This is a genomic window from Streptomyces xanthophaeus, from assembly GCF_000725805.1.
GTDB lineage: Bacteria > Actinomycetota > Actinomycetes > Streptomycetales > Streptomycetaceae > Streptomyces > Streptomyces xanthophaeus.
Map to the genome: position 1 here is coordinate 57,672 of NZ_JOFT01000018.1, position 57,087 is coordinate 114,758.

Annotated in this window: 48 protein-coding genes and 1 riboswitch (2 of these 49 running past the window's edge); of the genes, 28 read left to right on the forward strand and 20 right to left on the reverse strand. The window is 73.3% G+C overall.

Going from position 1 to position 57,087, the window contains the following annotated elements:
• Window positions 1–453, forward strand: the end of a protein-coding gene (locus IO30_RS0112730; RefSeq protein WP_237403404.1) for a glycoside hydrolase family 13 protein. 1,155 nt of this gene lie to the left of the window's left edge; 453 of the gene's 1,608 nt are visible here — the last part of the coding sequence; its start codon lies beyond the left edge, outside the window; its stop codon occupies window positions 451–453.
• A gap of 39 nt (window positions 454–492) precedes the next feature.
• Here the strand turns inward: IO30_RS0112730 and IO30_RS0112735 are convergent, their stop codons facing one another.
• A complete protein-coding gene (locus IO30_RS0112735) occupies window positions 493–1,743 on the reverse strand; it encodes a citrate synthase (protein WP_031142389.1) in 1,251 nt (416 codons plus the stop codon).
• 70 nt (window positions 1,744–1,813) lie between these two features.
• Here IO30_RS0112735 and IO30_RS0112740 point away from each other — a divergent pair, with 70 nt between their 5' ends.
• Together IO30_RS0112740 and IO30_RS0112745 are read left to right on the forward strand one after the other, a co-directional pair.
• Complete coding sequence (locus IO30_RS0112740; RefSeq protein ID WP_037893886.1) at window positions 1,814–2,995, forward strand: citrate synthase/methylcitrate synthase; 1,182 nt, start codon at window positions 1,814–1,816, stop codon at window positions 2,993–2,995.
• A gap of 24 nt (window positions 2,996–3,019) precedes the next feature.
• Window positions 3,020–4,132: a CobW family GTP-binding protein gene (locus IO30_RS0112745; protein ID WP_031142393.1), complete on the forward strand. Its 1,113-nt coding sequence runs from the start codon at window positions 3,020–3,022 to the stop codon at window positions 4,130–4,132.
• 12 nt (window positions 4,133–4,144) lie between these two features.
• Here the strand turns inward: IO30_RS0112745 and IO30_RS0112750 are convergent, their stop codons facing one another.
• The 3 genes from IO30_RS0112750 to IO30_RS0112760 form a co-directional block, all read right to left on the reverse strand.
• On the reverse strand, window positions 4,145–4,549 hold the full coding sequence (locus tag IO30_RS0112750) for a hypothetical protein (RefSeq protein WP_031142395.1): 405 nt from the start codon (window positions 4,547–4,549) through the stop codon (window positions 4,145–4,147).
• Window positions 4,550–4,617: 68 nt separating this feature from the next.
• Window positions 4,618–6,696 carry a restriction endonuclease gene (locus tag IO30_RS0112755; RefSeq protein ID WP_031142397.1) on the reverse strand — a complete coding sequence of 693 codons (2,079 nt, stop codon included), beginning with the start codon at window positions 6,694–6,696 and terminating at the stop codon, window positions 4,618–4,620.
• Window positions 6,697–6,799: 103 nt separating this feature from the next.
• On the reverse strand, window positions 6,800–9,256 hold the full coding sequence (locus IO30_RS0112760) for a DNA gyrase/topoisomerase IV subunit A (RefSeq protein WP_031142399.1): 2,457 nt from the start codon (window positions 9,254–9,256) through the stop codon (window positions 6,800–6,802).
• 249 nt (window positions 9,257–9,505) lie between these two features.
• Between IO30_RS0112760 and IO30_RS0112765 the strand changes: the two genes are divergently transcribed.
• The 4 genes from IO30_RS0112765 to IO30_RS0112780 all read left to right on the forward strand — a co-directional run bounded on the left by IO30_RS0112765 (window position 9,506) and on the right by IO30_RS0112780 (window position 14,260).
• Window positions 9,506–10,864, forward strand: coding sequence for a M16 family metallopeptidase (locus IO30_RS0112765; RefSeq protein ID WP_031142401.1), 1,359 nt, complete (start codon window positions 9,506–9,508; stop codon window positions 10,862–10,864).
• A gap of 20 nt (window positions 10,865–10,884) precedes the next feature.
• Window positions 10,885–12,252 carry a M16 family metallopeptidase gene (locus IO30_RS0112770; RefSeq protein WP_031142403.1) on the forward strand — a complete coding sequence of 456 codons (1,368 nt, stop codon included), beginning with the start codon at window positions 10,885–10,887 and terminating at the stop codon, window positions 12,250–12,252.
• A 183-nt stretch (window positions 12,253–12,435) separates the two neighbouring features.
• A riboswitch (cyclic di-AMP (ydaO/yuaA leader) is annotated at window positions 12,436–12,594 on the forward strand.
• A 13-nt stretch (window positions 12,595–12,607) separates the two neighbouring features.
• Window positions 12,608–13,405: a M23 family metallopeptidase gene (locus IO30_RS0112775; RefSeq protein ID WP_031142405.1), complete on the forward strand. Its 798-nt coding sequence runs from the start codon at window positions 12,608–12,610 to the stop codon at window positions 13,403–13,405.
• Between the two features lie 177 nt (window positions 13,406–13,582).
• On the forward strand, window positions 13,583–14,260 hold the full coding sequence (locus IO30_RS0112780) for a GntR family transcriptional regulator (RefSeq protein ID WP_031142407.1): 678 nt from the start codon (window positions 13,583–13,585) through the stop codon (window positions 14,258–14,260).
• A gap of 209 nt (window positions 14,261–14,469) precedes the next feature.
• Here the strand turns inward: IO30_RS0112780 and IO30_RS0112785 are convergent, their stop codons facing one another.
• Window positions 14,470–14,751 carry an HPr family phosphocarrier protein gene (locus IO30_RS0112785; protein WP_031142409.1) on the reverse strand — a complete coding sequence of 94 codons (282 nt, stop codon included), beginning with the start codon at window positions 14,749–14,751 and terminating at the stop codon, window positions 14,470–14,472.
• A 184-nt stretch (window positions 14,752–14,935) separates the two neighbouring features.
• On the opposite strand from IO30_RS0112785, the gene IO30_RS0112790 reads away from it, so the two are divergent.
• From IO30_RS0112790 to IO30_RS0112805, 4 genes are all read left to right on the forward strand, one after another.
• The gene (locus IO30_RS0112790) at window positions 14,936–17,779 is read left to right on the forward strand and encodes a bifunctional acetate--CoA ligase family protein/GNAT family N-acetyltransferase (protein ID WP_031142411.1); all 2,844 of its coding nucleotides are present in this window, start codon (window positions 14,936–14,938) and stop codon (window positions 17,777–17,779) included.
• A gap of 71 nt (window positions 17,780–17,850) precedes the next feature.
• Complete coding sequence (locus IO30_RS0112795; protein WP_031142412.1) at window positions 17,851–18,450, forward strand: DUF5998 family protein; 600 nt, start codon at window positions 17,851–17,853, stop codon at window positions 18,448–18,450.
• Window positions 18,450–19,655, forward strand: a complete 1,206-nt coding sequence (locus IO30_RS0112800; RefSeq protein ID WP_031142414.1) for an alkaline phosphatase family protein — start codon at window positions 18,450–18,452, stop codon at window positions 19,653–19,655. The genes IO30_RS0112795 and IO30_RS0112800 overlap by 1 nt, the downstream gene beginning before the upstream one ends.
• Window positions 19,656–19,704: 49 nt before the next feature.
• Window positions 19,705–20,355 carry a thymidine kinase gene (locus IO30_RS0112805; protein WP_031142417.1) on the forward strand — a complete coding sequence of 217 codons (651 nt, stop codon included), beginning with the start codon at window positions 19,705–19,707 and terminating at the stop codon, window positions 20,353–20,355.
• Window positions 20,356–20,403: 48 nt separating this feature from the next.
• On the opposite strand, the gene IO30_RS0112810 is transcribed toward IO30_RS0112805, so the two are convergent.
• The 9 genes from IO30_RS0112810 to IO30_RS43360 all read right to left on the reverse strand — a co-directional run bounded on the left by IO30_RS0112810 (window position 20,404) and on the right by IO30_RS43360 (window position 31,018).
• Complete coding sequence (locus IO30_RS0112810; RefSeq protein ID WP_031142419.1) at window positions 20,404–21,054, reverse strand: response regulator transcription factor; 651 nt, start codon at window positions 21,052–21,054, stop codon at window positions 20,404–20,406.
• A gap of 101 nt (window positions 21,055–21,155) precedes the next feature.
• Complete coding sequence (locus tag IO30_RS45350; protein WP_157853215.1) at window positions 21,156–21,332, reverse strand: hypothetical protein; 177 nt, start codon at window positions 21,330–21,332, stop codon at window positions 21,156–21,158.
• 13 nt (window positions 21,333–21,345) lie between these two features.
• Window positions 21,346–21,669 carry a hypothetical protein gene (locus IO30_RS0112820; protein WP_157853217.1) on the reverse strand — a complete coding sequence of 108 codons (324 nt, stop codon included), beginning with the start codon at window positions 21,667–21,669 and terminating at the stop codon, window positions 21,346–21,348.
• Window positions 21,670–21,809: 140 nt separating this feature from the next.
• Window positions 21,810–23,615 carry an ABC transporter ATP-binding protein gene (locus tag IO30_RS0112825; RefSeq protein ID WP_078903997.1) on the reverse strand — a complete coding sequence of 602 codons (1,806 nt, stop codon included), beginning with the start codon at window positions 23,613–23,615 and terminating at the stop codon, window positions 21,810–21,812.
• Complete coding sequence (locus tag IO30_RS0112830; protein WP_031142425.1) at window positions 23,612–25,294, reverse strand: ABC transporter transmembrane domain-containing protein; 1,683 nt, start codon at window positions 25,292–25,294, stop codon at window positions 23,612–23,614. The genes IO30_RS0112825 and IO30_RS0112830 overlap by 4 nt, the downstream gene beginning before the upstream one ends.
• Before the next feature lie 60 nt (window positions 25,295–25,354).
• Window positions 25,355–26,851, reverse strand: coding sequence for an AMP-binding protein (locus IO30_RS0112835; RefSeq protein ID WP_031142426.1), 1,497 nt, complete (start codon window positions 26,849–26,851; stop codon window positions 25,355–25,357).
• Between the two features lie 31 nt (window positions 26,852–26,882).
• The gene (locus IO30_RS0112840) at window positions 26,883–28,613 is read right to left on the reverse strand and encodes a condensation domain-containing protein (protein WP_051902181.1); all 1,731 of its coding nucleotides are present in this window, start codon (window positions 28,611–28,613) and stop codon (window positions 26,883–26,885) included.
• On the reverse strand, window positions 28,610–30,346 hold the full coding sequence (locus IO30_RS0112845) for a carbamoyltransferase family protein (RefSeq protein WP_037893889.1): 1,737 nt from the start codon (window positions 30,344–30,346) through the stop codon (window positions 28,610–28,612). The genes IO30_RS0112840 and IO30_RS0112845 overlap by 4 nt, the downstream gene beginning before the upstream one ends.
• Before the next feature lie 75 nt (window positions 30,347–30,421).
• Entirely contained in the window at window positions 30,422–31,018 is a 597-nt protein-coding gene (locus IO30_RS43360) for a helix-turn-helix domain-containing protein (protein WP_078903998.1), read from the reverse strand.
• A 431-nt stretch (window positions 31,019–31,449) separates the two neighbouring features.
• Here IO30_RS43360 and IO30_RS0112855 point away from each other — a divergent pair, with 431 nt between their 5' ends.
• The 9 genes from IO30_RS0112855 (at window position 31,450) to IO30_RS0112895 (ending at window position 43,031) form a co-directional block, all read left to right on the forward strand.
• Complete coding sequence (locus IO30_RS0112855) at window positions 31,450–32,841, forward strand: KamA family radical SAM protein (RefSeq protein ID WP_031142434.1); 1,392 nt, start codon at window positions 31,450–31,452, stop codon at window positions 32,839–32,841.
• A 20-nt stretch (window positions 32,842–32,861) separates the two neighbouring features.
• A complete protein-coding gene (gene vioD, locus IO30_RS0112860; protein WP_031142436.1) occupies window positions 32,862–34,043 on the forward strand; it encodes a capreomycidine synthase in 1,182 nt (393 codons plus the stop codon).
• Window positions 34,040–35,923, forward strand: a complete 1,884-nt coding sequence (locus IO30_RS0112865; RefSeq protein ID WP_031142438.1) for an amino acid adenylation domain-containing protein — start codon at window positions 34,040–34,042, stop codon at window positions 35,921–35,923. The genes vioD and IO30_RS0112865 overlap by 4 nt, the downstream gene beginning before the upstream one ends.
• Before the next feature lie 72 nt (window positions 35,924–35,995).
• Window positions 35,996–37,045, forward strand: coding sequence for an arginine beta-hydroxylase, Fe(II)/alpha-ketoglutarate-dependent (vioC, locus tag IO30_RS0112870; RefSeq protein WP_031142439.1), 1,050 nt, complete (start codon window positions 35,996–35,998; stop codon window positions 37,043–37,045).
• Between the two features lie 7 nt (window positions 37,046–37,052).
• A complete protein-coding gene (locus tag IO30_RS0112875; RefSeq protein ID WP_031142440.1) occupies window positions 37,053–37,787 on the forward strand; it encodes a hypothetical protein in 735 nt (244 codons plus the stop codon).
• 79 nt (window positions 37,788–37,866) lie between these two features.
• On the forward strand, window positions 37,867–39,918 hold the full coding sequence (locus tag IO30_RS0112880) for an NAD-dependent epimerase/dehydratase family protein (protein WP_031142441.1): 2,052 nt from the start codon (window positions 37,867–37,869) through the stop codon (window positions 39,916–39,918).
• Window positions 39,915–40,628, forward strand: coding sequence for a PIG-L deacetylase family protein (locus tag IO30_RS0112885; protein WP_037893893.1), 714 nt, complete (start codon window positions 39,915–39,917; stop codon window positions 40,626–40,628). The genes IO30_RS0112880 and IO30_RS0112885 overlap by 4 nt, the downstream gene beginning before the upstream one ends.
• Window positions 40,621–41,862 (forward strand): ATP-grasp domain-containing protein, encoded by a 1,242-nt coding sequence (locus IO30_RS0112890; protein WP_031142444.1) that lies wholly within the window; start codon window positions 40,621–40,623, stop codon window positions 41,860–41,862. Before IO30_RS0112885 ends, IO30_RS0112890 begins: the two co-directional genes overlap by 8 nt.
• Window positions 41,859–43,031 (forward strand): glycosyltransferase family 2 protein, encoded by a 1,173-nt coding sequence (locus IO30_RS0112895; RefSeq protein WP_234321700.1) that lies wholly within the window; start codon window positions 41,859–41,861, stop codon window positions 43,029–43,031. The genes IO30_RS0112890 and IO30_RS0112895 overlap by 4 nt, the downstream gene beginning before the upstream one ends.
• Here the strand turns inward: IO30_RS0112895 and IO30_RS0112900 are convergent.
• Window positions 42,996–44,597, reverse strand: coding sequence for a CocE/NonD family hydrolase (locus IO30_RS0112900; RefSeq protein ID WP_031142447.1), 1,602 nt, complete (start codon window positions 44,595–44,597; stop codon window positions 42,996–42,998). The genes IO30_RS0112895 and IO30_RS0112900 overlap by 36 nt on opposite strands.
• A 34-nt stretch (window positions 44,598–44,631) precedes the next feature.
• Here IO30_RS0112900 and IO30_RS0112905 point away from each other — a divergent pair, with 34 nt between their 5' ends.
• The 4 genes from IO30_RS0112905 to IO30_RS40390 are packed head-to-tail and all read left to right on the forward strand — an operon-like array spanning window position 44,632 to window position 48,617.
• Entirely contained in the window at window positions 44,632–46,173 is a 1,542-nt protein-coding gene (locus IO30_RS0112905; protein ID WP_037893895.1) for an amino acid adenylation domain-containing protein, read from the forward strand.
• Window positions 46,170–47,069: a macrolide 2'-phosphotransferase gene (locus tag IO30_RS0112910; RefSeq protein WP_078903999.1), complete on the forward strand. Its 900-nt coding sequence runs from the start codon at window positions 46,170–46,172 to the stop codon at window positions 47,067–47,069. The genes IO30_RS0112905 and IO30_RS0112910 overlap by 4 nt, the downstream gene beginning before the upstream one ends.
• A complete protein-coding gene (locus IO30_RS0112915; RefSeq protein ID WP_051902183.1) occupies window positions 47,066–47,899 on the forward strand; it encodes an alpha/beta fold hydrolase in 834 nt (277 codons plus the stop codon). Before IO30_RS0112910 ends, IO30_RS0112915 begins: the two co-directional genes overlap by 4 nt.
• Window positions 47,889–48,617, forward strand: coding sequence for a nucleoside 2-deoxyribosyltransferase domain-containing protein (locus IO30_RS40390; RefSeq protein WP_037893897.1), 729 nt, complete (start codon window positions 47,889–47,891; stop codon window positions 48,615–48,617). The genes IO30_RS0112915 and IO30_RS40390 overlap by 11 nt, the downstream gene beginning before the upstream one ends.
• Here IO30_RS40390 and IO30_RS0112925 read toward each other — a convergent pair.
• Window positions 48,593–49,153 (reverse strand): GNAT family N-acetyltransferase, encoded by a 561-nt coding sequence (locus tag IO30_RS0112925; protein WP_031142453.1) that lies wholly within the window; start codon window positions 49,151–49,153, stop codon window positions 48,593–48,595. The genes IO30_RS40390 and IO30_RS0112925 overlap by 25 nt on opposite strands.
• Before the next feature lie 189 nt (window positions 49,154–49,342).
• Between IO30_RS0112925 and IO30_RS0112930 the strand changes: the two genes are divergently transcribed.
• On the forward strand, window positions 49,343–50,128 hold the full coding sequence (locus tag IO30_RS0112930) for a hypothetical protein (protein WP_157853219.1): 786 nt from the start codon (window positions 49,343–49,345) through the stop codon (window positions 50,126–50,128).
• Here the strand turns inward: IO30_RS0112930 and IO30_RS0112935 are convergent.
• Entirely contained in the window at window positions 50,082–50,888 is an 807-nt protein-coding gene (locus IO30_RS0112935) for a VOC family protein (RefSeq protein ID WP_031142461.1), read from the reverse strand. The genes IO30_RS0112930 and IO30_RS0112935 overlap by 47 nt on opposite strands.
• Window positions 50,889–51,063: 175 nt before the next feature.
• Here IO30_RS0112935 and IO30_RS0112940 point away from each other — a divergent pair, with 175 nt between their 5' ends.
• Window positions 51,064–51,918, forward strand: coding sequence for a sulfurtransferase (locus tag IO30_RS0112940; protein WP_031142462.1), 855 nt, complete (start codon window positions 51,064–51,066; stop codon window positions 51,916–51,918).
• Window positions 51,919–51,961: 43 nt separating this feature from the next.
• Here IO30_RS0112940 and sepH read toward each other — a convergent pair whose 3' ends face one another.
• Window positions 51,962–53,020, reverse strand: coding sequence for a septation protein SepH (gene sepH, locus IO30_RS0112945; RefSeq protein WP_199921035.1), 1,059 nt, complete (start codon window positions 53,018–53,020; stop codon window positions 51,962–51,964).
• Between the two features lie 495 nt (window positions 53,021–53,515).
• On the opposite strand from sepH, the gene IO30_RS0112950 reads away from it, so the two are divergent.
• Window positions 53,516–54,322: a hypothetical protein gene (locus IO30_RS0112950; RefSeq protein ID WP_078904005.1), complete on the forward strand. Its 807-nt coding sequence runs from the start codon at window positions 53,516–53,518 to the stop codon at window positions 54,320–54,322.
• Between the two features lie 28 nt (window positions 54,323–54,350).
• Here the strand turns inward: IO30_RS0112950 and IO30_RS0112955 are convergent, their stop codons facing one another.
• Window positions 54,351–55,688: a D-arabinono-1,4-lactone oxidase gene (locus IO30_RS0112955; RefSeq protein ID WP_051859284.1), complete on the reverse strand. Its 1,338-nt coding sequence runs from the start codon at window positions 55,686–55,688 to the stop codon at window positions 54,351–54,353.
• Window positions 55,630–56,895, reverse strand: a complete 1,266-nt coding sequence (locus tag IO30_RS0112960) for an MFS transporter (protein WP_051902188.1) — start codon at window positions 56,893–56,895, stop codon at window positions 55,630–55,632. The genes IO30_RS0112955 and IO30_RS0112960 overlap by 59 nt, the downstream gene beginning before the upstream one ends.
• A gap of 171 nt (window positions 56,896–57,066) precedes the next feature.
• Between IO30_RS0112960 and IO30_RS0112965 the strand changes: the two genes are divergently transcribed.
• Window positions 57,067–57,087 carry the start of a ferrochelatase gene (locus tag IO30_RS0112965; RefSeq protein WP_031142470.1) on the forward strand. It continues 1,137 nt past the right edge of the window, so the window shows 21 of its 1,158 coding nt (coding positions 1–21); it begins with the start codon at window positions 57,067–57,069; its stop codon lies off the right edge, out of view.

A 57,087-nucleotide genomic window follows, 5' to 3' on the forward strand; every position in this document is an offset into this window, starting at 1 on the left:
CTGGGGCTGCCGGAAGCCGAGGTCCCGCTCAGCCGGATCCAGGACCCGATGCACTTCCGGTCGGGCGGCACCGACCCGGGCCGGGACGGCTGCCGGATCCCCCTGCCGTGGACCGAGGAGCCCTGGAACGACCCCTGGCTGCCGCAGCCCGAGGGCTGGGCGCGGTACGCCGCGGACCGCCAGGACGGGGACCCGGACTCGATGCTCACCCTCTACCGCACCGCCCTCGGACTGCGCCGCGCGGCGGCCGGGTTCGGCGGCGGCACCCTGGAGTGGCTGCCCGCGCCGCCCGGGGTGCTGTCGTTCGCCCGCCCCGACGGGCTGGTCTGCACGGTCAACCTGTCCGAGGTCCCGGTCGCACTGCCGGGCCGCGCCGAACTCCTGCTGAGCAGCTCCGCCCTCGACGGTACGGGGCTGCTTGCGCAGGACACGGCGGTCTGGCTGCGGACCTGACGCCGCAGCCGGACCGTTCCGTCTCCCCGGGCACGGCCGTCACGGCAGTGGCTGGGGCGGGCGGGGGCCCTCGTAGTGACCGCTCGGCCGCATCCGCAGCGGGCGCTCCTGGTACTCCTCCAGCGCGTGCGCGATCCAGCCCGCCGTACGGGCCACCGCGAAGACCGTCTCCCCGGCCTCCGCCGCCATCCCGCAGGACAGGGTCAGCACCGCCAGCGCCAGGTCCACATTGGCGTGCAGCCCGCCCTGCCGGGCCGTCACCGCCGCCACCTCGCGCGCCGCGGCCAGTGCCGGAGCGGCCTGCGGGAGCCCCTCCAGCCGGGCGAACAGGGCGGTCGCCCGGGGGTCCTCGCCCCGGTACAGCCGGTGCCCGAGACCCGGCACCCGGCGCCCCGCGCGCAGGTGTTCGGCCACCACGGGCGCGGCGCCGCCCTGCTCCAGGACCTCCGCCAGCATGCGGTGGGCGAGCCGGCCCGCCGCGCCGTGCAGCGGACCCTCCAGTGCGCCTAGCCCGGCCGAGACCGCCGCGTACGGATGGGCCCGCGCCGACGCGGCCACGCGTACCGCCAGGGTGGAGGCGGCCAGATCGTGGTCGACCAGCAGCGCCAGCGCCAGGTCCAGCACCCGCAGGGCCTGCTCGTCCGGCGGCCGCGGGGTCAGCCGGGCCCACAGCTGGCGGGCCAGCGGTCCCTCGTCCAGCGGCTGCGCCGTCTGCGCCGGATCCGCTGCGGGCAGCGCGCCCGCCAGCGTCGGGATCAGGCAGCGCGCGGAGCCGAGCACCGCTTCCTCGGACAGGTCGAACCGGAGCGGATCGACGACCGCGGCGGCGGCGACGGCCACCCGCAGCCGGTCCACCGGACCGCTGTGTTCCGGCAGGGCGGCCACCGATCGCCGGGCCGCCGCCAGTGCTCCCGGGGGTGCGGTGAACCGGGCGCCGGGCACCAGGGCGCCGGTCCACAGCCACTCGGCGACCTCCTCGTAGGAGTGCCGGGAGGCCAGTTCCACGGCGTCCACGCCCCGAAGGAAGTACCGGTCGGCCTCGATGAGCGTGAGCGAGGTGCGTACGGAGAGGTCCCCGGCGGCGGGGGCCGCCGCCTCGCGCCTGCTGCGCCGGGCGAGGGCTTCCACCTCGGCCGCGTCGAAGCTGCTGCCGCGCCCGACGGCGTCGCGGCGGCTGGTGAGCTGGCCGCGGCTGACGTACGCGTACACGGTCGCCGGCTTCACCCCGAGCAGTCGCGCCGCCTCCTGGGTGCCGATCCGGCGGCCGCCGCCGTCCGCTTGGTCATTCATGACGGACACCCTACACATATTGAGTCAATCAATATTGACATCGATAGAATCCATCATGGATGGTCGATCCATGGACACCACCGACATCACGCGCGGCACCACCGCCGGCACCATCGAAGGGCCCCGCGGTCTCGCGGGAGTCGTGGTCACCGAGACCGAACTGGGTGACGTCAGGGGCCGCGAGGGCTTCTACCACTACCGCCAGTACTCGGCCGTCGAGCTCGCCGCGAGCCGGACCTTCGAGGACGTCTGGCACCTGATGTTCCGCGGCGCGCTGCCCGCCGGTCCCGCCGAACGGGCCGCCTTCGCCGCCGAGACCGCCGCCCTGCGCCCGCTGCCCGGCGCGGTACGCGAAGCCCTGCCCGCCCTCGCCCGGGCCACCGCGCCCTCCGGCCCGCTCGCAGGCCTGCGGACCGCACTCTCGCTGCTCGGCGCCTCCGCGGGCTTCCGCCCCGTCTACGACCTCGACCCCGAGCACCGGGCCCAGGACGCGCTGGCCGCCTGCGCCGCCGTACCGACCCTGCTGACCGCGCTGCACCGGCTGGGGCAGGGGCTGGAGCCCGTCGAACCGCGGGCGGACCTGCCGTACGCCGCCAACTACCTCTACATGCTCACCGGCGAGGAGCCCGACCCGGTCACCGCGCGGGCGGTCGAGCAGTACCTGGTCTCCACCGTCGACCACGGATTCAACGCCTCCACCTTCACGGCCCGGGTGATCGCCTCCACCGGCGCCGACGTCGCCGCCTGCCTCACCGGGGCGGTCGGTGCGCTCTCCGGCCCGCTGCACGGCGGCGCGCCCAGCCGGGCCCTGGACACCCTCGACGCCATCGGCACCGCCGACCGGATCGGGCCGTGGATCCGCGAGCGGGTCCTGGCGGGGGAGCGGATCATGGGCTTCGGCCACCCCGTGTACCGCACCGAGGACCCGCGCTCGCGGATGCTGCGCGGCATCGCCCAGCAGTTCGGCGGGCCGCTCGTGGACTTCGCCGTCGAGGTCGAGCGCCAGGTCGAGGAGATCCTCGCCGAGCTCAAGCCCGGCCGCGAGCTCCACACCAACGTGGAGTTCTACGCGGGCGTGGTCATGGAACTGTGCGGGATCCCGCGCGAGATGTTCACCCCCACGTTCTGCGCCGCCCGCGTCGTCGGCTGGGGTGCGAACATCCTCGAACAGGCCGCCGACCCGAAGATCATCCGACCGGCCGCGCGGTACGCCGGACCCACCCCGCCGCAGCCGGTGCCGCTGCCCGGCTGACGGAGGCTGGCTACGATCGACCGGGTGAACAGCAGGCAGCCCATCCCCGTCGTCGTCCTCTCCGGATTCCTCGGATCCGGCAAGACCACCGTCCTCAACCACCTCCTCGGCAACAGGGGAGGCACCCGCATCGGGGTCGTCGTCAACGACTTCGGCACCATCGAGATCGACGCCATGTCGGTTGCCGGGCAGCTCGGCGACTCGATGCTCTCCCTCGGCGGCGGCTGCCTGTGCTGCGCCGTCGACGGCAGCGAGCTGGACGCGTACCTGGAGAAGCTGGCCGCTCCCGCCCACCGGATCGACGTGATCGTCATCGAGGCGAGCGGGCTGGCCGAACCCCAGGAAATGATCCGGATGCTGATGGCCAGCGAGAACCCGGACGTCCGCTACGGCGGCACGGTGCAGGTCGTGGACGCCGCGGAGTTCGACGCGACCCGGGCCAGGCACCCGGAGACCGACCGCCACCTCGCCGTCGCGGACCTGGTGGTGCTCAACAAGACCGACCGGGTGGACGAAGCCGAACGGGCCCGGATCGAGGCGCGGCTCGCCGAACTCTGCGCCCCCGGCATCCCGGTCGTGGGGGCCGAGCACGGGCGGATCGACCCGGAGCTGCTCTTCGACCGCCGCCCCTGGACCGAGACCCGCGGCCAGCTCTCCTTCGAGGACCTGCTCGCGCAGGACCAGGCCCAGGGCCAGGACCAGGACGAGGGTGCATGCGCCCACGTGCACGCTGCGTACGAGAGCACGGAGTTCGTGTCCGAGCAGGCGCTGAGCCCACGACGGTTCATCGACTTCCTCGACCGCCGCCCCGCCGGGCTCTACCGGATCAAGGGCTTCGTCTGGTTCGGCGTCCCCGGGCACGACGAGCGCTACGAGGTCCACGCGGTCGGCCGGTTCCTCCGCTTCGCCCCGCAGCCCTGGGGGCGGGGCGAAGCACGCCTGACCCAGCTGGTCCTGATCGGCGCCGGCACCGACGGGCCCGGGCTGCTCGCGGAGCTGGCGGCCTGCCGCGAACCGGCCCCGCAGGAGGCGCGCCCCGAGAGCATGTGGGGCGTCCTGCGCTACGTGGCCCGCCCCGCGGCGGAGTCGGAGGCGGAGGCGGACGGGCCCGGGTCCGCCGAGGCGGACGGCTTCTGAGGGACGTCGCCGTCAGTCCCGGCCGAGCACGGCCAGGAACGCCTCCCCCGTGGGGGCGACGACGACCGCGTCCTGCCGCAGCGGCGGGGGGAGGTGGGGCCGCGCGTCCTCGTCGAGGATCAGCGTCACGTCGTCCTGGGGCACGAACGAGGCCGAGAGTTCGGCGGTGAGCCGGGCGAGCAGACCGAACACGGCGCCGACGCCGACGTGCGTGAACGTCACGTTCGTCAGGCCGTCCTGCGGGTGCGCACGGAAGTAGACGTCCGCCCGCCCGCCGTCCTCGGCACGGAGCTGAACGAATCCGAGCTCGGGATCGCGCGCCGTCACGTACGGCCCGATCACCCGCAGGAACCGTTCGGCGTCCAGCGCGGCGACCTCGCCGTCCACGAACCGCATCAGGTAGAAGCTGTAACTCACGGTCCCACCCCCGTCCCCGCCCCCGTCCCACCCCGGTACGGCGCACCGGGCCGCCGGCCGCGCCGACCCTAGGCGACCTCGACCCCGTACTCCCGCAGCAGGTCCTCCAGTCCGCCGCGGTAGCCCTTGCCGCCGATCACGAAGTCCCAGTCGCCGTTGGCCCGGCGCCGGAACGAACCGAGGACCAGCGCGGTCTCACCGGCCCGCCCGTCGGAGACCTCCAGGGTGCCGAGTTCCTCGCCGCCGGCGGACAGCAGGCGGATGCGGGCGTCGGTGAACCCGCCGAGGTCGGCGTGGGGATCGGCCTCCGGATCGATCGCGGCGACGAGGACCAGCCGGTCGGCCGACGGCGGCAGGGCGTCGAAGGAGACCTCCAGCGCCGCCTTGTCGGGTGCCGCGTGGGCGCGGGCCCGCACCGATCCGTCCGGGGTCCGCGGATTGTTGAAGAAGACGAAGTGCTCCTCGCTCAGCACCCGGTTCCCCGCGCAGACCAGCGCGCACACGTCGAGCGCGACCGCGCCCGACCAGGACATGCCGAGGACGTTGTGCTCCGCCGGGGCAGCGGGCTCCGGCTCGGCGGCGCGGCCGGGGGAGGGCGCTGCGGCTCCGCCGCCGAGCCGGCCGCGGAGCCCGTACTGGCGGAGCAGCCCGACCAGGTCCGTGCCGGGAACCAACTCCAGCGGCTTGCCGTTGGCAAAGGTGTACGACCCCGGCCCGAAGGACGCGGTGGTGACCAGCACCCCCTTGTTCGCCCCCTTGTCCTGGACCGTGCCGTACAGATCACGCACGGCCGTCGGCGGCACCGTGTTCCGGTAGCGCTTGACCTGTACGACGATCCGCCCGCCCCGGATCGGCGCCGGGTCCACCGCCTCCACGTCCACCCCGCCGTCACCTGACCGCTGCGTGGTGACCGCCTCCATGCCCATCGCCCGGAACAGCTCGGCGACCAGGTTCTCGAAGGCGATCGGGTCCATGACGAAGAGATCCGGCTCGTCCTCGTCCTCGCCGCCCGCGTGCCCGCCATGGCTGACGACGTCCCCACCGACCTCCTCGGGCCTGCGCCCGGGGCGTACCGCCGTCAGCTGGTCCGGCCGTGCCGACAACTGCCCGCCCAGTCCCGAGACCAGACAGTCCACCGCACTGACCTGCTCCAGCCGCAGCCCGGCGAAAGCACTGCGCGCAGCCGGCACGGTGGCGAGCACGAAACGGGCTTCCTGCCCGGTCACCGGATCGTGGCAGTCCACGAAGCCGTTGACCACCACCGAGTCCAGTACGCCGAACTCGTCCGCCGCGTACAGCTCGCGCACCACCAGCAGCACGCACTGCGCCAGCAGGTCCCGGTACAGGGCCCGCCGTTCCGTGACCGGGCGGGGCTTCACCTTGTCCTGGTCCGTGCTCGGCAGGTACTGCACCGCCCGGGCCTCGGGTACCACCGCGTACCCGGGCAGCTCCCAGTCCAGCACCAGCTGGCGCGCGGCCGGGTCGTAGGCGGCCGACACCTGCCGCGGCAGGGTCTCGGGCCAGGCCGTCGAGGCGTACAGGGCGGCCGAGAAGTACTCCACCGCCGCTTCCGCGTCGCCCGTGCGCAGGGCGTCGGCCAGCTCGGTGAGCCCGCTGTCGCGCTCGCGCACCCCGGCGAGCTGCTCCGCCGCCCAGCGGTCGTACTGCTGCCGGTACGCGGCCAGTTGCTGCCGGCGCTGCGCCTCCGCGGCGTTCGCGGCCTGCCAGGCCTGCGTGTACCGGGCGTGTGCTTCCCGTTCCGCCTGCGCCCGGTTGTTCGAGCCGAGCGTCCAGCCGCTGCTCTGCGCCTGGAACTCCTCGATGCGCGGCATCGGCACCGGGTGCGCCAGCGCCCCCGGGTCGAAGGGCTGGAGCTGGTCGGGCCGGGCCAGGGCGGACATCCGGAACGCCGGTGCCCGGCAGCCGGTGACCAGCAGGCCCTTGAGGGCCTCGACCTCGGCGTCGAGCTGCGCGGTACGGCGCAGGGCCTCGGCCTCGCGGTACTGGCGGTGGCTCCGGTTCGCGTCCCGTTCGTAGGCCCGTTGCCGGCGCTCGGCCTCCCGCTGCTGGACCAGCTGCGTCTGTTGCTGGCGGCGCTGTGCCTCCGCCCAGTGCCCGATCAGTCCGCTGCCCGCTCGACGGCTCATCAGCTGCGTTCTCCCCCCACCACGTCCACGGGGAAAACACTAGTCGGCATTCGGGTGGTACGTCCCCTGGGCCGCACCACCCGAATGCCCTGGTACGACTGCCCTACAGGACGGCCCCCGACAGGGCCGCGACCGACGCCGGCAGCGCCGCACCCGAGCCGTCCCGGCGCGGGTCCACCGGCGGGAGCTCGGCCGGAGTGCCGTTCGCGGACGCCGCGCGGACCGGGTTGTTGCCCGTCCAGGCCAGCACCAGCAGGTCCTCGCCCTTGAGGAAGCGCTGGCAGCGCACCCCGCCGGTGGCCCGGCCCTTGCGCGGGTACTGGTCGAAGGGGGTCAGCTTCCCGGACAGCATCGAGTCGTCCAGCGTGCCGTGCGAGCCCGCCACCGTGAACACCACGGCGTCGCGCGCCGGGTCCACGGCCGCGAAGTGGATCACCTTGGACTCACCGGTCAGCTTGATGCCCGCCATACCGCCCGCCGGGCGGCCCTGCGGGCGCACCTGGGACGCCGGGTAGCGCAGCAGCTGGGCGTCGTCGGTGACGAAGACCAGGTCCTCCTCGCCGGTGCGCAGCTCCACGGCGCCGATGATCCGGTCGCCCTCCTTGAGGGTGATGACCTCCAGCTCGTCCTTGTTCGCCGGGTAGTCCGGCACGACGCGCTTGACCACGCCCTGCTCGGTGCCCAGGGCCAGGCCCTGCGAGGACTCGTCCAGCGAGGTCAGGCAGACCACCTTCTCGTCCGGCTCCAGTCCGGACAGGAACTCCGTGACCGGGGCCCCGCCCGCCAGGTTCGGGGCGGCGTGCGTGTCCGGAAGCTGCGGCAGGTCGATCACCGAGAGCCGCAGCAGCCTGCCGAGGGAGGTGACCACGCCCACGTCGGCGCGGGCGGTGGCGGCGACCTGCGAGACGATCAGGTCGTGCTTGGCGCGGGCGCCGCCCTCCTCCTCCGGCAGCGGATCGCCGTTGGCGGTGCGCGCCAGCAGGCCGGTCGAGGACAGCAGGACGCGGCACGGGTCGTCCGCGACCTCCAGCGGAACCGCCGCCACCGCGGTGCCCGCCGACTCCAGCAGCACCGTGCGGCGCTCGGTGCCGAACTTCTTCGCCACCGCCGCCAGTTCCGAGGAGACCAGCTTGCGCAGCTCGCTGTCGGAATCCAGGATCCCGGTCAGCTCGTCGATCTCACCGGTCAGGCGGTCGCGCTCCGACTCCAGCTCGATCCGGTCGAACTTGGTGAGGCGGCGCAGCGGGGTGTCCAGGATGTACTGGGTCTGGATCTCGCTCAGCGAGAACCGCTCCATCAGCCGGGCCTTGGCCTGCGCGGAGTTCTCGCTGTCCCGGATGAGCCGGATGACCTCGTCGATGTCGATGAGCGCCACCAGCAGGCCCTCGACCAGGTGCAGGCGGTCGCGGCGCTTGGTGCGGCGGAACTCGCTGCGCCGCCGGACGACCTCGAAGCGGTGGTCCAGGTAGACCTCGAGGAGCTCCTTGAGGCCCAGGGTGAGCGGCTGCCCGTCCACCAGCGCCACGTTGTTGATGCCGAAGGACTCCTCCATCGGCGTCAGCTTGTAGAGCTGCTCCAGCACGGCCTCGGGGTGGAAGCCGTTCTTGATCTCGATGACCAGGCGCAGGCCGTGCGAGCGGTCCGTGAGGTCCTTGACGTCGGCGATGCCCTGGAGCTTCTTCGAGCCGACCAGGTCCTTGATCTTCGCGATGACCTTCTCGGGGCCGACCGTGAAGGGCAGTTCGGTGACGACCAGGCCCTTGCGGCGCGGCGTCACGTTCTCCACGGCCACGGTCGCACGGATCTTGAAGGTGCCGCGGCCGTTCTCGTAGGCGTCCTTGATGCCGGAGAGGCCCACGATCCGGCCGCCGGTGGGCAGGTCGGGCCCGGGCACGAAGCGCATCAGCGCCTCCAGGTCCGCCTGCGGGTGGCGGATCAGGTGGCGGGCGGCCGCGATGACCTCGCCGAGGTTGTGCGGCGGCATGTTGGTCGCCATGCCGACGGCGATCCCGGAAGCGCCGTTGACCAGCAGGTTCGGGTACGCCGCGGGCAGGGCGACGGGCTCGCGCTCCTGGCCGTCGTAGTTGGCGGTGAAGTCGACGGTGTCCTCGTCGATCGACTCCGTCATCAGTGACGTGGCGTCGGCCATGCGGCACTCGGTGTAACGCATCGCGGCCGGCGGGTCGTCGTTGCCGAGCGAACCGAAGTTGCCGTGGCCGTCGACGAGCGGCAGCCGCATGGAGAAGGGCTGGGCCATGCGCACGAGCGCGTCGTAGATCGACGCGTCGCCGTGCGGGTGGAGCTTGCCCATGACCTCGCCCACGACGCGGGCGCACTTCACGTAGCCGCGGTCGGGGCGCAGGCCCATCTCGTTCATCTGGTAGACGATGCGCCGGTGGACCGGCTTCATGCCGTCCCGGGCGTCGGGAAGGGCGCGGGAGTAGATCACCGAGTACGCGTACTCGAGGAAGGAGCCCTGCATTTCGTCGACGACGTCGATGTCGAGGATCTTCTCCTCGAAATCCTCCGGCGGCGGGGTCTTCGTGCTGCGGCGGGCCATCGCTGCGCGGCTCCTTAACCAAGAAAGGGGTGTGCTGGGGGTCTGGCGGGTCGTGCCGGGTCCGGCGGGATCCGGCTGGGTCTGGCGGGTGTCCGACAGGGGTGGTGCGGACCATTGTGGCCCCAGGCACCGACAACGCGGACTCCGACCCAGGTCTGAGCCGGGAACTTATCCGGCGGCCGACGCGCTTGCATACAGTGGCAGGTCTGACAGAAATCTCTGCATCGCGATCGAAGGGACCACATGCCCATGGGTCACACGGCCACAGCTCAGGCCGGCTCCGGCGGCCTGACAGCGACCGAGCACCGGCTGGCCAACGGCCTGCGCGTGGTGCTTTCCGAGGACCACCTGACCCCGGTCGCCGCGGTCTGCCTCTGGTACGACGTCGGCTCGCGCCACGAAGTCAAGGGACGTACCGGCCTGGCTCACCTCTTCGAGCACCTGATGTTCCAGGGCTCGGCGAGCGTACCCGGCAACGGGCACTTCGAGCTGGTCCAGGGGGCCGGCGGTTCCCTCAACGGCACCACCAGCTTCGAGCGCACCAACTACTTCGAGACCATGCCCACCCACCAGCTCGAGCTTGCGCTCTGGCTGGAAGCGGACCGCATGGGCTCGCTGCTGGCCGCCCTGGACGAGGAGTCCATGGAGAACCAGCGCGACGTCGTCAAGAACGAGCGCCGCCAGCGGTACGACAACGTCCCGTACGGCACGGCCTTCGAGAAGCTGACCGCCCTCGCGTACCCCGAGGGCCACCCGTACCACCACACCCCGATCGGCTCCATGGCCGACCTGGACGCCGCCTCCCTGGAGGACGCGCGGACCTTCTTCCGCACGTACTACGCGCCCAACAACGCGGTGCTGTCGGTCGTCGGCGACATCGACCCCGAGCAGACGCTCGCCTGGGTCGAGAAGTACTTCGGCACCATCCCCGCGCACGACGGCAAGCAGCCGCCCCGCGACGGCTCCCTGCCCGAGACCATCGGGGAGCAGCTGCGCGAGGAGATCGTCGAGGAGGTCCCGGCGCGCGCGCTGATGGCCGCCTACCGGCTCCCGCACGACGGCACCCGCGAGTGCGACGCCGCGGACGTGGCGCTGACCATCCTGGGCGGCGGCGAGTCCTCGCTGCTCCACAACCGCCTGGTACGCCGCGACCAGACGGCCGTCGCGGCAGGCTTCGGCATGCTGCGCCTCGCCGGCGCGCCTTCGCTGGGCTGGCTCGACGTCAAGACCTCCAGCGGCGTCGAGATCCCCGCCATCGAGGCGGCCGTGGACGAGGAGCTCGCGCGCTTCGCCGCCGAGGGCCCGACGGCCGAGGAGATGGAGCGCGCCCAGGCGCAGCTGGAGCGGGAGTGGCTGGACCGGCTCAGCACGGTCTCCGGCCGCGCCGACGAACTGTGCCGCTTCGCTGTCCTGTTCGGTGACCCGCAGCTGGCCCTGACCGCCGTCCAGCGCGTCCTCGACATCACCGCCGAGGAGGTGCAGGCCGTGGCCGCGGCCCGGCTGCGCCCGGACAACCGCGCGGTGCTCGTCTACGAACCGCTGGCCGCGCCCGACGAAGAGGCCGCCGAGAACGCCGCGAACACCGAGAACGAGGGGGCGGAGCAGTGAGCGACACCGCAGCCGTCACGATGACCTTCCACCCGCAGCCGCAGGCGGGCGAGCCGCAGCCGTGGGCCTTCCCGGCGCCCGAGCGCGGGGTCCTGGCCAACGGCCTCACCCTCCTGCGCTGCCACCGCCCCGGCCAGCAGGTGGTGGCCGTCGAGATCAACCTCGCGGCCCCGCTGGACGCCGAGCCGGAGGGCCTGGACGGGGTGGCGACCATCATGTCCCGGGCGCTGTCCGAGGGCACCGACAAGCACTCCGCCGAGGAGTTCGCCGCCGAGCTGGAGCGCTGCGGCGCCACGCTGGACGCGCACGCCGACCACCCGGGCGTACGGGTCTCCCTGGAGGTCCCGGCCTCCCGGCTGGCCAAGGCGCTCGGCCTGCTCGCCGAGGCCCTGCGCGCCCCGGCCTTCGCGGACGACGAGGTCGACCGCCTGGTGCGCAACCGGCTCGACGAGATCCCGCACGAGCTGGCCAACCCGCAGCGCCGCGCCGCCAAGCAGCTCTCCAAGGAGCTCTTCCCGGCCGGCCTGCGCATGTCCCGCCCGCGCCAGGGGACCGAGGAGACGGTCTCCCGCATCGACTCCACGGCCGTACGCGCCTTCTACGAGGCCCACGTACGCCCCGCCACCGCCACCGCGGTGGTCGTCGGGGACCTGACCGGGATCGACCTCGACGCGGTCCTCGCGGACACCCTGGGGGCCTGGACCGGCAATTCCGCCGAGCCGCTCCCGGTGCCGCCGGTGACCGCCGACGACACCGGCCGGGTCGTCATCGTGGACCGGCCCGGCGCGGTCCAGACGCAGCTGCTGATCGGCCGGATCGGCGCGGACCGGCACGACCGGGTCTGGGCGCCCCAGGTGCTCGGCACGTACTGCCTCGGCGGCACCCTCACCTCCCGGCTGGACAAGGTCCTGCGCGAGGAGAAGGGCTACACGTACGGCGTGCGCGCCTTCGGGCAGGTCCTGCGCTCCACCGCCGACGGCAAGGGCGCCTCGATGCTGGCCATCAGCGGCTCGGTGGACACGCCCAACACGGGCCCGGCGCTGGAGGACCTCTGGAAGGTGCTGCGCACCCTCGCCGAGGGCGGTCTGACGGACGCGGAACGGGACGTGGCGGTGCAGAACTTGGTGGGCGTGGCCCCGCTGAAGTTCGAGACGGCGGCCTCGGTCGCCGGGACCCTCGCCGACCAGGTCGAGCAGGAGCTCCCGGACGACTACCAGGCGCAGTTGTACGCCCGGCTCGCCGAAACGGGCACGGTGGAGGCGACTTCGGCGGTCGTGAAGGCCTTCCCGGTGGACCGGCTGGTCACGATCCTCGTGGGTGACGCGGCGCAGATCGAGGAGCCCGTCCGGGCCCTGGGCATCGGCGAAGTGAGCGTCGTCACCAACTGACGCATTCCGAAGGGGCTCTGGCGGATTGTTCGCCAGGGCCCCTTTTGTCCGTTTAGTGGTGAGGTTGCTTGTATGTGGTGTGGCGTACGCAACAAAAAGGCGCGTCTGTTTGGCGATTGACTGATGATCCGCCTAGCGTCAGCCGTGCTGTTCGTCAGTTGTACCCGCCGCATCCGCGGCACCGGACAGCGATCGCCGAGTCCCCGTCAGGCGCGAGCCTGGGGAGCCGGGGACCCACATCAGTCCCTGGGGTGAATCGGACCGCCTCGCAAGAGGAGGCCCGTAGGAGACCTTCCTGCTCCGAACCCGTCAGCTAACCCGGTAGGCGAGAAGGAAGGAAAGGATCAACCCCTTCATGGCGTTTGGCAGTCGTCCCGCCGGTTCCGGTAAGCACCGTGGCTCCAGCCGTCTGAGCCGCAAGACCGCCGGCTACGCCGGTATCGCCGCCCTCGCCACCACTGGCGTCGTGGGCAGCCTCGCGGGTCCGGCCTTCGCCGCGGACACCGCCGACAACTCCGCCCAGGACAATGCGCTCGGCGCCGTCGTCGTGGCCGAGGAACTCGCCGGTGACATCGAGGACCAGGCCGAGTCCCAGCAGCGCGCCGCCGAGCACGCCGCGGCCAAGGCCCAGGCCGAGGCCGACGCGAAGCAGCGGGCCTCCGAGTCCAAGCGCCTCGCCGAGGCCAAGGCGAAGGCCGAGCGCGAGGCCGCCGAGCGTGCGGCCCGCGAGGAGGAGCGCAAGCGCCTCAACACCTTCGTCGCCCCCGTCGGCGGCGGCATCAGCACGCAGTACCACGCGGGCGGCGGCATGTGGTCCTCCGGCAGCCACACCGGCATCGACTTCCGCGCCCCCTCCGGCACCTCGGTCCACGCGGTGGGCCTGGGCACCGTCGTCGAGGCGGGCTGGGGCGGCGCCTACGGCAACAACGTCGTCATCAAGCACAACGACGGCACCTACACCCAGTACGGGCACATGACCTCGCTGAGCGTCTCGGTCGGCCAGCAGGTCACCCCGGGCCAGCAGATCGGCCTGTCGGGCTCCACCGGCAACTCCAGCGGCCCGCACCTGCACTTCGAGGCCCGTACCGGCGCCGACTACGGCTCGGACATCGACCCGGTCGCGTACCTGCGCTCGCACGGCGTCAGCCTCTGATCCACGGCTTCACCGAAGACCCCGGCTCCCCGAGCCGGGGTCTTCGCGTTGTGCCCCGGCGGTAAATGTTTCGGATTTCCGGCCGCTCTCGGAAATTATCGTGTGTTGCAATAGAGTCGCAGCACCCACTGGTGTGTTCCATGGCGACGGCAGTCGAAATAAGGCGGAGGTCCGGTCTTGCGTATTCCTGCGCACGCGGTATGCACGGCAATTCGCGACGACATCGTCTCCGGGGTCTTCGAGCCGGGCGGCAGACTGACCGAAGAGGTGCTGGCCCGGCGCTACGGCGTCTCGCGGGTCCCCGTGCGCGAAGCCCTGCGCACCCTGGAGTCCGAAGGGTTCGTCACCACCCGCCGCCACGCGGGCGCCTGCGTGGCCGAGCCGACCGGGCAGGAGGCGGCCGACCTCCTGGAGCTGCGGATGCTGCTGGAGCCCCTGGCGGCCGCCAGGGCCGCCCGGCGGCGCACCGAGGCCCACCTCAAGGTGCTGCGCGGGCTGGTCCGGCTGGGCCAGGAGCGGGCCAGGCGGGGCCAGGGGGAGGACCTGCGCTCCCTGGGCAGCTGGTTCCACGAGACGCTGGCACAGGCCTCGGGGAGCCCCGGGCTGATCGCCCTGCTCACCCAGATGCGCCACAAGATCGCGTGGATGTACGTGGTGGGGGCCCCTGAGCGGCCCGCGGAGTCCTGGGCGGAGCACGGCGCGATCGTGGACGCGGTCGCGCGCGGGGACGCCGAGCGGGCCCGGTTGCTGACCGCACTGCACGCCGAACGGGCGGCGGGGGTGCACCGGCTGCGGCAGCGGCCGGCGGTGAGCACTTCGCAACCTGCCGTAAACATGTCGAGCGGCCGGCATTAACAGGAGCCGTATACAAAGGACCGGTATCGGATCCGTGAATTCGCCGCGCGCCGGCCTCCTGCTGAATCCCGCCGAATCCGGCTGAATTCCGCTGTGCTGAATTCAGCCGGATATCGGTGACGCGCGGCCGCATTCCGTCCGCGCCCGGAAAACGCCGAAGCCGTGACCCCCGGCGGACCGGGAACCACGGCTTCGGTGAACCCGAAGGGTCAGACGGTCTCGGGGAGCTCGTCGAGACCTTCGGCGACCAGCTTGGCGAGGCGGTCCAGCGCGGCCTCCGCGCCCTCGGCCTCGGAGGCGAGGACGATCTCCTCGCCGCCCTGGGCGCCCAGGCCCAGGACCGCCAGCATGGAAGCGGCGTTGACGGGGTCGCCGCCCGTCTTCGCGATGGTCACCGGGACGCCGGAAGCGGTCGTCGCGCGGACGAAGATCGAGGCGGGACGAGCGTGCAGGCCCTCGGCCCAGCCGACGTTGACGCGGCGCTCTGCCATGGTGATGCCCTTCAGGTTCTTACGGTTGTCTAGACCAGTCTCTCACGACGCCCTGAATGCTCCGACCGACCTTCGGCCCGGATCTTCCGCCGTTCGACCTTCCCCAGCTTGCACTGATTTGCCCCGGCTCGCCCTCTGCGCCGCGCCAGGGTCACGCGGCGCGGGGACCGCCTAAGGTGGCCCCATGACCACCGAGTCGGACCCCTCGTACCCGGCCCACTGGGAAGCGGACGTCGTCCTGCGCGACGGCGGCACCGCCCGGATCAGGCCCATCACCACCGCGGACGCCGGCCGCCTGGTCAGCTTCTACGAGCAGGTCTCCGACGAGTCGAAGTACTACCGGTTCTTCGCTCCCTACCCGCGCCTGTCCGACCGCGACGTGCACCGCTTCACCCACCACGACTTCGTGGACCGGGTCGGCCTCGCCGCGACCATCGGCGGAGAGTTCATCGGCACCGTCCGCTACGACCGGATCGACGCCGACGGGCGGCCCGCCTCCGGGCCCTCCGACGAGGCCGAGGTCGCCTTCCTCGTCCAGGACGCACACCAGGGCCGCGGGGTGGCCTCCGCCCTCCTGGAGCACATCGGCGCGGTGGCCCGGGAGCGCGGGATCCGCCGGTTCGCCGCGGAGGTGCTGCCCGCCAACACCAAGATGATCAAGGTGTTCACGGACGCGGGCTACCAGCAGAAGCGCAGCTTCGAGGACGGCTCCGTCCACCTCACCCTCGATCTCGAACCCACCGCCGAGTCCCTCGCCGTCCAGCGCGCCCGCGAGCAGCGGGCCGAGGCCCGCTCGGTGCAGCGGCTGCTCGCCCCCGGCTCCGTGGCGGTGATCGGCGTCAGCCGCTCCGGCGCGGGCCTGGGCGCCGCGACCCTGCGCAACCTGCGCGACGGCGGCTTCCACGGCCACCTGTACGCCGTCAACGAGGCGGTCGGGGCCGACCTGCTGGACGGCGTACGGGCCTACCGCGGGATCGCGGACATCGGCTCCCCCGTCGACCTCGCGGTTCTCGCCGTCCCGGCGGAGCGGGTCCCCGAGGCGGTCGCCGCCTGCGGTGAACACGGGGTGCAGGGGCTCGTGGTGCTCTCCGCCGGATACGGGGAGTCCGGCCCGGCCGGGCTCGCCCGCCAGCGCGAACTCGTGCGCCAGGTCCGCTCGTACGGCATGCGCCTGATCGGCCCGAACGCCTACGGGGTGATCAACACCGCCCCGGAGGTCGAACTCAACGCCTCCCTCACCCCCGCGCCGATGCCGCTGCGCGGCCGGATCGGCCTCTTCACCCAGTCCGGGGCGATCGGCATCGCCCTGCTCTCCGCACTGCTGCGCCGCGGCGAGGGCCTGTCCTCCTTCGTCTCGGCGGGCAACCGGGCCGACGTCTCCGGGAACGACATCCTCCAGTACTGGTACGAGGACGAGGCCACCGACGTCGCGCTGCTCTACCTGGAAACCCTCGGCAACCCGCGGAAGTTCAGCCGCCTCGCCCGCCGGACGGCGGCCGTCAAGCCGGTGGTCGTCGCCAAGGGGGGCCGCCACACCCCGGCCGGACACGTGGTCCCCGGGACCCGGCTGCCCGAGGCCACCGTCTCGGCCCTGCTGCGGCAGGCGGGCGTGATCCGCGTCGACACGGTCACGGAACTGGTGGACGTCGGCCTGCTGCTCGCCTCGCAGCCGCTGCCCGCGGGCCCCCGGATCGCCATCCTCGGCAATTCCGAGTCCCTCGGCGTCCTCACCTACGACGCCTGCCTGACCCAGGGGCTGCGGCCGCTGCCCCCGCTGGACCTGACGACGGCGGCCTCCCCGGCCGACTTCCGCGACGCGCTCGCCCGTGCCCTGGCCTCCGAGGACTGCGACGCGGTCGTCGTCACGGCGATCCCGTGGGTCAGCGAGCACGAGCTGGCCGACGAGCTGGCCGAGGCCCTGCGCGAAGCGGTGGCCGCGCACCCCGGCAAGCCGGTGGCGGTGGTCCACGTGGAGCTGGGCGCCCTGGCCGACGCCCTCTCGGCCGCGACCTCCTCGGCCCCGGCCGCCGCGGACCCGCCCGCACCCGCGCCCTCCCCGGCCGCGCTGCCGGCCCCGCCCGCCCCCGGCCGCCCGGTCCCGGAGGCCGTAGCTCCCCGCGCCGCCCGGGCGGTGTCGGAGCCCGCCCCCTCCGAGGGGTTCCGGATCCCCGCCTACCCCGCGGCCGAGCGCGCCGTGAAGGCCGTCGCGGAGGGCGTGCGGTACGGGCAGTGGCGGCGGGCCAACGCCGAAGCGGGCCTGGTCCCCGAGTACGAGGACATCGACGAGGCCGGAGCGGGCGCCCAGCTGGCCCGGCTGCTGGCCGACGTCGACGGGGAGTCCGTACTGACCCTCGGCGACTTCGACGCCCACACCCTGCTCGGCCGGTACGGGATCCACGTCCTGCCCACCCTGCCCGCCCTCTCGCCCGACGCGGCCGCCCGGGCCGCCCGCGCGCTGGGCTACCCCGTCGCGCTCAAGACCACCGCCCCGCACCTGCGCCACCGCGCCGACCTGGGCGGCGTACGCCTCGACCTCACGAACGAGGCCGAGCTGCGGCGCTCGTACGAGGAGCTCACCGAGGCGCTGGGCAAGCCCGCCGAGCTCCAGCCCGTGGTACAGGCGATGGTGCCCCGCGGCGTGGACACCGTGGTCCGGTCCGTGATCGACCCGGCCGCGGGCGCCGTCCTCTCCTTCGGGCTCGCCGGGGTCGCCTCCGAGCTGCTGGGCGACACCGCCCACCGGCTCGTCCCGGCCACCGACCGGGACGCCGCCGGACTGATCCGGTCCATCCGGACCGCGCCCCTCCTCTTCGGCTGGCGCGGCAGCGACCCCGTCGACACCCCCGCCCTGGAGGAACTCCTGCTGCGCCTGTCGCGCCTCGTCGACGACCACCCCGAGGTGATCGGGGTCTCCCTGGAGCCGGTCGTCGTCGCCGCGGAGGGCCTTTCCGTCCTCAGCGCCACGGTCCGGGTGGCCCACCCGCCGGCCCGCAGCGACCTCGGCCCGCGCACCCTCCCCAGCTACTGAGCGCACACCCGTGCGGACCGGGTGCGCACGCAGCGGCCGGGGTGCCCCGTACGGGCCTTAGGATGGACCTCATGGCGAAATCCGGTACGACGACCCAGGGGCTGCGCACGGCGATCGAGCGCAGCGGCTACTACCCGGCCCTCGTGGCCGAGGCCGTGGAGGCCGCGGTGGGCGGCGAGCCGATCTCGTCTTACCTGGTCCACCAGGAGACGACCTTCGACTCCAATGAGGTGCGCCGCCACGTCACCGTGCTCGTCCTGACCGGCAACCGGTTCATCGTCTCGCACACCGACGAGCAGGCCGCCGACGCGGGCTCGCCGTCCCCGTACGCGACGACCTCCACCGAGTCGGTCAAGCTCTCCAGCATCTCCTCGGTGGTGCTGAGCCGCGTCGTCGCCAACCCCGAGTCCTACACCCCCGGCACCCTGCCCCGCGAGGTCGTCCTGACCATCGGCTGGGGCGCGGTCTCGCGGATCGACCTGGAGCCGGCCGCCTGCGGCGACCCGAACTGCGACTCCGACCACGGCTACACCGGCAACTCCACCGCCGACGACCTGAGCCTGCGGGTCAGCGAGGCCGGCGACGGCCCCGAGGCGGTCCGCCAGACCCTGGTCTTCGCGCAGGCGCTCAGCGAGGCCACCGCGGCCACGTCCGCCCCCGCCGCCCGCTGATGGCGTCCTCCGCGGCGCAGTACTGGCCGGACGAACCGGAGCCGCTGGACCTCGCGTCCGCGCCCGTCCCCGCGTACGGGACCGGCTCGCTCGCCGACCTGCTGCCGACCCTCGTGGCGGGCCAGGGCGTCCCCGGATTCACCGCCGCCATCCCGGAGCTGACCCCGGCCGACCGCAACTGCGTCTTCCTGGTCGACGGCATGGGCTGGGAGCAGATCAAGGCCCACCCGGACGAGGCCCCGTACCTGACCTCCCTGCTCGCCGGTTCGCGCGGCGGTACCGGCCGCCCGATCACCGCCGGGTTCCCGGCGACCACCGCCACCTCGCTGGCCTCCGTCGGCACGGGCCTGCCGCCCGCCCGGCACGGCCTGCCCGGTTATGCCGTGCGCAACCCGGCCACCGGCGAGCTGATGAACCAGCTCCGCTGGCACCCGTGGACCCCGCCCAAGCCGTGGCAGCCGTACCCGACCGTCTTCCAGCTGGCCGACAAGGCGGGGGTGGCGACGGCCCAGGTGTCCTCGCCCGCCTTCCAGACCACGCCCCTCACCAAGGTCGCGCTGAGCGGCGGCACCTTCCTCGGCCGGATGACCGGCGAGGAGCGGATGGACCTCGCCGCCGAGCGGCTCGCGGCCGGCGACCGCTCGCTGGTCTACACGTACTACAGCGAACTCGACGGTGCCGGCCACCGGCACGGCGTGAACTCCGACGCCTGGCGCGGCCAGCTGATGTACGTGGACCGGCTGGTGCAGCGGCTCGCCGAACAGCTGCCGCCGCGCACCGCGCTGTACGTGACCGCGGACCACGGCATGGTCGACGTCCCCTTCGACGAGGACTCCCGCATCGACTACGACGAGGACTGGGAACTGGGCGCGGGCGTGGCCCTGCTCGGCGGCGAGGGCCGGGCCCGGCACGTGTACGCCGTCCCGGGTGCCGCGGCCGACGTCCTGACCGTGTGGCGCGAGGTGCTCGGCGACCGCTTCTGGATCGCGAGCCGCGAAGAGGCCCTGGAACTGGGCTGGTTCGGCGCCCCGGGGGAGTGCGACGAGCGCGTCCTCGGCCGGATCGGCGACGTGGTGGCAGCCGCACAGGCGGACGTGGCGATCACCGCCTCGCGCAACGAGCCCAACGAGTCCGCCCTCGTCGGCATGCACGGCTCCATGACCCCGGCCGAGCAGCTCGTCCCGCTGCTCGAAGTCCGTTCCTGACCCCCCTCCCCACCTGTTCGTCCACGACCCGAAAGGTCCCCGACTTCCCATGCCCGAGCTGGTGTTCTTCTCCGGAACGATGGACTGCGGAAAGAGCACTCTGGCGCTCCAGATCGCCCACAACCGCGATGCGCGGGGACTGCAGGGCGTGATCTTCACCCGCGACGACCGTGCGGGCGAGGGCAAGCTCTCCTCCCGGCTCGGTCTGGTGACGGAGGCGATCGAGGCGCCGGAGGGCATGGACCTGTACGCGTACCTGGTCGCGCAGCTCTCCAAGGGGGGCAAGGCGGACTACGTGATCGTGGACGAGGCGCAGTTCCTCGCGCCGGAGCAGATCGACCAGCTGGCCCGGATCGTCGACGACCTCGACATGGACGTCTTCGCCTTCGGGATCACCACCGACTTCCGCACGAAGCTGTTCCCGGGCTCGCAGCGCCTGATCGAGCTGGCGGACCGCCTGGAGCAGCTCCAGGTCGAGGCCCTGTGCTGGTGCGGGGCCCGCGCCACGCACAACGCCCGTACGGTGGGCGGGGAGATGGTCGTCGAGGGCGCCCAGGTCGTGGTCGGTGACGTGAACCGCCCGGCGGGGGAGATCGGCTACGAGGTCCTGTGCCGCCGCCACCACCGCCGCCGCATGACTTCGGCAGCGGCCCACGCGGGCGCCCTCTCCCCGGACGTCCTCCCGGTCAACCACGCCTGACGTCCGCGCCGACCGGGCCGGGGCGAGCCCTCTGCCCGGCACGACCTCTCAGCGGCGGGCGTCGCCCGTCAGGAGGCCGGCCCGTTCGGCGCAGAGCGCGGCCTGGACGCGGCCGGTCACTTCGAGCTTGGTCAGGATGGCGCTGACATGGTCCTTGACGGTGCCGTGCCCCAGGTGGAGGCGGCGGGAGATGTCGGCGTTGGAGAGCCCGGCCGCGATCAGGACGAGGACGGTCTCTTCCCGGGGCGTGAGGCGTGCGGTGCGTGAGGCGCCCCGTCGTTGCCCCGCCCGGTCGAGGAAGCCGGCCACGACCGTGCGGCTGACGTCGGCGGACATCATGGTCCAGCCGTGGGCCAGGAACCGCACCAGCGGGGCGAAGCGCAGCGGATCGGTGTCCTTCAGCACGTAGCCGGAAGCGCCGGAGGCGAGCGCGAGAGCCGCGTATTCCTCGTCCGCGTACCGGGACAGGACGCACACGGCGGGAGGGGCCGGCATGCGGGCCAGCCCCGCCCCGATGGCGGGCGCGTCGGAGGTGCAGCAGTCCAGGAGCACGACCTGCGGTTCCTGCTCACCTATGGTGACCACGGCCTCGGCGACGGCGACGGCGCCGGTGGTCCTGATGTCCTCGGTCGCGTCGAGGACCTGTCGCAGGCCTGCTCTGATCAGCGGTTCGTCATCGACGACCACTACTTCGATCATGACGCCTCCCACTAGAAGGCCCCCGAGTCCCCTTACCCACTGTGACGGGCGGGAAACGAGGTCGGCCGCCGGGCGGCGCCTTCGGCCCGGCGGCCGGAGCCTCAGCTCCCTCCTGCTTCGGCCTCCTTGCGGGCGTCGACCTTGCCGAGGACGTACGTCATCGCGCCCGCGACGACGGCGGTGGCGACGAGCTCACCCCAGTACGGGTCGATCAGGAACCGGTTGACGAGCACCAGGACGGTGAACGCCACGGCGATGGTGATGATTCGGGGCAGCATGTCCGGGCTCCTTTCAGCCGAGGAGGGCTGTGATGCAGCCGGTGGCTCCGGCCGCGACCGTGTTGACGGCTATCTCCCGGGCCACCTTCTTGTTGACCCGTCCGACGATCAATGCTGCCGCACTGCCGACGCCCGCCCTGATCAGGCAGTCCTTCGCCGCCTTCGTCATCGGCCGGCCCTCCAGGGCCTTGCAGTACTTCTGCTTGTCCGCCTCGTGCTTGTCGAAGTAGCACTTGGAGATGTTGTGCTCCTGGCGCGGGTCGACGGCGTGCGCGGGGACGGCCCCCAACGCGATCGTGGCCAGCACCATCGCGGAAACGATTCTGGTCTTCTTCACTGCATCCCTCGTGTCGCTCCCGGGCTCGGGCCTGAGTGTCCGCCCCGGTCGGCACGATCATGGGCGAGGCGGCAGGAGAGGGGTATCCGCCGACCGGCCGCACAGGCCCCGCCGGGTGGCGGGGCCGTCCCGGCCGGTGGTCAGCGGACCGAGCTCCACGACCGCCACAGCGAGGCGTACGCCCCGTCGGCCGCCAGCAGTTCGTGGTGGCTGCCGAGCTCGACGATGCGGCCCCGGTCCACCACCGCGATCCGGTCGGCCTCCTGCACCGAATCCAGCCGGTGCACGATGGACACCACCGTGCGTCCCTCGATCAGCGCGGCCAGGGAGCGCTCGACCTGCCGGGAGGCGGAGGAGTCGAGCAGCGCGGTGGCCTCGTCCAGGACGAGGGTGTGCGGATCGGACAGCAGCAGCCGGGCGAGGGCGAGCTGCTGAGCGGCGGACGGGGACACCGGGGCCGCGCCGGCCCCGATCCCGCTGTCCAGGCCTTCGGGCAGGGACCGCGCCCAGTCCCCGAGCAGTACGGTCTCCAGCGCCGCCCACAACTCCTCGTCCGAGCCGTCCTCCCCGTCGGTGAGCACGAGGTTGTCCCGCAGGGTGCCGCTGAAGACGTGCTGCTCCTGGGTCACCAGGACCACCTCGCGGCGCAGTTGGCCGACGGGCAGGTCGGTCAGGTCCACGCCGCCGATCCGTACGGTGCCGCGGGTGGGGTGGTGCACGCCGGCCAGCAGCTTGCCCAGGGTGGACTTGCCGGCTCCGGAGGCGCCGACGACGGCGAGGCGTTCGGCCGGGGCGAGTTCGAGGTCGATGCCGCTGAGGACCTCGCGGCCCGGGCCGTAGCCGAAGCCGACGCCGTCGAGCCGGATCCCGTGGCCGCGGGTGGGCGCGGCCGGCTTGGGCTCCTCGCGAGGGAGCCGTTCGACGCCGAGGATGCGGCGCAGGGCCGCGTTGCCGATCTGGAGTTCGTCGGTCCAGGTCAGCAGGTCGTTGAGGGGCTCGCCGAGGGCCTGGACGTAGAGCACCACGGCGGTGAGCGCGCCGAGGCCCACGGCGCCGCGCTGGTAGGCGAGTCCGCCGATCAGCAGGGTGAGGGCCATCGGGACCATGGTGGCGAGGTCCAGGCTGGGGAACCAGATCGTCTGCAGCCAGGTGGTGCGCTGCCGGGTGCGGACCACCGCGTCGACGGTGGCGCCGTGCCGGTGGATCTGGCGGGCTCCGAGGCCGAGGGATTCCACGGTGCCCGCGCCCCGGGTGGTCTCGTGGGTGACGGCCAGGACGTCGGCCTCCTGGGCGAGCAGCCGCTCGTACGCGGCGGTCGCGCGCGGGCGGTACCAGAGGGTGGAGAGGACGGCGAAGGGCACGCCGGCGAGCAGGGCGAGGGCCAGCAGCGGGGAGGTGAGGAGGATGGCGGCGAAGGTGAAGACCAGGGTGACGGCGGCCAGCACGATCCTCGGGACGGCCTGGCGGATGGACTCGCTGAGGCGGTCGGCGTCGGTGGTGGCGCGGCTGAGCAGGTCGCCGGTGCCGACGGACTCCACGGTGGACAGCGGCAGTCCGAGGACGCGGCGGACGAACCCTTCGCGCGTGGCGGCCAGGACGCGCTCGCCGAGCAGCGTGGCCTGCACCTTGGCGGCGCGGGCCAGCAGGGCGTGGACGACGAGGATGGCGACGAAGGCCAGGGCGAGGACGTCGACGCGGGCCGTGCTGGTACCCGCCGCGACCGACTCCACGAGGTGGCCCAGCAGCCGGGGCCCGGTCAGGCTCGCCACCAGGGCGGTGCCGAACAGCAGCAGGGTGAGGGCGAGGCGGCCCGCGTTGCCGCGTACGAAGTCCCCCACCCAGGCCCGTACGTCGGCCCGGTCGGCCAGCGGCAGGCGGCCCGGCGCGGGACCGGCGCCCTCGGCGGGGGCCGGGGTGGGGGCCGTGGCGGTCGCGGTGCTCGTCATGAGCGGGCTCCTTGCGTGGGGACGGGGCGGCCGTCCTGGCCGAGCCGGTGGACGCGGTCGGCGGCGCCCAGCCACAGTGGGCTGTCGCTGAACACCACGGTGGTCCGCCCGGACCGCAGCGAGGCCACCCGCCGGACCACGCGGGACTCGGTCTGCGCGTCGACCGAGGCCGTCGGATCCTCCAGGACCAGCACGTCGGGGGCCGCGAGCAGGGCGCGGGCGAGCACCAGGCGCTGGCGCTGGCCCCCGGACAGGGCCCGGCCGCCCTCGCCGAGGTACTCGTCCAGACCGCCGGGCAGCCCCTCGACCACATCGGTGGCGTCGGCGGCGAACAGGGCGTCGGCCTGGGCCCCGGTCGAGCGGGCGAGGCCCCCGGTGAGCTCCTCCCGCACGGTGCCGCTGAAGAGGGTGTCGGCGGGGCCGGAGCGCAGCACGCGGGCCCGCAGTTCGGTGAGGTCGACCCGGTCGAGGGGGACCCCGCCGAGCAGGACGGCGGCGGGCTCCGGCAGCACGCCGTGGCGGGTCAGCCGGTCGGCGAGGTCTCCGGCCCGGCCCGCGGGGGCCGCGATGACGGTGAGCAGGCCCGCCTCGGCGGTGATGCCGGTGTCCTCGTCGGTGAGGGAGAGCGGGCCGTGGGGGAGCGGCAGGGGGTCGGCCGGCTGTTCGGGCTCGGGGTCGATGCGCAGCAGGGTGCAGACGCGGCCGGCCGCGACCTTGGCGAGGCTGAGGGTCTCGGCGGCCTCGGTGGCGGTGCTGACGGGCAGGGTGAGGAAGGCGGAGGCCCCGTAGAAGGCGACGAGTTCGCCGGGGGTGATGGTGCCGTTCAGGGCGAGGCGGGCGCCGAGCCAGGCGATGCCGACCGTGACCAGGCCGGGCAGGAACACCCCGGCGGCCTGGAGCCAGGCCTCCATCCGGCCGGCCGACTCGCCCGCCCGGCGGACCTGCTGGCTGGTGGCGCGGAAGCGGTCCGCGAAGCGGGCCTCGCCGCCGATCCCGCGCAGGATGCGCAGGCCGGCCACGATGTCGCCGGCCTGGGAGGTGGCGATGCCCATCTGTTCGCGCTGCTCCTCGTCGCGTTCCTGGAGCGGGCGCAGCAGCGGTCCGATGCCGAGGACTGCGGCGGGTACGCCGATGAGGACGGCGAGGCCCAGGACCGGGGAGGTGAGCGTGAGCGCGACGGCGACGAGGACGGCGGCGACCACCGCGCCGATGGACCGGCCGACGACCTCGAAGGCGTTGCCGATGCTCTCGACGTCGGCGGCGGCGGAGGCGGCCACGTCACCGGAGCGGGCCTTGCTGCGCAAGGTGGCGCCGAGGCGGGTGACCTGGCGCATCAGCACCCGGTGGGTGTGCGCCACCGCGTGCACCTCGGCGCCGACGGCGGCCTGGATGAGGCCGGCGCCGGCCACGGCCTGGAGGATGCCGAGGCCCAGCGCCACCAGGGCCCACAGGTAGAGGGCGCCCGGGCCTTCGGCCCGCCCGCCCACGTCGATGGCCCGGCCGATGACCAGCGGCAGCAGGGCCAGCGGGACCATCCAGGCCATGCCGAGGAGGGCGCTGAGCAGCAGCGGCCCGGGCCGGATGCGCACGAGCCACCACAGGTAGGCCCAGGGGCCCCGGCTGTCGGCTTCCGGTACGGCCTCGGGGGACACCGAGGCGTCGAACAGTCTGTTGGCCACAGGGGGGCTCCTGGGTCGGGCCGGATCAGCGAGCGGGTCGGGGGACCCGGGTCAGAGGAATCAGAGGTAGAGGTCCCGGGTGGTCGCGCGGTCGACCTTGCCGGTGCGGGTGTGCGCGAGCGCGGGCACGGCGACGATGCGGTCGGGCACCAGGAACGCGGGGACGGTGGAGCGGAGTTCGTCGCGCAGCGCCCGTACGTCGCTCTCGGCGTCCGGGGCGAACACGACGAAGGCGACGAGGGCGTTGTGGTCGCCCTTGACGTGCTCGGCCGCCGCGACGGCGGAGATGCCGGGCAGGCGGCCGATCTGGTGCTCGACGTCCAGCAGGTCGACGCGATGGCCGCGGATCTTGACCTGGTGGTCGGCGCGCCCGTGGAAGACGAGCATGCCGTCGGAGCTCTCGTGCACCAGGTCGCCGGTGCGGTACCAGCGGGCGGGGCCGTCGCCGAGATCGGCCTCCACGAACCGGGCGGCGGTGCGTTCCGGGTCGTCCAGGTAGCCGGTGGCCAGCTGGGGGCCCGCCAGGTAGAGCTCCCCGGGTCCGTCGGGTGCCTCCGCGCGGGGGACGACCGCCTGTCGCACGGAGGGCAGCGGACGTCCGATCGGGACCCCCTCGGGGAAGGGCCCCTCGGCCCCGGGGCCGGCGAGCAGCACGCTGTGGGTGACCAGCGCGGTCTCGGTGGAGCCGTAGGTGTTGAGCAGCCGGACCCGGTCGGCGCCGAGCCGGTGCCAGCGTTCGAGCATGTCGGCGCGGACGGCCTCGCCGCCGATGACCACGGTGTCCAGGGAGTCGGGAAGTTTCAGCCCGTGCTCCAGCAGGGACCCGGTGAAGACGTGCCAGTAGTCGACGGGCAGGTTGACGAGGGTGATCTCGGCCTCGGCGAGCAGGGGGCCGAGGGCGCTCTCGCTCTCCTCGTCGATCACCAGCAGGCCGCCGGCGCAGAGCGTGGGCAGGATCTCCTCCAGGCTGGTGTCGCCGTCGGCGCGGTGGAAGTTGAGCGCGACGGTGTCCGGGCCGACGCCGTAACGGGTGCGCAGTTGCGGGACCACCGCGTGCAGCGCTCCGTGCGGGACGGCGGCGGCCTTGGGCGCTCCGGTGGAGCCGGAGGTGAACAGGACGTACGCCGGGTCCTCGGCGCGCACGGGCTCGCCGGCCTCGCGCAGGGGGGCTCGGGAGGAGCCCCAGTTGGGCCGCAGGAGGCGGTCGACGGCGGGGAGCCGGCCGGTTTCGGCGGTGGTGACGGCTTCCTGGCAGCCCAGCGCCCGCAGGGCGTCGTCCATGTGGGTGCCGGGGGTGTCGGTGACCGGTACGTAGCCGCGGCCGGCCGCGAGCACGCCGATGACGGCGGCGACGTCCCGGGCGGAGTGGTGGGTGACGATGCCGACGGGCGGACGGGGGCCGGGGCCGCGGGTGGCGACGAGATCGGCCACCGCGCCGGCCCAGCGGGCGAGTTGGCCGTAGCCGACGGTGGAGCCGTTGTCGAGGACCGCGGGCCGGTCGGGGTCCGCGCGGGCGATGGCGAAGAAGGGGTCGACCACATTGGACAGGAGGGACATGAGGGGTGCCTTCTCGGATTCTGTACGCGGGTCAGCCGTCGGAGGGGTCGGAGCGGTCGGCGCCGTCAGTACCGTCGGAGTGGACCAGGGCGGCGAGCGCGTCGCGGTGGCGGGCGGCGAGCCGGGCGATGGTGGCCTCGTCGTGCAGGGCACCGGAGTACCACCATTCGACGCGGAGCACTCCGTCGTCGGTCGTGGCGATCACCTCGATGAGGTGGGGGCGCACCCAGTCCGGTCCGGTGATCTCGCCCACCGGTTCGTCGGCGACGTCGAGCAGCAGCGTGCCGAGGGGGAGTCCGTCGGCGTCGTCGCCCTCGAAGTCGAAGGAGACGTCGCTGGGCGGGGCGCCGCGCAGGGCGGCGGAGATCCGGGGCCGGCCGTGCCGGCTCAGCGCCCCGTGGCCGATCCCTCCGCCGGGCAGGGCGGCGAGGTGGCCGACGGTGCGGGCGAGGCGTTCGGCGGGGGTGCCGGGGGCGAGGTCGAGGCGGACGGGGACGGTGGTGGTGAACCAGCCGGTGGTGCGGGCCAGATCGGTGTCGCCGACGACCTCCTCGCGGCCGTGCCGAAGGACGTCCACCCGGACCGCGTCCTGGCCCTGCCACGCGCCGAGCGCCTCGCCGAGGGCGTGCAGCAGCAGTTCGCCGGGGTGGCAGCGGTGGGCGCGGGCCGCGCGGAACAGTCTTCCGGTGAACTCCGGGCCGAAGCGGGAGACGTGGGTGGCGGCGGTGGCGGCGGTGTTCACGGCCCGCGGGTCGGCGTGGCCGTCGCTTCCGTCGCCCGGGCGGCGGTCGAGCGGGACCTGGCCGGGGGTGCGGGCCACCTCGGTCCACCACTCGGCCTCCGCCTCGGCCTCGGGGGTGCGGGCGTACGCGGCGAGGGCCAGGGCCCACTCCGGGTAGCCGGTCCCCTCGGTGCAGCGGACGTCGTCCCCGTCGTCGCCGACGGCGAGTGCGGCGTAGAGCCGCTCCAGGTCCTCGATCAGGACGGACCAGGACACCATGTCGAAGGCGAGCTGGTGGACGGCGATCAGGAGCCGGCCCGGGCGGGCCGGGCCGGCGTCGAACCAGACGAACCGCACGACGCGGCCCGCCCCGGGGTCGAGGGAGCGCTGTTCGAGCGAGCAGCGCAGGGTGACGGCCTCGGAGAGTTCGGCGTCGTCGAGTTCACGGGTGTCGACGGTGTCGACGATGTCGAGCGGGGTGTCCGGGGTGAGGACGGCGACCGTCTGCCGCGGGCGCTTGGCGGGCCGGGCCTCGACGGCGAGGCGCAGCGAGGCATGGCCGGCGACCAGGCGCCGTACGGTTTCGGCGAGCACGCCGGGGTCGAGGTCGGGGCGGGTGGTGAAGAGCATCGACTGGTTCCAGTGGGCGCGGCTGCCGTTCTGGTCCTCCCAGCCCTGCTCCTGGGAGGGCGTGAGGACGACCGGGCCGTGTGCGGCGCCGGGCTCGGCGAGGGGGCCGGCGCCCTCGCGGCGTCGGCCGGCCCGCTCGGTGACCAGGAGGCTGAGGTGCTCCACGGTCATGTCCTCGGCGAAGAGTTCGCGGAGCTGGACGCGGACGCCGTAGGCGCTCTCGATGCGGCGGGCGGCGCGGATGAGGTCGAGCGAGTCGACGCCGAGGTCGCGCAGGGGTGCGGCGAGGTCGGGGGCGGGTTCCAGGACTGCTTCGGCGAGCCATTCGGCGAGGTGGGCGCGTACGTCGTCCACGGCGGCCGGGGCGGCCCCGTCCGTGGAGTGCGGTGCGGGCCGGGCGGGGGCGCTCACGCGCGGCCCGCCTCACCGAGCGCGTCCGCGGAGCGTTCGATCAGGAAGGGGCCGAGGGCGAGGGCGTCCATCGGCAGCCGGTGGAAGGTGGCCAGGGCGTCGCGCGGGCTGCACACGACGGGTTCGTCACGGCCGTTGAAGGAGGTGTTGAGCACGACGGCGGTGCCGGTGTGCCGGCCTACCTCGCCGATCAGGCGGTGGTAGAGCGGGTCGCTCTCGTGGGACACGGTCTGCGGGCGGGTGGTGCGGTCGCTGTGCACGACGGCCGGCATGGCCTCGGCGCCCGCTTCCGTGACCGGGGTCGTGACGATCATGTACGGGAGCGGGGTGGCGGTGCCGATGAGGGCGAGGGCCGCCTCCTCCTGCATGCTCGGCGCGAACGGCCGCCAGGCTTCCCGGTCCTTGATGCGGACGTTGACCCGGTCGCGGGTGCTCTCGGGCGAGGGCACGGCGAGCATGCTGCGGTGACCCAGCGCCCGCGGTCCGCCTTCGGCGCGGCCCTGGAACCAGCCGGCGACCCCGCCGCGGGCCAGGACGGCGGCGGTCGCCCCGGCGATGTCCTCGTGCTCGGTGTAGGCGGTGCCGGAGGCGTCGAGGACCTTGCGGATGCTGTCGGGGGACCACTGGGGGCCCCAGGCCACCGAGCCGGCCATCGGGCGGATCCGGTCGCCCTCCTGGGCCGCGACCAGGACGGCCGCGCCGAGGGAGACGCCCTGGTCGCCCGCGAGCGGCTGGACGAACAGGTCGCCGACCTCGGGCAGGCGCATCAGCTTGCCGTTGAGGGTGGCGTTGAAGCCGACGCCGCCCGCGATCATCAAGGTGGTCTCGCCGGTCTCCCGGAGCAGGCCCCGGACCAGGCCGATGACGGCGTGTTCGAGGGCGGCCTGGGCGGTGGCGGCGATGTCGCGGTACTCGAAGGGGTCCCGGTCGGTGACCTTGGTGAAGCGGCCCAGGCGCGGGTCGAAGCGGCGTGCGGAGCGGTTGGGCGCCTGGGGGAGGGTCTTCTCCAGGTGCTCCATCCAGTGCCGGATGGTGGCGGTCTCCTCGTCGGTGGTGCCCGTGGAGCGCAGGTCCGGGGGGACGACGCCGATGGTGAAGTCCTCGTCGGCGAAGGTGAAGGCGCCGCCGAAGGTGAGGTCCTGGGGGCGGCCGTAGGAGGCGAGGCCCATCATCTTTCCGGCGGCGTCGGCGCCCAGTCCGGCGTACTCGCACACCGCGGCGTAGAAGTAGCCGAGCGACCAGCCGGGGGTGTGGGCGCGCAATGTCTTGATCTCGCCGTCGATCCCGACCGCGAGGGTGGTGCTCTCGTCCTCTCCCTGGCCGTCGAGGACGAGGATCGCGCCGCGGTCGCGCCCGGAGAGGTGGTAGGCGCTGGCCGCGTGGGCGAGGTGGTGGTTGACGAAGGTCAGCCGGGGGTCGCGGGCGCGCGGGAACAGCGCCTTGGGCAGCAGGTGTTCGAGGGCGTCACCGTCGCCGGCGAACCAGTCCAGGCCGCGGTCGGCGAAGAGCTTGGGGAGGTCCCACCCGTGGGCGACGACGTCTATGTCGCCCAGGGTGAGACCTCCTTCGGCGAGGCAGTACGCGACGGCGTTCAGGGGTGCTTCGCCGTAGGCGTGCTTGTTGCGGGTGAAGCGCTCCTCCTCGGCCATGGCGATCACTTCGCCGTCCACGACGAGGCAGGCCGCGCCGTCGTGGCTGGCGCCGGGCCAGCCGTTGACTCCGAGCACACGCATGGTCAGTCCCCAAAGATCGATCGAGTCGTCCGGTTACGCCAACCGATCTTGTCGATCAGGGGAGTTGTACACGACCTATCGAGTTGTGCGGAGATTCGAACGGCGATCCGAACGGAGGTTGGGGCGGGGGTCCGGACGCAGATCGGGCCGGAGGTCCGGGCGGAGGTCCGCCGCGAAGATCGCGGAGGCCGCCTTGAGCACCTCGTTGGCTTGCCTCAGCTGCTCCACCTCGCGGCGCAGCCGGTGCAGTTCCGCCCGTTCGCGTCCGGACAGCGTCCCCTCGTCGCCGCCGGTGCGGTCCGTCCGGGGAGCGGGCGCCGTGCCGGGGGTCCGGCCGGTGCCCGGGACGGGCTGCTCCGGCGCCGCTCTGGGGCGGCCGACCGGCTCGTACGGGGTTCCGCGCGCTTCCAGTTCCTTGCCGACGCGGTGCCAGTGACGGGTCCACACGGTGGTGTCGCCGTCGCAGGCGGCGACGTAGGCGAGGGTGACTTTCAGTGATGGCTTGTGCAAACCGCGTGCCGCCTCGGAGAGCGTGGCGACGGAGTAGTGGGCGCGTTTCGCCATGACGCGGTAGGACGGGTTTCCGGCCTGGCGCCGGAGGGCGCGCAGGGCATGGGCGAATTCTTCCAGCGGTCCGGCCGTGGGATCGAGTAACCGTTCTGGCCTGGCCATATTCCCCCCTGGGGAGTCGATCATCTCGGTGGAGCGCGCGATCGGGAACCCACGGAACGGCTGTTGGCTGATCGCGGGCGCGGCGGTACAACCCCCCCGTCGGTCGACGTGGTCGGCATACAACCTCCGCAAGGGGCCATCGTGGAAATTGGTACATGTCACTGACATATCGATCAAGTGAGCATCCGGGAAATCAGGCCATACAGCGGTCGTGTCGACCGGTTTCGTCCGATCCCTGACCATGCAGGGATCTCCACCCCCGCGTTCCGCTTCTCCCCTGCTCCCTTCCCGCCATGCCCTCCGGTTGTACAGGAGTGCACCCGGGCTGCGCCCCGTACAACCGTCCCCCCTCGTGTACAACTCCGCGGCTCTGCAAGATCGGTCCACGTCAGGCGAAAGGGCCGGAACGGACGGGAATGGGTGGCGACGCGGTGGACATAGCACGCAGCCAAGCGGAATCAACACCGCCGGAAGGCGTGTACGAGTACCGGCGCGATGAACTCGTCGAGCCGGACTGGCGTCGGTTCCCCGGATGGCGGGAAGTCAGCCAGGCGCAGTGGTCCGACCCGCAGTGGCAGCGCGCCCACTGCGTCAAGGACGCCAAGGGGCTGCGCGCCGTCGTGGGGGACCTCCTCGACGAGGAGTTCTACGCGGACTGGGAGCAGGACCGGCTGTACCGGGCGACCATGTCGGTGCTCCTGCCGCCCCAAATGATCAATACGATCGCCCCGCACGTGACCGGCTCCCGGCCGGGCGAGGTCACGAAGGCGTTCTACGACGACCCGGTACGCCGCTACATGCTGCCGGTGTTCTCCGACCGGCACCCCGAATGGCCCTCGCACCCGATGGCCAGCCGGGACTCCCTGCACGAGCAGGACATGTGGGTGGTGGAGGGGCTGACCCACCGCTACCCGACGAAGGTGCTGGCGGAACTCCTGTCCACCTGCCCGCAGTACTGCGGGCACTGCACCCGGATGGACCTGGTCGGCAACTCCACCCCGCAGGTGACCAAGAACAAGCTGACCCTCAAGCCCGTCGACCGGGCCGAGCGGATCCTCGGCCACCTGCGCCGGTCCCCCGGCATCCGCGACGTCGTGGTGTCCGGCGGCGACCTCGCCAATCTGCCCTGGCCCCGGCTGGAGAGCTTCCTCGCCTCACTGCTGGAGATCGAATCCATCCGGGACATCCGGCTGGCCAGCAAGGCCCTGATCGGGCTGCCGCAGTACTGGGCGTCCGCCCCCGTCCTGGAGGGCATCACCCGGATCGCCGACACGGCGCGGGCCCGGGGCGTGCAGGTCGCGCTCCACACCCACGCCAACGCCGCCCAGCAGGTGACCCCGGCGGTCGCCGACGCGGCCCGCGCCCTGCTGGCCGCCGGACTGCGCGACGTACGCAACCAGGGCGTGCTGATGCGCGGGGTCAACGACACCGCGCACGAGCTGCTCGACCTGTGCTTCGCACTCACCGACCACGCGGGCGTGACGCCCTACTACTTCTACATGTGCGACATGATCCCGAACGCCGAGCACTGGCGCGTCCCGCTGCACCGGGCCCAACTGCTCCAGCGTCAGATCATGGGCTACCTCCCCGGGTTCGCCACCCCGCGCATCGTGTGCGACGTGCCCTTCGCCGGCAAGCGGTGGGTGGACCAGACCGATGCCTACGACCGGGACCTCGGCATCTCCCACTGGAGCAAGAGCTACCTGACCCCGCTGGAAGCGGCGGACCCGGACGCCCACGGCGGCTCATACCACTACTACGACCCCATCGACACCCTCCCGGCCTCCGGGCAGCGGTGGTGGCGGGAAACCCGTCAAGGGTAGAGAAGGACGGTTGCACAGCCATGAGCGATCCGCGCCCGCAGCGGGAGACGGTCCGGGAAGAACCTCCGGTACTGGAGGAGTGGTACCGCCGGCATCTGCGCCCCGACCTGTACGACATCAGCTCCAGCGGCGTCCACCCGTACACCTTCGCCGAGATACGCGAGATGTGCGGCATCGGACAGGACGACCTCGACGCGATCGTCATGGACGACAGCGTCTCCCAGGGCGGCTCCGGCATCCGGCAGGCGATCGCCGACCGGTACGCGGCAGGGGACGCCGACCGGATCCTGGTCACCCACGGATCCAGCGAGGCCATCTCCCTCACCCTGAACACCCTGCTGCGGCCCGGCGACCGGGTGGTGGTCCAGGAGGGCATCTACCACTCGCTCGGCCACTACCCGCGTGAAGCGGGCTGCGAGGTGGCGGTGCTCCCGGCGGCGGCCGTGCGCGACGGGGAGATCGACCCGCAGGCGCTGGGCTCCCTGGTGACGCCCGGAACGGCCGCGGTGATCGTCAACTTCCCGCACAACCCGAGCGGAGCGACGCTTTCGCCGCAGGGCCTCAAGGCGCTGGCGGCGGCGGTCGCGGAAGCCGGGGCGGTGCTGGTGTGGGACGCGGCGACCGCCGAGATCGCGCACCGCTGGGAAGTGCTGGCGGACCCGGGCGCGCTGTACGGGCCCGCACTGCGGACGGTGTCCTACGGGACCTTCTCCAAGACCTTCGGCCTGCCCGGACTGCGGGTCGGCTGGGCCGTCGCCGACCCGGAGCTGCTGCGGGCCACCTTCCCGCTGCGCGACCGGACCACGCTCTTCCTGTCGCCGCTGGTGGAGCTCGTCGCCGAACGGGCCATGCGCAGCGCGGACCAGCTGATCGGACTCCGGGCGGCCGAGGCGGGGCGCAACCTGGCGCACCTGCGCGGGTGGATGGCCGAGCACGAGGACCTGGTGCGCTGGCGGGAGCCGGAGGGCGGGGTGAGCGCCTTCCCGGTGTTCCGCGCCCTCGAACGCCCCGGGACGCCTCCCGGGGCGGTGGAAGAGCTGTGCCTGGAGCTCCTGGAACGCCACCGGACGCTGCTGGTGCCGGGCACGGCCTTCGGCGCGCCGCAGGGGGTCCGGCTGGGCTTCGGCGGCGGCGAGGCGGACTTCCGGGCGGGGCTGGCCGAGCTGTCGGCGTTCCTGCGCGGGCGCGGGGCCGGCCGATGAGCGCGCAGGCCGCACCGGCTCCGGCGGAGGTGTCCGGCCGGGTGGACTTCCTGGACGGATGGGAGCGGGCGGTACGGGCCCACGGGGACGCGCCCGCGCTGGTGACCCCGTCGCGCGTGCTGACCTACCGGGAGACGGACCGGCTCACCGACGCCTGGGCGGGCTCCTTCGCCGGGCGCGGCGCCGGGCCCGGGCGGATCGTGGGCCTGGCCTTCGGCGACCCGGCCGGGGCCGTGCTGGGCATGCTCGCGGCGCTCAAGAGCGGCGCCGGCTTCACGGTGCTCGACGACCGGCTGCCGCAGCCGGCCCGGGAGGACCTAGTGCGCCGGGTCGGGGCGGTGGTGTGGGCGGGCGACGGCGAGCACGCGCCGGACGGGGCGTACGTACCGGACGGGGCGGACACCGGGTGGACCCGGCCCACCGGCACCGGCACCGGCACCGGCGCCGGCGCTCCCGGCGAACACGACGTCGCGTACGTCCTGTTCACCTCCGGCTCCACAGGCCGCCCCAAGGGGACGGTCGTCGAGCGCGGCTCGCTGGCACGGTTCGCGGCCTCCGTCGCCGAACGGCTGGCGCTGACCTCAGGGGACCGCTGGCTCCAGGTGGCCTCGCTCGGCTTCGACGTGGTGATCGAGGAGGTCTTCCCGGCGCTGGTCTCCGGGGCGGCGGTGGTGTGCCGGACGGACACCGAGCCGCTGGAGCCCGCGGAGCTGCACGCGCTGACAGGCGCGACGGGTTCGACGGTGGTGGAGCTGTCCACGCAATACTGGCTGGAGTACGCCCGCTGGCTGGAGGAGCGCGGGCTGACCACACCGCCGCGGCTGCGGACGGTGGTGGTCGGCGGCGAGCGCATGGACCCCGGGCCGTACCGGGCGTGGCAGCGCCGGCAGCCGGCCGCACTGGCCCACGTCTACGGGCTCACCGAATGCACCGTCAGCTCCACCCTGTACACCGGCCTGCTGCCCGAGGACGCCGAGGAGGTGCCGCTGGGTACGCCGCTGCGGGACGTGCTGGTGACCGTACGCCGCGACGGGCGCCCGGTGCCGGCCGGTGAGAGCGGCGAGATCCACATCGGCGGCCCCCTGGTGGCGCGGGGCTTCCTGGACGACGAGGAGGCCACGCGGCGCCGGTTCGTACCGGACCCGTACGGCGCCGGACCCGGAGCCCGGACGTACGTGACCGGCGACGTGGGGCGGTTCGACGAGGCGGGCCTGCTGGTCTTCCTCGGCCGGGCGGACGACCAGCTCAAGATCCGCGGCCACCGGCTGGAGCCGGCGCTGGTGGAGCGCGCGCTGTGCGAGAGCCCGGACGTGGACCAGGCCGTGGTCGTTCCCGACCCGGCCACGGGCACCGCGCTGTGGGCCTTCACCGTCCCCGCCGACCAGCGGCTCTCCCCGTCGCCGGGCACGGCCCCCCGGCTCCCCGCCGCCGACCGCGACGCCCTGGTCGGCCGCCTCGCCGCGCAGCTCCCCGACTGGGCGGTCCCCCGCATCCTGCACCGGGTCGCGGAGCTCCCGAAGACCCCGCACGGCAAGGTGGACAAACGCGCCCTGGCCGCGTGGGCAGGCGCATCGGGCCACGACGCGAGCGCGGAGGTCCGGGCGCAGGCCGTTACCGAGGCGCGGGCGGAAGCCGGCCCGGACGAGGCGCTGGACACGGTGCTCGGGATGTTCCGGGACGTGCTCGCGCAGCCGCGGCTCGGGCCCGACGACAACTTCTTCGACCACGGCGGGCAGTCCCTGCTCGCCATGCGGCTGCTCGCGCGCCTGCGCGAGCACTTCCCCTCCGCAGCCGGCCTGCGGGCGAGCGCGCTGTTCTCGCTCCCGACCCCCCGGCTGCTGAGCGAGACGCTCGGCAGCCGCCGCGCCACCGAGCTGTAGCGCACAGGCAGTACACCGAGGGCCCGCGGTGATCACCGGCGGGCAGCACCCCAGACCAGAACGAGAGTTGGCATGTCGAACCTCACCGACCGTACCGCCACGACCAGCGGCACCCTCGCCCACACCCTCACCCACGACGAGGCCGCCGAGACCGCCGCCCTCACGCAGGAACTCACCCGCGCCTACCCCTCCTTCGGCGACCCCGGCCTGCTGCGCGACCTGCCGCAGCTCGCGGCCCGCCTGCCGCTCGGCACCCGGCGCTTCCTGCGCGAGTTCAAGCTCGCCGACCGCCGCGGCCACGCCGTCGTCCGCGGCCACCGCTTCGACCAGGAGCGGATCGGCCCCACCCCCGCCCACTGGCGCGGCCGCAGCCGCCCCGGTCCGGAGTTCGCCGAGGAACTGCTGCTGATGCTCTACGGGGCGCTGCTCGGCGAGCCGTTCGGCTGGGCCACCCAGCAGGACGGCCACCTCGTCCACGACATCTTCCCGATCCGCCAGCACGAGAACGACCAGCTCGGCATGGGCAGCAAGGAACTGCTCACCTGGCACACGGAGGACGCGTTCCACCCGTACCGCAGCGACTACCTGATCCTCGGCGCGCTGCGCAACCCCGACCACGTGCCCACCACCGTCGGCGAGCTGGACCTGTCCTCCCTCTCCTCCGAGGACATCGACCTGCTCTTCGAGCCGCGCTACTACATCGCTCCCGACGAGTCGCACCTGCCCAAGAACAACAGCATCGGCTCCGCCGAGGAGGCCGCCCGCTTCGCGACCATCCAGAAGATGATCGACGAGCGCCCGCTCGGCCCGCTGCTCTACGGCTCGCGCGTGGACCCGTACATGCGCCTCGACCCGTACTTCACCTCCGTTCCCGAGGACGACCCGGACGCGCGGCGCGCCTACGACGCCCTCTTCAAGGTGATCGACTCCCAGATGCGCGAGGTCGTCGCCGACGAGGGCGACGTGCTGTTCATCGACAACCACCGCGCCGTGCACGGACGGCTGCCCTTCACCGCCCGTTACGACGGCACCGACCGCTGGCTCAAGCGGGTCTGCGTCACCACCGACCTGCGCCGCTCCCGCGAGATGCGGGCCACCGCCGACACCCGCCTGCTGGGCTGATCCGCCGGTGTCCCTCACCCTCACGGACCTGTCCCGGGACCCTGGGCTACGGCCCGAGACGGACCGGCTGACCGGCGCGAACATGCCCGCCTTCATGAGCTGGGAATCCCCCGGCAACTGGCGCTGGCACGGCATGTACGACCACTACCCCGCCCTCCAGCTCTGCCTGGTGGACGGGGAGGGCAGGCTGGCCGCGGCGGCCAACGCGGTGCCGGTCCGCTGGGACGGCACCGCCGAGGGCCTGCCGGCCGGCACCGACGACGTCCTCGTCGAAGCGGTCGACCAGGGGCCGCCGGCCCGGCCGGACGCCCTGTGCATGCTGTCCGTCTCCATCGCGCCCGACCACCGCGCCGCGGGCCACGCCGAACGGCTGCTCACCGCCATGCGGCAGACCGCCGCCCGCGGCGGCATGCGCGGAGTGATCGTCCCGGTACGTCCGACCCGCAAGCCCCGCTTCCCGCTGATCCCGATCGAGCAGTACGCGGCCTGGCGCCGCCCCGACGGCAGCTGCTTCGACCCGTGGCTGCGCACTCACCTGGAGTCCGGCGCCCGGCAGCTCGGGATCGCCGCCCGCTCGCTGGTCATCCGGCAGCCGGTGGCCCGCTGGGAGGAGGAGCTCGGGCATCCGCTGCCCGGGCCGGGCGACTACCCGCTCCCGGGCGGGCTGGTGCCGCTGCGCGTGACGGACGACGGCCAGGGCACCTACGCCGAGCCGAACGTCTGGGTCCACCACGCCCCTTGAGCCCCCGCTCCCCGCTCCCAGCTGCTCCCCGCTGCTCTTCCTCTCCTCTCCCGACCCCCGCAACGACCCTGGAGATTCCATGACTTCCGTGACTCCCGCAGCCCCCGTGCGCCTCGCGATCGTCGGCTGCGGCGCGGCCGCCCGCGGCTGCCACATACCGGCCCTGCCCCCGCTCAAGGGCGATGTGCGGCTGACCGTCCTCGTCGACCGTGACCCGAAGCAGGCCGAGGCGGCCCTCGCCCTCTACCGCGAGCTGGGCGGAGCCGACGCCGACCAGGTGGTCCTCGCCACCGATGCGGACCAGGTCGCCGACCTCTTCGACGCCGCCGTGGTCGTCGTCCCGCACACCAAGCACGCCGAGACGGTGGAACCGCTGCTCGCCGCCGGCAAGCACGTCCTGCTCGAAAAGCCCATGACCACCTCGGTCGCCGACGCCCGCCGGCTCGCCGAGGCGGCCGACGCCGCCGCCCGCGCATCGGGAACCGTGCTGGCCATGGCCCACCCCCGCCGGCTCTTCCCCGCCTACGCGTGGGTGCACCGGCTGATCCGCGACGGCGGGCTCGGCGAGGTGCGCAGCGTCGAGTGGAACGAGGGGCACCCGTACGCCTGGGAGCCGGTCTCCTGGTCGATGTTCGACCGCCGCCTCGCGGGCGGCGGGGTGCTCACCGACACCGCCTCGCACGTCTTCGACACCCTGCTGTGGTGGCTCGGCCCGGACGTCGAGGTCGTGTCGTACGAGGACAACTCGCTGGGCGGGGTGGAGACCGACGCCTCCGCGCACCTGCGCTTCGCAGGCGTCGACGTGGTCACCGAGTTCAGCCGCCTGCGCGACCTCGGCATCTCCTGCAAGGTCGTCGGCACCGAGGCGACCGTCACCATCGGCACCGACTTCCCCGCGGGGGAGTGCACGCTGATCACCGCCGACGGCAAGGAGCTCCACCGCGGCGACGTCGAGGCGGTGGCCCCGGCCCAGGACGAGTGGGAGCTGCTCTTCACCGAGCAGCTCGGCAACTTCGCCGCCGCCTGCCGTGGTACCGCAGCCGCGCACTCGGGCCCCGCCGACGGCGTACGCGTGGTGGAGCTGATCCAGGAGTGCTACGCGGAGGCCGTGCGCCGGCCCATGTCCCAGCCCTGGACCAGCCGGACCGCGCAGGCCCTGCCCGAGCTGGACGGCCGTACGGTCGCCGTCACCGGTGCGAGCGGGTTCATCGGCGGCCGGCTCGTCGAGCGTCTCGCCCTCGGCACGCAAGCGCAGATCCGGCCGGTGGTCCGCGGGTTCGGGCGGGCGGCCCGGCTGTCGGTACTGCCGCAGGACCGGATCGAGTTCCGGCGCGGCGACCTGATGAGCGTGGAGAGCCTGCGCGAGGCGTTCACGGGCTGCGACACGGTGGTGCACTGCGCCTTCGGCAGCGACGGAGACGAGTCCGCCCGCTGGGCGGCCACCGTCGAGGGCACGGCGAACGTCCTGGCCGCCGCCCGGCAGGCCGGCGTACGGCGGGTGGTGCACCTCAGCACCATCGACGTGTACGACGCCACCGGGGCGGGCGAGCTGACCGAGGAGTCCCCGGCCCGCCCGGCCGACCCGGCGGACCGGGAGTACGAGCAGCAGAAGCTGGCCGCGGAACAGGCGGTGCTGGCCGCCGACGGAGGCGGCCTGGAGACGGTCGTCCTCCAGCCGGGAGTGGTCTACGGGCCCTGGGCGGGCCAGTGGACCAGCGCCCAGCTCCTCCGGGAGCCCGGCGACTTCGACGCCCTCCCGACGGGCGACGCCGGTGCGTGCAACGCCGTGTACGTCGACGACGTCGTCGAGGCGGCGCTGCGGGCGGTCACGGCGCAGGGGGTGGCGGGCAGGCGGTTCCTCGTCGGCCACGGCGAGCCGGTGAGCTGGGGCGCCTTCTTCGACGCCGTACGCACGATGAGGCAGCTCGGGGACCCGCTGCCGGACGCGGGCGCGGACCCGGGCACGGTCCCCGACTGGGAGCTGGAGCTGTACCGCTCCGAAGCCCGCGCCCGCTTCGGTGCGGCCCGCGAGGGGCTCGGGTTCGAGGCATCGGTGGGCTTCGCCGAGGGCATCGCGCTGACCGCCCGCTGGGCGGGCTGGGCCGGGCTCCTCCCGGAGGCCGGGCGATGACGGCCGTGACGGCGGTGACCGATGTGCTCGTGGTCGCACCGCACCCGGACGACGACGTCATCGGATGCGGCGGCTCCATCGCCAAACACGTGCGGGACGGGGCCCGGGTCACCGTGGTCATCGTCATCGGCCGGGAACGCAGCGCGCTGGACGACGAGGTGACCGACGCCGAGTTCGCGGCCGAGACCGATGCCTCCGCCAAGGCCCTCGGGGTGCACCGCGTGGTCCGCTTCGAGGAGCCCTCGCGGGACTTCCGGCTGACGCGCGAGGTCCATCTGGACCTCGTACGGGTCCTGCGGGAGGTCCGGCCGCAGGTCGTGTACCTGCCGCACGACAACGACGACGACGTCGAGCACCGGATGGTGCACCAGCTGGCCACCGAGGCGCTCTGGATGGCGCAGTCGTCCTTCTTCCAGGAGGCCGGTGCGGAGCCGATGCCCGCGCCGCAGCTGGTGCTCGGGTACGAGGTGTGGGCGCCGATGGCCCGGTTCCAGTACGCCGAGGAGATCGGCGGGCAGATCGAGGCCAAGGTCGAGGCGATGCGCTGCTACCGCTCGCAGCTGCGGCACGCCGCCTGGGACGAGGGCATCCGCGGGCTGGCCCGGTACCGGGGCGCGGTCGCCTCCGGGTCCGGGTACGCGGAGGTGTTCCAGGTCCTCGGCCTGACCGGTCCGGGGCCGGGCCCGGGATCGGGGGGCGGCCGTGATTGACCGGGTCCTGGTCTGCGGCCTCGGCTCCGGCATGGACCACTCGCTCGCCGGACTGCGGGCCATGCGGCTGGACGTGGTGGTGGCCACCGACCGGCCCACCGACCGGGTCCGGGCGGAGGCGGACACCCTGCTGGTGTGCGACCCCGACGACGCGGTGGCGGTGCTGGCCGAGCTCGCGGCGGCCGGCATCGACCGGCTCGACGGGGTGTTCTCGCTCGGCGCCGACAACCCGCCGGTGATCAGCGCGCTGGCCCGGCGCTTCGGGTGCCCCGGGCTGCCGCTGGAGACGGCCCTGGACTGCACGCTCAAGGACCGCCGACTGGCGATCCTGCGCAAGGCCGGGCTGCCGATGCCCCGGCACGCGGTGGCGGAGAGCGTGGGCGAGGCCGTACGGGCGGTCGCCGACGTGGGCCTGCCCGCGGTGATCAAACCCTGCGACCAGACCGGTTCGCTGGGCGTGATGAAGGTGGAGTCGGCCGAAGCGGTACGGGAGCTGGCGGCGGAGGCGCTGCGGCTGAGCCCCGGCGGCCGGATCGTCGTCGAGGAGTTCCTGGAGGGCACCGAGCACACCCTCGCCGGGTTCATGGTCGACGGGATCTTCCACACGATCGGCTTCGCGGACCGCGAGTACGGACAGAAGGAGGAGTTCGCCCCGTACTTCTTCGAGGGCGGCGACACCTTGCCCAGCCGGCTCACCCCGGAGCAGGTCGCGGAGGTCACCGACACCGTGCGGCGCGGCGCCGAGGCGCTCCGTCTGGACCCCGCGGTGATCAACACCGACATCCTGCGCACCCGGGACGGCCGGGTGGTGCTGCTGGAGATCACCTGCCGGCTGACCGGCGCCCGCATCGCCACCGAGGTGATGCGACTGGCCACCGGGGTGGATCCGCTGCCGAACGTGGTCCGGCTGGCCCTGGGGCGGCCGCTGGAGCTCTCCGAGCTGGTGCCGACCCTTCAGGGGGCAGCCGTACAGCGGTTCCTGCCGGCCGACGGCGGGGTCGTGGAGTGGGTCGGCAATCCCCAGGACGTGGCGCGCCGGGCCGGTGTGCACGACGTGTTCTGGGGGACGGAACTGCGCCCCGGGACCGTGCTGCCGCCGTACAGCGGCGGGGCCGACGTGCTGGCCGGGGTGATCGCCCACGCCCCCGGCCTCGCGCAGGCGGAGTCGATCGCGCGGCGCACCCTGGCCGCGCTGCCGCTGCGCTTCAAGGACCCGACGGAGCGCGCGCAGTGAACCAGGACACCTATACGCACAGTCCCACGCACAGCGACAACGAGGAGAGTTCGATGGCCACCGTGCCGGTGGACGAGGAAGCGGTCGACAAGGGCATCGCGCGGACCAGTGTGGTCATCGCCCTGCGCGACGACCTGCGGATCGCGGACTGCATCGCGTCGATCGACGAGGACGTCGAGATCGTGCTGGCGCTCAACGGGCCCAGCGACGCGGTCAGGAAACTGATCGCCGAGCACCCCAGGGCGCTCACGGTCACCGAGATCGAGGACGTCGGCAATCTCGGCGCGGCCTACAACGCCGGGGCCGCCGCCACCGACAACCAGTACCTGCTGCTGATGGACTCCGACTGCACCTTCGCCCCGGGCGTGGTGCGCATGATGGTGCGCGCCGTGCTCACCGAACCGGTGGTCAAGGGCCAGGTGGTGTACGGGGAGTCGGACGGACTGCTGAGCAAGCTCACCGCCCGGGTGCGGGAGTTCGACGAGGGCGACTACGTCAGTGCGCTGTCGCCCCCGCTCATCTACAACCGGGCCATCGTCGACCACATCGGCGGCTACCACTTCGACGAGCTGATCCACTGGTGCGAGGACCGGGAGTTCGACTTCCGGCTCCAGCTGGCCGGGATCCCGGTGGTCTACCTTCCGGAGGCGCGGATCTTCCACGACGCGCAGCACGGTTTCGCGAACATGCGCAGCTACTTCCGGTACGGGGTGGGCGAGGGCATCGCCCAGGAGACCGGGGTGTTCACCACGCCCGCCGTCCCCGTGGCGTGGCGGCTGTTCGAGGCGTCCCGGACGCTGGTGCACTGCGCGCAGGCCAAGGGGGTGGGCGCGGCGGCGTACTACGCACTGCTGAAGGCCGCCTTCCATACGGGTACGGCACACCACCTGCTCAACGATCCCTACGAGGTGCGCGAGCGCTACCCGGTCTCGGCCAAGCGGGCGCGGCTGGTGCGGTCGATCCCGCAGCACAGCACCCGCCTGACCAAGACCCAGCTGCGCCGGCTGCGGCGCTCCCACTGGGAGGCCGGACGGCGGATCGAGAGGGTCGCGGACCTGTCGGTCTTCCACCCGGACGCGGTCCGGACGGCGGCGGGCCAGGACGCCGGCCCGGCCGCCGCCCCGGGCGCGGGCTCAGTCGTCGGTGAGCAGCGGCAGCAGCAGGCGTGAGGGGTGGTCGCCGCCATGGTGAACGGTGTGGTGGGCGACCACCTTCGGGTGCGTGTCGAAGCGGGGCGCGTTGCTGCCGGCGATCTCCAGCCGGATGCGGTGCCCCGCTTCGAAGACGTGGCCGATCGCGCCCAGACGCACCCGCACCTCGGCCACCGCACCGCCTCCGGGACCCGGTGCGTCGCCCGCGAGGCGGCGGATGCCGTCGGTGAGGATCTCCGCCCGGCCCCCCGGGTGGACGTCGACGAGCTTTCCCGTCACATCGGCGCCGGCGGCGTCCGGGGTGACGTACACGAGGAGTTCGGCCTCGCCGATCGCGGTGAGCGGGGCGTCGAGCGGCTCCGTGGTCCAGCACAGCACGTCGGGCCGCCGCTCCACCTCCCGCTGGTCGAGCGGGCCGCAGTCGCCGCCGGTGAACTGGCCGGGCAGCGCCGTGGCCCCGCCGGTGGTGGGGACCGGGTCGGCCGGGTCGTGGCGCAGGACGTCGCCGCCCGGCAGGCCCGGGGCTTCGGTGAGGGAGCGGCCGCTGAGGTGGAGGGCGTACGGGCGGGTGCCGGGGACCGGCCAGGCGGGGAAGGCGCGCCACTGGTCGGCGCCGGTGAGGAAGAGCCGTACCGGGGCGCTCTCGCGGGCGGGGGGCCGCTGCCTGAGGTGGCAGTCGAAGTGGGCGAGGTGGAGCCCGGTGACGTCCAGGTGCTGTTCGTCGGCGGCGAGCCCGTAGCGGCGCTGGGGGAAGACGCCTCCGGTGACGCAGTGGGACCAGGGGCCGACCACCAGTTCGGTGCCGGGGATCGCGGCGGAATTCTCCAGCGCGCCCGCCAGGAAGATGTCGTACCAGCCGGTGATGTTCAGTACCGGCACCTTTATCGCGGCATAGGATTCACGCGGCGCGGACCGGCGCCAGTACGCATCGCCGGACGGGTGGGCGAGCCACTCCTTGTAATAGGGCGCGAGCCGGTCGAGGAGTTCCGCCGCCTGCCCGGGATCGCGGTAGAGCGCGTCGATGCGGTCGACGGCTTCGGCGACTTCCCGTTCGGCCGCGGAATCGAGTCCGGCGCCGGTGAGCAGCAGATCGTAGAGCACCCAGTAGAGGACGAATCCGAGCTGGAAGGCGCCGCCTTGGTACGTCCAGCCCTCGTCGAATCCGGAGCCGGACACGTGGGGGGCGACCGCACCCAGGGCGGGTGGCCCTTCCGTGGCCGCGAGCAGGGCGGACATCCCTTCGTAGGAGCGCCCGAACAGGCCCGCCGAGCCGTCGCACCAGGGCTGCGCCGCTGCCCAGGCCACGGTGTCGGCGCCGTCCGCGGCCTCGTTCAGATAGGGCTCGAAGGTACCGCCGGAAGAAAATCGGCCGCGGACGTCCTGCACCAGCAGGGCGTATCCGGCGCGCGCCATGCGCAGGCCGTCCAGGGAAGCGCCGCCGGGATTTCCGGATTTCCCGTAGGGAGTTCTCCGGATGAGTACCGGAACGGGTCCGGGAACATCCTCCGGGAGATAGAGATCGGCGCTCAGTAAGGCGCCGTCGCGCATGGGTATTTTCAGGTCGTGTTCGATGATGATACGCACGGTCCAATCGTCCGACAGAACAAGGGAATTGACAATGCATTCCTTACTCGATCCGTTTTTCGCGGTCGCCCGTGACGATCCGGACCGCCCGGCCGTCGTCGACAACGGCCTGGTGGTCGGGTACGGCACGCTGGCCCACTGGGCGCGTGCGGTCGCCGGGGCCGTCGCGCCGCGCACGGCGGGCCCGCAGCCGCCGGTCGCCGTGGTCGTGCACCACTCGGCCCGCGACGTGGCGGCCGTGCTGGGGGTGCTGGCCGCCGGGCGGGCCTACGTACCGCTCGAAGCCGACCACCCGGCGGCGCGGCTGACCGCCGTCCTGGAGCGGGCCGGCTGCACGGAGGCGGTGGCCACCGCCGACTCCGGGTACGTGCCCCCGGTGGAGACCGTCATCCGGCCGCACTGGACGCCCGCGCCCCCTCCCGCGCCGGTGCCGGGCCGGGAGCCCGCCGCCCTGCCGGTCCCGCGCGCCGAGGACCCCGCGTACATGCTGTTCACCTCGGGTTCCACCGGCGAGCCCAAGGGGGTCGTGGTGCCGCACCGGGCCCTCGCGGCGGTCGTCCCGCAGCTGCGCGGGCTGTACGGCATCGACGCTGAAGCGGTCGTCCTCCACTTCCACGGGGCGGGCGGCGACACCAGCCTGGAGGAGATCCTGCCGACGCTGACGGCCGGGGCCACCCTGGTGATCGACGACACGGCCCGGGAACGGTTCGCGCAGGTGGCGCAGGACCAGGAGGTCACCGTCGCGGTGCTGCCGACGGGCTTCTGGAACAGCCTGACCGGCGATCTCCTGCACCAGGACCAGGACCAGGACCAGGACCAGGGCGGCAGGCTGCCGTCCTGCCTGCGCACCCTGGTGATCGGTGGCGAGGCCGTCCGGGCGGACATGCTGGAGCGGTGGAACCGCCTCGACGTGTCCGGCATCCGCCTGCTCAACACGTACGGCTCCACGGAGACGGCCCTGGTCACGCACGCCTTCGCGCTCGCGGGACCGGGCGCCGAGCCGCTGCCCGAAGCGGGGGAGGACCTGCCGATCGGCCACCCGCTGCCCCACGTGGGCCAGCGGGTCGACGCGGCCGGCGAGCTGTACGTCAGCGGCGAGACCCTGGCGCTGGGCTACCACGACAACCCGGCGGCCACGGCAGCCCGTTTCACCGAGACCGGCGGCACCCGCTGGTACCGCACCGGAGACCTGGTGAGCGCCGCGCCCGGCGGCGCCCTGGTCTTCCGGGGCCGCACCGACCACCAGGTCAAGATCCGCGGTCACCGGGTGGACCTGCTGGACGTGGAGGCGCTGATCGGCCGCTGCGAGGGGGTGTCGGCCGTGGCCGCGGCCCGGGTGGAAGGACCTACGCACACCTCGCTCGCGGCCTTCTTCGTACCGGCCCCGAACCATCGTCCGCAGGAGGTGGTGGCACGTATCCGGGACCGGCTGTCCCTGACCGCGCCGTCCCACATGGTGCCCAGCCGGATCGTCCCCGTCACCGCCCTGGAGCAGACGCACACCGGCAAGGTCGACCGGAACGCGACCCGCGACCGCCATCTGGGCTCCGGCGCACCGGCGGTGATCTCCCGGTGAACGCGGCGGAGTTGGCGGCGTACGCCTCCGGGCTGCTCGGCATCGAGCTGGACCCGGCGACGGCCCGCCCGGACGAATCCGGCTGGGACTTCCACGTTACGCACATCCTGGACACCGGCGGCACCCCCTGGATCCTGCGCCGGCCACGACGTCCGGAGGCCGCGCGGCAACTGGCCGTGGAGGGAGCGGTCCTGGCGGCCGTACGGGACCGGCTGCCGGTGGCGGTACCGCACTGGCGGCTGCACAGCACGCAGCTGGTCGCGTACCCCCGGCTGCCCGGGGTGCCGGCCGGAGCCGAGGACCAGGCCACGCTGGTCTACGGATGGGACATCGATCCGCTGGCCGCACCGGAGGCCTATCTGGAGCCGCTGGCCCGGGCGTTGGCCGAGGTCCACCGGACCCCGCACGGGGCGCTGCCTGCGCTCCACGCCCCCACGCCCGAGGCGCTGCGCGCCGGGGTGGCGGACCGGCTGGCCCGGGCCCGGACCGAGCTGCGCCTCCCGGCGGCGACGACCCGGCGCTGGCACGCCTGGCTCGACGACGACGCGCTGTGGCCGGACCGGCTGGTACCGGTCCACGGCGACGTCCACCCCGGACACACGCTGGTGGAGCGCACCCGGTCGGGTCCGCCGCGCCTGTCGGGACTGCTGGACTGGGCGAACGCCGGGATCGGCGATCCGTCCGCCGACTTCGTCGACATGCTCTACGCGGGCGGCCCGCCGGTCCTCGACCTGCTCCTCGACGCCTACCACCGGGCGGGCGGCGAGGTCCGGCCGGGGATGCGGGAGCACATCCTCGCGCGCGCCTCCTTCCTGTGGGTCCACGTGGCGTTGCGCGGACTGGACACCGGCCGGCCGGCGTGGGTGGAGACGGCCCTGTCCCGGATCGCCGCGTGAGCGGCCGTACGAGCGCCCGTGCGCGGGCCACGGTGCACGGGACGGGCGGCGAGACGGTGGTCCTGGTCCCCGGAGGCGGCGGCTCCGGCGCCATCTGGGAGCACCACCAGGTACCGGCGCTGACGGCCTCCGGGTACCAGGCGGTCACCGTGGACCACCCGGACGGGCCGGGCGCACCCCCGCTCTCGGCTGTCGAACTCGCGGCTTCGGTACGGGAGTCGGTGCAGGCGCTCGGCCTGCCGCCGTGCCGGCTGATCGGCCACTCCTTCGGCGCGCTGGCCGTGCAGGAACTCCTGCTCGACGCCCCCCAGCTGGCCACCCAGGCGGTCCTGGCGGCGACCCGGGGCCGCCCCGACCCGGTGGGGGTGGCGATGCACCGCGCGGAACAGGAGCACACCGGGCAGGAGTTGCGGCTGCCGCCCGCCTACGAGGCCTTCGTGCGGCTCACCCAGAACCTTTCCCCCAGGACCCTCGCGGACGAGGCGGCCACCGAGGAATGGCTGGACATGTTCGAAGTGGCCGCGCTCTTCGCGCTGTCGGCGGACCCGGACAGGGATCCCCGGCACCGGGTCCACCCGCTCACCCGGGACCGGCTGCCGGCTTACCCGGCGATCGCCACCCCGGTGCTGGTGATCGGTTTCGCCGACGACCTCCTCGCCCCGGCCCGGCTCGGCCGGGAGGTCGCCGACGCCGTCCCCGGCGCCCGCTACCTGGAGCTGTCCGACTGCGGACACCTCGGCTTCCTGGAACGGCCCGCCGCCTTCAACGAGGCCGTCCTCGGCTTCTTCACCACCAGCCCCCCGCTGCCCGGAGGTCCCCGTGCCCTGTGATGTCGCGATCGTCCACGTCGACGAAGAACCCCCCACGGCCTGGTCCGCCGCCGTCTACCTGTGCGGACCCACCCCCACGGACCCGCGGGAGCCTTCCTGGCGGCCGGACGCCGTCGCCGCGCTCCGTGCGGGCTGGGCGGGCGAGGGCACCCTCGCGGTGTTCGTCCCCGAGCCGTCGGAGGGCGGCGGCTATCCCGCGTACGCGGACCAGATCCGCTGGGAGGAGGAGGCGATGAGGCTCTCGGACGTGGTCGCCTTCTACATCCCCCGGGACATGGCCCGGCTCCCGGGGCTGGTCTCCAACATCAAGTGGGGTGCCTGGTGCGATTCGGGCCGTGCGGTGCTCGGCGCACCGCCGGAGGCCGTCCGCATGGAGTACCTGCTGCACTTCGCCGGCACGCTGGGCGTGCCCGTGGCGCGGAGCGTGGAGGAAACCGTGCGGGCGGCCCTCGACCGGATCGGGCCGGGCGTGCACCGCACCGCGGGGGAGCGGGCCGTACCGCTCCGGGTCTGGCACACGGGCCCGTTCCAGCAGTGGTACGCGCAGCGCCGGGCCGCCGGGGACCGGCTGCTCGACGCGCACGTCGAGTGGTACGCCCCGCCGGCGGAGTGGCTGCTGACCGTCACGGTCGAGTCGGCCGGGTCAGCCGGTTCAGCCGGGTCCGGTCCGGTCCGGACCCGGCTGCTGTCGGCTCAGGGGCAGGGCATGCTCATGTAGAGGGCCTGCTCCCCGGCCGATTCCGTGCCCTCGTACAGCGAGGTGTCGAGCCCGCAGAAGGCGAAGCCCATCCGAAGGTAGGCATGGATGGCCGGGGCGTTGACGTTGGTGACCTCCAGCCAGACGTGCCCGGCGCCGCGCTCGCGCGCGAAGTCGAAGCCGTGGCCCATCAGGGTGCGGCCGACGCCCCGGCCCCGGTGGGCCGGGGCGACCTCGATGTCCTCGACGGTCAGCCGCCGGTTCCACGGGTCGTAGGAGAGGGTCACGAACCCGGCCAGTGCGTCCCCGTCGACCGCGACGTAGGTCCGGGAGTCCTCGTCGCTGCCGTCGGCCTCCTCCTCGTCGGGTCCGTCGTCGGGGAACACCTTGTGCAGGGGCGGGTCCACGGGGACCTCGCGGAAGGAGAAACCCTCCTCGGTCACGGTCACCCGGAAGACGGATGCGGTGGTGAAGGAGCCGTCGAGGGTCTCGATGGCCTTGGTGTCCTCGGGGCGGGCCACGCGGTACACGAGGGCCCGGGCATCAGCTGCGGTCATGGAGTGACAGTACGACCGGTCTGACCGTCATTGGGCGAGTTTCAGCCGACTCGGGTCAGGGGGTGCGCAGGGCGTCCGGAGCCTGACGGGCGTTCAGATCCGGCCGCCCGGACGTGCGTTGGCCCGCCGGGCGCGGTTCGGTAGGGTCCTGGCGTTGATGATCATCAATTGCCATGGGGGAACGGCGTCTTGAGCCCGTACAGACACATCCATCCGCCCGCGCCCGCGCATCCGCCCGCTCCCGTTCGGCGGCCCGGCTGGGTGCGCGTGGTGCGGTCGCCCTTCGAGCTCGCCGCCCGGATACACCGGCCCGCCCGCCCCGACCGGATCGTCGACGAGGCCATCCGGCGCGCGCAGATCGCCCGCACCTGCATCGGGCTGCTCGCGGGTTTCTGGCTGGTGCTGGCGTACCCGCTGCGCGAGGGCGCGGGCGGCATCCTGGAGGACAAGTTCGCCGAGGTGCTGATCAGCGCCGGGCTGCTGCTCGTGCTGGGACCGCTCGCGCTCGCCGTCTTCGTGCTGTCCGCCCGGCCCCCCGGTCCCGCCTTCTACCGGGCCCGGCTGCGCGGTCCGGCCACCGCCGTCGGCGCCCTGCTCGCCACCGTGCTGGTGATGTCGCTCGGGATGCCCGTCCTGACCACCGCGGCCTACGGCCTGGGCTCGCTCGTCGGGCTGTTCCTCATTCCCTTCGCGCTCGCCTCGGCGGTGCTCTGCGTCCACCACGTCTTCCGGACCGCCGACGTCCACGAGGTGCTGCCGCCGCTGCTCTCACCCGTGCTGGTCTGGTCGCTCTTCCTCGTCCAGCTCTTCGACGAAGCACCCGTCAGCGCACCGCTCGGGGTACGCGTGCTGTTCCTGCTGGGCCCGCCGCTCTCGGTGACCGCCCTCTCGCTGTGGGAGCTGCACCGCCTGCAGGTCCGCTACGGCATCACGATCCGCCGGGCCCTGGGCCGTGAGCGGACCGGACGAGCGTGAAGACCGCGCCCTCCGGGTCCGCGACCGTCACCTGACGGCCGATGGGCCCCTCGCGGGGCGGCTCGACGACGCGGCCGCCGAGGGCGACGACCCGGGCGGCCGCCGAGTCGGGGTCCTCGGACTCGAAGTACGCCATCCAGTGCGGGCCCCGGTCGTGCGGCAGCGAGCGCCCGACACCGCGCACGGCGGCCACCGGGCGGCCCTCCAGGCGCAGGGTGAGGTAGTCGAACTCCTCGGAGGACGCGCCGTGGGTCTGCGCCTCGTGGCCGAATACGTGCTCGTAGAACTTGCCGACCGTCGACGTGTCCTGGGTGATCAGCTCGTTCCAGACCGGGGTGCCGGGCGCACTGTGCAGCTGGGTGCCCAGACGGGTCTCCGCCTGCCAGATCCCGAAGATCGCGCCCAGCGGGTCGGAGCAGATCGCCACCCGCCCCGCGATGCCCGCGTCCAGCGGGCCGACCGCGACCGTGCCGCCGCAGGACCGGATCACCTCGGCCGTGGCGTCGGCGTCATCCGTGGCCAGGTACGTGGTCCAGGCGACCGGAAGGTGCCGGTCCGGCGGCATCTCGCCGATGCCCGCCACCTCCTGGCCGTCGAGCAGGGCCCGGACGTACGGACCGAGCTGTTCGGGCCCCGGCACGTACTCCCAGCCGAAGAGATCGGCGTAGAAGTCCTCGGTGGTCCCGAGGCCGTGCACCATGAGGCTCGCCCAGCACGGTGTGCCGGGCGTGCGCCGCGTTGCTCCCGTTGCCTCGGTCATGTCGACTGTCTCCTCCGTCGGTGCCGCTCCCCGCGTGTCGCTGCTGATGCTTCCACCCCGCGGGGTCCGGCGCGCCCCGACCGGGCCGCATCGACCGGGCGTCACGGAGAGATGACCGGATCGGTGCGCCCCGCCGGTGACGGCCTTGTCACGGGGGTTTCGGGCGGGGAGGAAGATGGCCCCCATGACTGCGAAATCTGCGATCCTCTCCGCCGCCGAACTGGCGAGCGAGCTGTCGGGCACGAGGCCGCCGGTCCTGCTGGACGTCCGCTGGCAGCTGGGCGGCCCCGACCAGCGGCCCGCGTACGAGGCGGGTCACCTGCCCGGTGCGGTGTACGTCGACCTCGACCGGGAACTGGCAGGTCCGCCCGGGTCGGGCGGCAGGCACCCGCTGCCCGACCCGGAGGCGTTCGGGGCCGTGATGCGCCGGGCCGGCGTCGCGTCGGACGTGCCGGTGGTCGTGTACGACGGCGGCCAGGGCTGGGCGGCCGCGCGGGCCTGGTGGCTGTTGCGCTGGACGGGTCACCCGGACGTGCGGGTCCTGGACGGGGGCCTGGCCGCGTGGACGGCGGCCGGAGGCGGGGTGACGGCCGATCGGGTGACGCCCGTCGAGGGCGATTTCAAGCCAACTCCGGGAGCGCTCGGGCTGCTGGACGCGGACGGGGCCGCCTCGCTCGCTCGCACGGGGGTGCTGCTGGACGCACGCGCGGGCGAACGCTACCGCGGTGAGGTCGAGCCGATCGATCCGGTGGGAGGCCACATCCCGGGCGCGCTGTCGGCGCCGACCACGGAGAACGTGGGCCCTGACGGCCGCTTCCTGCCCGCCGAGGCCCTGCGGGCGCGCTTCGCCGGACTCGGCGCCTCGCAGGAGGTCCCGGTCGGGGTGTACTGCGGGTCGGGGGTGTCCGGCGCGCACGAGGTTCTCGCGCTGGAGGTGGCGGGCATCGGTGCGGACCTCTATGCGGGCAGCTGGTCGCAGTGGTCCTCGGACCCGGCCCGCCCGGTGGCCACGGGCCCGGACCCGCAGTAGTCCGGCGGCGTCGCCGCCGGGACCCGCGGGCCGGGCGGCGGCGCTACTCCTGCTTCTTGCGGCGGGTGCCGAAGACGATCTCGTCCCAGCTCGGCACCGCCGCGCGGCGTCCGGGCCGGACCCCGTCTGCCTCGGCCTGCCGGTCGGTGGTCCCCGTCAGCCGGTCGCGGTGGCCCGCCACCGTGCGCGGCATCAGGACATCGGCGTACGCGGAACCCGCGCCCGCCGAGGCGGCCGGGGCGGGAGGCTCCTCCGCCTCGGGTTCCTCCACCGCAGGTTCGCTGCGGTCGGGGACGACCATGTCCCCGCGGAAGCTCGGGACCGCCTCCAGGAGGCTGGTCAGGGTGTCCCGCTCCTCCTCCGGATCGGGTGCGGGCGCCTGGTGGCCGGGGCTGCGTTCCAGCTGGCGGTCGAGGGCGCGGTCCAGCGGCCGGTCGCGCGGCAGCCGCGCGATCCTCGGCACGAAGGGGAAGCTCGGCTCCGGCGTCGCGGGCAGGTCGTCCGATTCGCCGATCAGGGAGCGGGCCTCGTCGTCCACGGCCACGACCAGCCGGCGCGGCGGGTCGTACGTCCAGCTCGCCGAGTGGGGTTCGCCCGCGACCAGGTAGACGAGCAGGACCTCCCAGGTCCCGTCGTCGCGGCGCCAGGAGTCCCACTGGACGGATTCCTTCTCGGCCCCGCGCAGGGTCAGACGTTCCTGCACGGCCTCGCCGAGCTGGGGTCCGGTGTTCTCGCCGGGGCGGCGCACGGGGGTCTTGCGGGCCCGCTCGGCCATGAAGGCGCGCTCGGCGAGCACGGGGCCCTCGAAGCGGCGGACGCGGTCGACGGGGATGCCGGCGAGCTGGGCGACCTCCTCGGCGGAGGCACCGGCTCGTATGCGCGCCTGGATGTCACGGGGGCGGAGGTGGCTCTCCACCTCGATCTCGATCTGGTTCAGGCGGGCGCGGTCGTTGCGCACGGCGGCGCGCAGGCGCTCGTCGATCGGAAGGGTGTACTCCGTGCTGTCCCCAGCCTTGAGCACCAGTCGTGTGCCGTCATTTGAGACGGCCACGACACGCAGTTCGGGCATGGGGACCTCCCGGGTGGTGCCTGCCGACGTCACGTGCGTCGCTGCTTCCGCTAGTCGAGTGTGGCCTGCCCGGGTGCAGCCTGCCACAACCTTGCCGAGTTAAACCGGCGTGTCGGGCGTGTGCCCTTGATCGCCGTTATGGCACGGTTACCTGTTGGGCACGCACAGTGACCGAGTGGTTACTGTGCGCAGCAGGAGCCCGTGCAATACCGCGGCATCACCGGTCTTTGAGTGCCGTTTTCCATCCGTCGGCCCCCTCTCCCGAGTCCGGACATCCGAAAGGAAGGACGGCCCCAGGGCTCGCCACAGTACTCCATTCGGGCCACCTGGGTGGACCGCCGCGCCGCCGAACTTCTCTCGGACGGCGGGAGTTGGGCTGCCCTCCGTCGGGTCCCACCTGCGCTCGAACGTGTTTTCAGGTGTCGTGCTTCACAGAATCCCCAGAAATGGAACTATCCGTTTCGCTCAGGTGTCAGTAACTGCTGTAAGCGTCCGGTGCGCGAGAGGCAGGACACGCAGGGGATGGGGATGGGTCACAAGACGACGCAGGACGGCGAACGGGCCGAACCGGAGGCGAAGAAGCTCGACCTGAGCGCGGCTCAGGTCGCGGGCAGTTCCCTCGCCACCGTCGCGGCCGCCCTGCTCGCCTCGCAGCTGGGCGTCTACGGAACCATCCTGGGCGCCGGCGTGGTCAGCGTGGTCGCCACGGCCGGGGGGCCCGTCATCCAGCACTTCTTCCGGCGCACCGGCGACCAGTTGCGGGGCGCGGCCCGGCCGAGGGCCCGTCAGGTGCCCGCCGCGGAGCCCGGCCCGCCGGCGGAGGAGTTCGGCGCGGCCACCGTCCACGGCACCCGGGTGCGGGGCTGGAAGCGGACCGCGGCCGCCGCCGGTGCGGCCTTCGTCATCTCCCTGGGCGCGCTCGGCACCTACGAGGCCGTCGCCGGCACCTCCGTCAGCAGCGGCGGCGGCACGATCTTCTCCGGCGGCACCCGCACGGTGCACCAGGACCGGCCCGCCCCGTCCGGGGAACAGCCGGACGGGGGGACGGGTCCCGGCACGGGGGAGAAGGGCGGCAGGAGCCCCGGGTCCGGGAGCTCCCCGGAGCCCTCCGGCTCGCCGGACGGCGCCGGCCGCGGCACTCCCGCGCCCGGAGGTTCGCCCTCGGGGGAGCCGAGCCCCGGCCACACCCCCTCGCAGTCCCCGTCCCCCTCCACCTCACCGCCGGCCTCCCCCTCCGCTCCGGTGCCGGACGCCTCGACGCCCGGCTCCGGAGGCACCGGAGGCGGCGGTACGGGTGGTTCCGGCGGCGGGCAGGAGCAGCGGGAGACCCCCTGAGCCCCCGCCCGCCGGACCGGACCCGGGCTCACTCGCCCAGGACGCGCCGCAGGTAGTCGTTGCCGAACAGCCGGTCCGGGTCGAGCCGGTCGCGCAGTGCGGTGAACTCGCCGAACCGGGGGTAGACCCGCGCGAAGTACTCCGCGTCCCGGGTGTGCACCTTGCCCCAGTGCGGGCGTCCGCCGTACTCGGTGAAGATCCGCTCGGCCGCCGTGAAGTACGCCTGGTAGGGCGTGCCCTTGTACATGTGCACCGCGATGTAGGCGGTCTCGCGCCCCGAGGCCGTCGAGAGGGCGATGTCGTCCGCCGGAGCCGTCCGCACCTCCACCGGGAAGCTGATGCGCAGCCCGGAACGGTCGACCAAGGCCTTCAGCTCCCGCAGCGCCCCGACCACGTGCTCGCGGGGGAGGGCGTACTCCATCTCCACGAACCGCACCCGGCGCGGACTGGTGAACACCTTGTACGGGATGTCCGTGTAGGTGCGCGCCGACAGGGCGCGGCTCGCGATCCGGGCGATCGAGGGGATGGCGGCCGGGACGGCGCGGCCCAGGGAGTTGGCGGCCTGGAAGACCCCGTTGGACAGGAGTTCGTCCTCGATCCAGGCGCTCACCGCTCCGGGCGGGGCCGCGGGGCCCTGGCTGCGGTTGTTCCGCTTGGTGTTGCAGTTGCCGGTGTGCGGGAACCAGTAGAACTCGAAGTGCTCGTTCTCCGCAAAGTGCTGGTCGAACTCGGCCGTCACCCGGTCGAAGCCCATCGGCTCCTCACGGGCGGTCAGGAAGAAGACCGGTTCGACGGCGAAGGTGAGCGAGGTGACGATGCCCAGCGCGCCGATGCCGATGCGGGCCGCCGCGAAGACCTCGGGGTGCTCCTCCTCGGAGCACTTCAACAGCTGTCCGTCGGCCGTGACCAGCTCCAGGGCGCGGATCTGGGCGGCTATGGAGGCCGAGTCGCGGCCGGTGCCGTGGGTACCGGTACTGGTGGCGCCGGCCACCGTCTGCTCCATGATGTCGCCCATGTTGGTGAGCGAGAGGCCTTCCGCGGCCAGGGCCAGGTTCAGGTCCTTGAGCACCGTGCCCGCTGCCACCGTGACGGTGCCCGCGGCCCGGTCGATCTCCCTGATCCCGGCCAGCGCCTGCGGCCGTACGAGCACGCCGTCGGTCGCCGCGGCCGCGGTGAAGGAGTGGCCGGTGCCGACCGCCTTCACCCGCAGTCCCTGCTCGGCGGCCCGGCGGACCGCGTCCTGAAGCTCCCCGACCGAGCGCGGGGTGACCGTACGGGCGGGCGTGGCACGGACGTTGCCCGCCCAGTTACGCCACGCGGTCGGGCCGTCCTTCAATGCCGTCTGCACTTTCGGCGTGTCCGCCATCGCTAGAGCGCTCCTCCCCTTGCGCCGGCCTCGTCAGCCGGCGGAATCCCGCGAACGCCACCGCTGCCGCGGCCGCTCCCGCCGAGAGGGAGACGACGTACCCGTTGCGCGCGCCGGCCGCGTCGATGACCAGGCCGGTCACCGAGGAACCGATCGCGACGCCGACGGCGAGGCCGGTGCCGATCCAGGTCATGCCCTCGGTCAGCTTCGCGCGTGGGACGTGCGCCTCGATCAGGGCCATCGTGGTGATCATCGTGGGAGCGATGGCGAGGCCCGAGACGAAGAGCGCCACGGCCAGAAACGGAAGGTTCCCGGCCAGTAGGAGGGGGATCATACTCACGGCCATCGCACATACGCCCAGGAGCCAGCGGAGTTCGGTCCGGCCCTTGAGATGGAGCAGGCCGAAGACGATGCCGGCGAGGCAGGATCCGAGCGCCCAGACGGCCAGGACGAAACTGGCGGAAGCCTTGTGTCCCTGCTCCTCGGCGAAGGCCAGCGTCGCCACGTCGATGGATCCGAAGATCGCGCCGGTCGCCACGAAGGTGCCCGCCAGCACCTGGAGGCCCGGGGAGCGCAGGGCGGAGGTGCGGTCGGTGTGCTCGTCGCGCGGGTGCGGCTCGGGCTCGGTGGCCCGCTGCGCGGTGAGCAGCCAGACGCCGACGAGCAGGCAGAGCGCGGCGATCAGCGGGCCGGCCTCGGGGAACCAGATGGTGGACAGCCCGATGGCCAGGATCGGGCCGAAGATGAAGCAGACCTCGTCCAGAACCGATTCGAGGGAGTAGGCGGTGTGCAGTTCGCGCGGGGAGTCCCGGTAGAGGACGGTCCACCGGGCCCGGATCATCGAGCCGACGCTGGGCACGCAGCCGGCGACCGCCGCGCAGACGAACAGGGTCCAGTCCGGCAGCCCGTACGCGGCCGCCAGGAGCAGACCGCCGACCGCGGCCACGGATATCAGGGTCGCGGGCCGCAGGACGCGGCGCTGCCCGTACTGGTCCACCAGGCGGGAGACCTGGGGGCCGATGACCGCGGCGGCCAGGGCGAGGGTGCCGGTCAGGGCGCTCGCCAGCGCGTAGCGGCCGGTGATCTCGGAGATCATCGTGAGGATGCCGACGCCGACCATGGAGAGGGGCATCCGGCCCAGGAGGCCCGCGGCGCTGAACGCCTTGGTGCCGGGGGCGGCGAAGATCGCGCGGTAGGGACTGGGCAAGGGGTCTCCGAAAGGGACGTCATTGGCCCATACAGGTTACGACCGAAGACAAGGCGCCCGCACGGGGAAAAACCGGACCTTCGAAGTGAGGACCGCCTTATTTCCGGCACGGGGCCGCGAGGAGGCCGGGCCGGTTCCCGCCCGAGGACGCCGGGTGGCAGGATTCGATGCATGTCAGACCAGTTCTCCCCG

What these genes read in the sequence shown, in the direction of transcription:
- IO30_RS0112735 (WP_031142389.1), bottom strand. Translation starts at nt 1,743, where the DNA reads ATGAATGACCAAGCGGACGGCGGCGGCCGCCGGATCGGCACCCAGGAG.
- IO30_RS0112740 (WP_037893886.1), top strand. Translation starts at nt 1,814, where the DNA reads ATGGACACCACCGACATCACGCGCGGCACCACCGCCGGCACCATCGAA.
- IO30_RS0112755 (WP_031142397.1), bottom strand. Translation starts at nt 6,696, where the DNA reads ATGAGCCGTCGAGCGGGCAGCGGACTGATCGGGCACTGGGCGGAGGCA.
- IO30_RS0112760 (WP_031142399.1), bottom strand. Translation starts at nt 9,256, where the DNA reads ATGGCCCGCCGCAGCACGAAGACCCCGCCGCCGGAGGATTTCGAGGAG.
- IO30_RS0112765 (WP_031142401.1), top strand. Translation starts at nt 9,506, where the DNA reads ATGGGTCACACGGCCACAGCTCAGGCCGGCTCCGGCGGCCTGACAGCG.
- IO30_RS0112770 (WP_031142403.1), top strand. Translation starts at nt 10,885, where the DNA reads ATGACCTTCCACCCGCAGCCGCAGGCGGGCGAGCCGCAGCCGTGGGCC.
- IO30_RS0112775 (WP_031142405.1), top strand. Translation starts at nt 12,608, where the DNA reads ATGGCGTTTGGCAGTCGTCCCGCCGGTTCCGGTAAGCACCGTGGCTCC.
- IO30_RS0112785 (WP_031142409.1), bottom strand. Translation starts at nt 14,751, where the DNA reads ATGGCAGAGCGCCGCGTCAACGTCGGCTGGGCCGAGGGCCTGCACGCT.
- IO30_RS0112790 (WP_031142411.1), top strand. Translation starts at nt 14,936, where the DNA reads ATGACCACCGAGTCGGACCCCTCGTACCCGGCCCACTGGGAAGCGGAC.
- IO30_RS0112795 (WP_031142412.1), top strand. Translation starts at nt 17,851, where the DNA reads ATGGCGAAATCCGGTACGACGACCCAGGGGCTGCGCACGGCGATCGAG.
- IO30_RS0112800 (WP_031142414.1), top strand. Translation starts at nt 18,450, where the DNA reads ATGGCGTCCTCCGCGGCGCAGTACTGGCCGGACGAACCGGAGCCGCTG.
- IO30_RS0112805 (WP_031142417.1), top strand. Translation starts at nt 19,705, where the DNA reads ATGCCCGAGCTGGTGTTCTTCTCCGGAACGATGGACTGCGGAAAGAGC.
- IO30_RS0112810 (WP_031142419.1), bottom strand. Translation starts at nt 21,054, where the DNA reads ATGATCGAAGTAGTGGTCGTCGATGACGAACCGCTGATCAGAGCAGGC.
- IO30_RS45350 (WP_157853215.1), bottom strand. Translation starts at nt 21,332, where the DNA reads ATGCTGCCCCGAATCATCACCATCGCCGTGGCGTTCACCGTCCTGGTG.
- IO30_RS0112825 (WP_078903997.1), bottom strand. Translation starts at nt 23,615, where the DNA reads ATGACGAGCACCGCGACCGCCACGGCCCCCACCCCGGCCCCCGCCGAG.
- IO30_RS0112835 (WP_031142426.1), bottom strand. Translation starts at nt 26,851, where the DNA reads ATGTCCCTCCTGTCCAATGTGGTCGACCCCTTCTTCGCCATCGCCCGC.
- IO30_RS0112845 (WP_037893889.1), bottom strand. Translation starts at nt 30,346, where the DNA reads ATGCGTGTGCTCGGAGTCAACGGCTGGCCCGGCGCCAGCCACGACGGC.
- IO30_RS43360 (WP_078903998.1), bottom strand. Translation starts at nt 31,018, where the DNA reads ATGGCCAGGCCAGAACGGTTACTCGATCCCACGGCCGGACCGCTGGAA.
- vioD (WP_031142436.1), top strand. Translation starts at nt 32,862, where the DNA reads ATGAGCGATCCGCGCCCGCAGCGGGAGACGGTCCGGGAAGAACCTCCG.
- IO30_RS0112865 (WP_031142438.1), top strand. Translation starts at nt 34,040, where the DNA reads ATGAGCGCGCAGGCCGCACCGGCTCCGGCGGAGGTGTCCGGCCGGGTG.
- vioC (WP_031142439.1), top strand. Translation starts at nt 35,996, where the DNA reads ATGTCGAACCTCACCGACCGTACCGCCACGACCAGCGGCACCCTCGCC.
- IO30_RS0112880 (WP_031142441.1), top strand. Translation starts at nt 37,867, where the DNA reads ATGACTTCCGTGACTCCCGCAGCCCCCGTGCGCCTCGCGATCGTCGGC.
- IO30_RS0112885 (WP_037893893.1), top strand. Translation starts at nt 39,915, where the DNA reads ATGACGGCCGTGACGGCGGTGACCGATGTGCTCGTGGTCGCACCGCAC.
- IO30_RS0112905 (WP_037893895.1), top strand. Translation starts at nt 44,632, where the DNA reads ATGCATTCCTTACTCGATCCGTTTTTCGCGGTCGCCCGTGACGATCCG.
- IO30_RS0112925 (WP_031142453.1), bottom strand. Translation starts at nt 49,153, where the DNA reads ATGACCGCAGCTGATGCCCGGGCCCTCGTGTACCGCGTGGCCCGCCCC.
- IO30_RS0112935 (WP_031142461.1), bottom strand. Translation starts at nt 50,888, where the DNA reads ATGACCGAGGCAACGGGAGCAACGCGGCGCACGCCCGGCACACCGTGC.
- IO30_RS0112940 (WP_031142462.1), top strand. Translation starts at nt 51,064, where the DNA reads ATGGCCCCCATGACTGCGAAATCTGCGATCCTCTCCGCCGCCGAACTG.
- IO30_RS0112950 (WP_078904005.1), top strand. Translation starts at nt 53,516, where the DNA reads ATGGGTCACAAGACGACGCAGGACGGCGAACGGGCCGAACCGGAGGCG.
- IO30_RS0112955 (WP_051859284.1), bottom strand. Translation starts at nt 55,688, where the DNA reads ATGGCGGACACGCCGAAAGTGCAGACGGCATTGAAGGACGGCCCGACC.